At 58.3% G+C, this 57,671-nt stretch carries 45 protein-coding genes (1 of these 45 only partly in view); 28 read left to right on the forward strand and 17 right to left on the reverse strand.

Annotated features, from left to right (window positions below; all coding sequences use genetic code 11):
• The first annotated feature begins 158 nt into the window (after positions 1-158).
• Positions 159-893, forward strand: coding sequence for a phosphoadenylyl-sulfate reductase (locus CUR33_RS00250; RefSeq protein WP_282875816.1), 735 nt, complete (start codon positions 159-161; stop codon positions 891-893).
• Between the two features lie 67 nt (positions 894-960).
• On the opposite strand, the gene CUR33_RS00255 is transcribed toward CUR33_RS00250, so the two are convergent.
• On the reverse strand, positions 961-1,242 hold the full coding sequence (locus tag CUR33_RS00255; RefSeq protein WP_090255919.1) for a GNAT family N-acetyltransferase: 282 nt from the start codon (positions 1,240-1,242) through the stop codon (positions 961-963).
• A gap of 521 nt (positions 1,243-1,763) precedes the next feature.
• On the opposite strand from CUR33_RS00255, the gene oprI reads away from it, so the two are divergent.
• Complete coding sequence (gene oprI / locus CUR33_RS00260; protein WP_090242095.1) at positions 1,764-2,015, forward strand: outer membrane lipoprotei OprI; 252 nt, start codon at positions 1,764-1,766, stop codon at positions 2,013-2,015.
• Positions 2,016-2,151: 136 nt separating this feature from the next.
• Here oprI and CUR33_RS00265 read toward each other — a convergent pair whose 3' ends face one another.
• The 3 genes from CUR33_RS00265 to CUR33_RS00275 form a co-directional block, all read right to left on the reverse strand.
• The gene (locus CUR33_RS00265; RefSeq protein WP_170050204.1) at positions 2,152-3,105 is read right to left on the reverse strand and encodes a L,D-transpeptidase family protein; all 954 of its coding nucleotides are present in this window, start codon (positions 3,103-3,105) and stop codon (positions 2,152-2,154) included.
• Between the two features lie 75 nt (positions 3,106-3,180).
• Positions 3,181-3,462: a hypothetical protein gene (locus CUR33_RS00270; protein WP_289238333.1), complete on the reverse strand. Its 282-nt coding sequence runs from the start codon at positions 3,460-3,462 to the stop codon at positions 3,181-3,183.
• A gap of 58 nt (positions 3,463-3,520) precedes the next feature.
• Complete coding sequence (locus CUR33_RS00275) at positions 3,521-4,126, reverse strand: arylesterase (protein ID WP_289238334.1); 606 nt, start codon at positions 4,124-4,126, stop codon at positions 3,521-3,523.
• 10 nt (positions 4,127-4,136) lie between these two features.
• Here CUR33_RS00275 and CUR33_RS00280 point away from each other — a divergent pair, with 10 nt between their 5' ends.
• The 4 genes from CUR33_RS00280 to mnmC all read left to right on the forward strand — a co-directional run bounded on the left by CUR33_RS00280 (position 4,137) and on the right by mnmC (position 10,022).
• On the forward strand, positions 4,137-4,820 hold the full coding sequence (locus CUR33_RS00280) for an ABC transporter ATP-binding protein (protein ID WP_160088516.1): 684 nt from the start codon (positions 4,137-4,139) through the stop codon (positions 4,818-4,820).
• Positions 4,820-7,318: an ABC transporter permease gene (locus CUR33_RS00285; RefSeq protein WP_289238335.1), complete on the forward strand. Its 2,499-nt coding sequence runs from the start codon at positions 4,820-4,822 to the stop codon at positions 7,316-7,318. The genes CUR33_RS00280 and CUR33_RS00285 overlap by 1 nt, the downstream gene beginning before the upstream one ends.
• Positions 7,319-7,533: 215 nt before the next feature.
• Positions 7,534-8,031 carry a transcription elongation factor GreB gene (gene greB / locus CUR33_RS00290; protein ID WP_289238336.1) on the forward strand — a complete coding sequence of 166 codons (498 nt, stop codon included), beginning with the start codon at positions 7,534-7,536 and terminating at the stop codon, positions 8,029-8,031.
• An 11-nt stretch (positions 8,032-8,042) separates the two neighbouring features.
• Positions 8,043-10,022 (forward strand): bifunctional tRNA (5-methylaminomethyl-2-thiouridine)(34)-methyltransferase MnmD/FAD-dependent 5-carboxymethylaminomethyl-2-thiouridine(34) oxidoreductase MnmC, encoded by a 1,980-nt coding sequence (mnmC, locus tag CUR33_RS00295; protein ID WP_289238337.1) that lies wholly within the window; start codon positions 8,043-8,045, stop codon positions 10,020-10,022.
• 33 nt (positions 10,023-10,055) lie between these two features.
• Here the strand turns inward: mnmC and rlmKL are convergent, their stop codons facing one another.
• Positions 10,056-12,329, reverse strand: coding sequence for a bifunctional 23S rRNA (guanine(2069)-N(7))-methyltransferase RlmK/23S rRNA (guanine(2445)-N(2))-methyltransferase RlmL (rlmKL, locus tag CUR33_RS00300; protein WP_289238338.1), 2,274 nt, complete (start codon positions 12,327-12,329; stop codon positions 10,056-10,058).
• Between the two features lie 425 nt (positions 12,330-12,754).
• On the opposite strand from rlmKL, the gene rmf reads away from it, so the two are divergent.
• Positions 12,755-12,970 (forward strand): ribosome modulation factor, encoded by a 216-nt coding sequence (gene rmf, locus CUR33_RS00305; protein ID WP_090255928.1) that lies wholly within the window; start codon positions 12,755-12,757, stop codon positions 12,968-12,970.
• Between the two features lie 162 nt (positions 12,971-13,132).
• Here rmf and CUR33_RS00310 read toward each other — a convergent pair whose 3' ends face one another.
• Positions 13,133-14,161, reverse strand: coding sequence for a quinone-dependent dihydroorotate dehydrogenase (locus tag CUR33_RS00310; RefSeq protein WP_289238339.1), 1,029 nt, complete (start codon positions 14,159-14,161; stop codon positions 13,133-13,135).
• 80 nt (positions 14,162-14,241) lie between these two features.
• Entirely contained in the window at positions 14,242-14,463 is a 222-nt protein-coding gene (locus CUR33_RS00315) for a DUF2835 domain-containing protein (RefSeq protein ID WP_090255930.1), read from the reverse strand.
• A 225-nt stretch (positions 14,464-14,688) separates the two neighbouring features.
• Here CUR33_RS00315 and CUR33_RS00320 point away from each other — a divergent pair, with 225 nt between their 5' ends.
• Positions 14,689-15,573: a DUF6685 family protein gene (locus tag CUR33_RS00320; RefSeq protein WP_289238340.1), complete on the forward strand. Its 885-nt coding sequence runs from the start codon at positions 14,689-14,691 to the stop codon at positions 15,571-15,573.
• A gap of 76 nt (positions 15,574-15,649) precedes the next feature.
• Here the strand turns inward: CUR33_RS00320 and CUR33_RS00325 are convergent, their stop codons facing one another.
• Positions 15,650-27,526 (reverse strand): retention module-containing protein, encoded by an 11,877-nt coding sequence (locus tag CUR33_RS00325; protein ID WP_289238341.1) that lies wholly within the window; start codon positions 27,524-27,526, stop codon positions 15,650-15,652.
• A gap of 438 nt (positions 27,527-27,964) precedes the next feature.
• Between CUR33_RS00325 and CUR33_RS00330 the strand changes: the two genes are divergently transcribed.
• From CUR33_RS00330 to CUR33_RS00340, 3 genes are read left to right on the forward strand one after another with little or no spacing between them, the layout of a single operon-like run.
• On the forward strand, positions 27,965-29,320 hold the full coding sequence (locus tag CUR33_RS00330) for a TolC family outer membrane protein (protein ID WP_289238342.1): 1,356 nt from the start codon (positions 27,965-27,967) through the stop codon (positions 29,318-29,320).
• A gap of 32 nt (positions 29,321-29,352) precedes the next feature.
• Positions 29,353-31,503 (forward strand): type I secretion system permease/ATPase, encoded by a 2,151-nt coding sequence (locus CUR33_RS00335; protein WP_160090187.1) that lies wholly within the window; start codon positions 29,353-29,355, stop codon positions 31,501-31,503.
• Positions 31,504-31,511: 8 nt separating this feature from the next.
• Complete coding sequence (locus tag CUR33_RS00340) at positions 31,512-32,870, forward strand: HlyD family type I secretion periplasmic adaptor subunit (protein ID WP_289238343.1); 1,359 nt, start codon at positions 31,512-31,514, stop codon at positions 32,868-32,870.
• Positions 32,871-32,876: 6 nt separating this feature from the next.
• On the opposite strand, the gene CUR33_RS00345 is transcribed toward CUR33_RS00340, so the two are convergent.
• The 5 genes from CUR33_RS00345 to aceK all read right to left on the reverse strand — a co-directional run bounded on the left by CUR33_RS00345 (position 32,877) and on the right by aceK (position 39,345).
• On the reverse strand, positions 32,877-33,497 hold the full coding sequence (locus tag CUR33_RS00345) for a tRNA-uridine aminocarboxypropyltransferase (RefSeq protein ID WP_289238344.1): 621 nt from the start codon (positions 33,495-33,497) through the stop codon (positions 32,877-32,879).
• Between the two features lie 91 nt (positions 33,498-33,588).
• A complete protein-coding gene (locus CUR33_RS00350; RefSeq protein ID WP_289238345.1) occupies positions 33,589-35,154 on the reverse strand; it encodes a methyl-accepting chemotaxis protein in 1,566 nt (521 codons plus the stop codon).
• A 184-nt stretch (positions 35,155-35,338) separates the two neighbouring features.
• On the reverse strand, positions 35,339-35,470 hold the full coding sequence (locus CUR33_RS00355; RefSeq protein WP_289238346.1) for a PA1414 family protein: 132 nt from the start codon (positions 35,468-35,470) through the stop codon (positions 35,339-35,341).
• 99 nt (positions 35,471-35,569) lie between these two features.
• Positions 35,570-37,609: a TonB-dependent receptor family protein gene (locus tag CUR33_RS00360; RefSeq protein ID WP_289238347.1), complete on the reverse strand. Its 2,040-nt coding sequence runs from the start codon at positions 37,607-37,609 to the stop codon at positions 35,570-35,572.
• A 5-nt stretch (positions 37,610-37,614) separates the two neighbouring features.
• Entirely contained in the window at positions 37,615-39,345 is a 1,731-nt protein-coding gene (gene aceK / locus CUR33_RS00365; RefSeq protein ID WP_289238348.1) for a bifunctional isocitrate dehydrogenase kinase/phosphatase, read from the reverse strand.
• A 200-nt stretch (positions 39,346-39,545) separates the two neighbouring features.
• Between aceK and CUR33_RS00370 the strand changes: the two genes are divergently transcribed.
• Positions 39,546-40,442 carry a DMT family transporter gene (locus CUR33_RS00370; protein ID WP_090256154.1) on the forward strand — a complete coding sequence of 299 codons (897 nt, stop codon included), beginning with the start codon at positions 39,546-39,548 and terminating at the stop codon, positions 40,440-40,442.
• A 68-nt stretch (positions 40,443-40,510) separates the two neighbouring features.
• Here CUR33_RS00370 and CUR33_RS00375 read toward each other — a convergent pair whose 3' ends face one another.
• The gene (locus tag CUR33_RS00375; protein ID WP_090256153.1) at positions 40,511-40,813 is read right to left on the reverse strand and encodes a DUF1883 domain-containing protein; all 303 of its coding nucleotides are present in this window, start codon (positions 40,811-40,813) and stop codon (positions 40,511-40,513) included.
• Between the two features lie 156 nt (positions 40,814-40,969).
• Here CUR33_RS00375 and CUR33_RS00380 point away from each other — a divergent pair, with 156 nt between their 5' ends.
• The gene (locus tag CUR33_RS00380) at positions 40,970-42,001 is read left to right on the forward strand and encodes an RNA methyltransferase (protein WP_167144417.1); all 1,032 of its coding nucleotides are present in this window, start codon (positions 40,970-40,972) and stop codon (positions 41,999-42,001) included.
• A 101-nt stretch (positions 42,002-42,102) separates the two neighbouring features.
• Here the strand turns inward: CUR33_RS00380 and nfuA are convergent, their stop codons facing one another.
• Both nfuA and CUR33_RS00390 read right to left on the reverse strand, forming a co-directional pair.
• Positions 42,103-42,687 (reverse strand): Fe-S biogenesis protein NfuA, encoded by a 585-nt coding sequence (gene nfuA / locus CUR33_RS00385; protein WP_090256151.1) that lies wholly within the window; start codon positions 42,685-42,687, stop codon positions 42,103-42,105.
• Between the two features lie 108 nt (positions 42,688-42,795).
• Complete coding sequence (locus tag CUR33_RS00390; RefSeq protein WP_289238349.1) at positions 42,796-43,476, reverse strand: alpha/beta family hydrolase; 681 nt, start codon at positions 43,474-43,476, stop codon at positions 42,796-42,798.
• Positions 43,477-43,581: 105 nt separating this feature from the next.
• On the opposite strand from CUR33_RS00390, the gene ccoN (CUR33_RS00395) reads away from it, so the two are divergent.
• The 15 genes from ccoN (CUR33_RS00395) (at position 43,582) to hemN (ending at position 57,544) form a co-directional block, all read left to right on the forward strand.
• Positions 43,582-45,021, forward strand: coding sequence for a cytochrome-c oxidase, cbb3-type subunit I (gene ccoN / locus CUR33_RS00395; RefSeq protein WP_167144413.1), 1,440 nt, complete (start codon positions 43,582-43,584; stop codon positions 45,019-45,021).
• On the forward strand, positions 45,021-45,629 hold the full coding sequence (gene ccoO, locus CUR33_RS00400; RefSeq protein WP_090256148.1) for a cytochrome-c oxidase, cbb3-type subunit II: 609 nt from the start codon (positions 45,021-45,023) through the stop codon (positions 45,627-45,629). The genes ccoN (CUR33_RS00395) and ccoO (CUR33_RS00400) overlap by 1 nt, the downstream gene beginning before the upstream one ends.
• Before the next feature lie 3 nt (positions 45,630-45,632).
• Positions 45,633-45,818, forward strand: coding sequence for a cbb3-type cytochrome oxidase subunit 3 (locus CUR33_RS00405; RefSeq protein WP_170050222.1), 186 nt, complete (start codon positions 45,633-45,635; stop codon positions 45,816-45,818).
• Positions 45,815-46,753 (forward strand): cytochrome-c oxidase, cbb3-type subunit III, encoded by a 939-nt coding sequence (gene ccoP / locus CUR33_RS00410; protein ID WP_289238350.1) that lies wholly within the window; start codon positions 45,815-45,817, stop codon positions 46,751-46,753. The genes CUR33_RS00405 and ccoP (CUR33_RS00410) overlap by 4 nt, the downstream gene beginning before the upstream one ends.
• 370 nt (positions 46,754-47,123) lie before the next feature.
• The gene (ccoN, locus tag CUR33_RS00415; RefSeq protein WP_090256145.1) at positions 47,124-48,566 is read left to right on the forward strand and encodes a cytochrome-c oxidase, cbb3-type subunit I; all 1,443 of its coding nucleotides are present in this window, start codon (positions 47,124-47,126) and stop codon (positions 48,564-48,566) included.
• Positions 48,566-49,174, forward strand: a complete 609-nt coding sequence (gene ccoO, locus CUR33_RS00420; RefSeq protein WP_090256144.1) for a cytochrome-c oxidase, cbb3-type subunit II — start codon at positions 48,566-48,568, stop codon at positions 49,172-49,174. The genes ccoN (CUR33_RS00415) and ccoO (CUR33_RS00420) overlap by 1 nt, the downstream gene beginning before the upstream one ends.
• Before the next feature lie 6 nt (positions 49,175-49,180).
• Positions 49,181-49,366, forward strand: coding sequence for a cbb3-type cytochrome oxidase subunit 3 (locus CUR33_RS00425; RefSeq protein WP_090256143.1), 186 nt, complete (start codon positions 49,181-49,183; stop codon positions 49,364-49,366).
• Positions 49,363-50,352 (forward strand): cytochrome-c oxidase, cbb3-type subunit III, encoded by a 990-nt coding sequence (gene ccoP / locus CUR33_RS00430; protein WP_160088552.1) that lies wholly within the window; start codon positions 49,363-49,365, stop codon positions 50,350-50,352. The genes CUR33_RS00425 and ccoP (CUR33_RS00430) overlap by 4 nt, the downstream gene beginning before the upstream one ends.
• Before the next feature lie 136 nt (positions 50,353-50,488).
• Entirely contained in the window at positions 50,489-51,901 is a 1,413-nt protein-coding gene (gene ccoG / locus CUR33_RS00435; RefSeq protein WP_289238351.1) for a cytochrome c oxidase accessory protein CcoG, read from the forward strand.
• A gap of 12 nt (positions 51,902-51,913) precedes the next feature.
• Positions 51,914-52,438 carry a FixH family protein gene (locus tag CUR33_RS00440; RefSeq protein ID WP_282875787.1) on the forward strand — a complete coding sequence of 175 codons (525 nt, stop codon included), beginning with the start codon at positions 51,914-51,916 and terminating at the stop codon, positions 52,436-52,438.
• An 8-nt stretch (positions 52,439-52,446) separates the two neighbouring features.
• Positions 52,447-54,855, forward strand: a complete 2,409-nt coding sequence (locus tag CUR33_RS00445; RefSeq protein WP_289238352.1) for a heavy metal translocating P-type ATPase — start codon at positions 52,447-52,449, stop codon at positions 54,853-54,855.
• Between the two features lie 38 nt (positions 54,856-54,893).
• The gene (locus tag CUR33_RS00450) at positions 54,894-55,172 is read left to right on the forward strand and encodes a hypothetical protein (RefSeq protein WP_289238353.1); all 279 of its coding nucleotides are present in this window, start codon (positions 54,894-54,896) and stop codon (positions 55,170-55,172) included.
• Positions 55,173-55,175: 3 nt separating this feature from the next.
• Entirely contained in the window at positions 55,176-55,394 is a 219-nt protein-coding gene (gene ccoS, locus CUR33_RS00455) for a cbb3-type cytochrome oxidase assembly protein CcoS (RefSeq protein ID WP_167144399.1), read from the forward strand.
• A complete protein-coding gene (locus tag CUR33_RS00460; protein WP_289238354.1) occupies positions 55,387-56,070 on the forward strand; it encodes a sulfite exporter TauE/SafE family protein in 684 nt (227 codons plus the stop codon). Before ccoS ends, CUR33_RS00460 begins: the two co-directional genes overlap by 8 nt.
• A gap of 91 nt (positions 56,071-56,161) precedes the next feature.
• A complete protein-coding gene (gene hemN, locus CUR33_RS00465; protein WP_289238355.1) occupies positions 56,162-57,544 on the forward strand; it encodes an oxygen-independent coproporphyrinogen III oxidase in 1,383 nt (460 codons plus the stop codon).
• 27 nt (positions 57,545-57,571) lie between these two features.
• On the opposite strand, the gene CUR33_RS00470 is transcribed toward hemN, so the two are convergent.
• Positions 57,572-57,671, reverse strand: partial view of a hypothetical protein gene (locus CUR33_RS00470; RefSeq protein ID WP_289238356.1) — the final stretch only. 365 nt of this gene lie beyond the right edge of the window; the window shows 100 of its 465 coding nt (coding positions 366-465); the start codon falls outside the window, past its right edge — the gene reads right to left on this strand; the stop codon is at positions 57,572-57,574.

Below are 57,671 nucleotides of genomic sequence, written 5' to 3' on the forward strand. Positions count from 1 at the left end.
GGCGGCACTCTAGCCGCTCCCCTAAAGCTCTGCAACGCAGAGCTTTATACCCAAATCAAAGGTCTACTACGGCACTTGGTTATTTAGTCGTATAACCAGCTTTTGCTACCATCGCCACACAAAGACGCGCGACGTCACCATAACTAGGAATTCAGCCGATGAGCCAACCCTTCGATGCAGCCGAGCTGGCGGCGAGCTACGCCAATAAGTCGCCTCAAGACATTCTCAAACTCGCCTTTGAACACTTTGGCGATGAACTATGGCTGTCTTTCAGCGGCGCGGAAGATGTGGTGCTGGTCGACATGGCCTGGAAACTCAACAAGAACGTCAAGGTCTTCAGCCTCGACACCGGCCGCCTGCATCCGGAGACTTACCGTTTTATCGATCAGGTGCGCGAGCACTACAACATCAGCATCGACATACTCTCGCCGGAGGCCGCCGCGCTGGAGCCTTTCGTCAAGGAAAAGGGCCTGTTCAGCTTCTATAAGGACGGCCATGGTGAATGCTGCGGCATCCGCAAAACTGCCCCGCTACGCCGCAAGCTTGCCACGGTAAAAGCCTGGGCCACAGGCCAGCGCCGTGACCAGAGCCCCGGCACACGCAGCCAGGTTGCTGTAGTGGAAATTGACGGCGCCTTTTCTACAGCAGATAACACCCTATACAAGTTCAACCCGTTGGCGCAGATGAGCAGCGAAGACATCTGGGCCTATATCCGCATGCTCGAACTGCCCTACAACAGCCTGCACGAACGCGGCTTTATCAGCATCGGTTGCGAGCCGTGCACGCGCCCGGTGCTACCTAACCAGCATGAGCGCGAAGGCCGCTGGTGGTGGGAAGAAGCAACACAGAAAGAATGTGGCCTGCACGCTGGCAATCTAATCGCCAAAATCTGATTGCAAAGACGAAAGACAGATATAAAAAAAGGCCAGTCAATGACTGGCCTTTTCGTGTGCGTATTAATCAGCTTTTATCCGCATGACGCTGGCGGCGAACCATGTAACGTTCGACATAGGAACATGAAGGAATCACCGTATACCCCAGCAGCTCGGCATACTGCAGCGCATGCTCGGTTAACGCAGCCGCGATCCCACGCCCACGCAACGAATTGGGCACAAAGGTGCGATAGATATCCAGGGTTTGCTTCCCAAGGTCCATATAAGCCAGGTATGCCCGATCACCATCCACTGTGGTCTCGAATTGATGGCCTGCCAGGTCATGGTGAATGGACAACGCCTCGCTCATTGCAACTCCTCTGTTAAAACGCGCAACCCGCTTTCGCCCCTAAAGTCATGTGGTGCAGCATCTGCACCAATTAAGTTGTAGGCAATATTCACGAGCTTATCAGGCAAAAACCTGCGAGGTCACGTGAATCAATAACTTAGATCGCACCTCGCGTCATTTCGGCACACAAGCAATCCGAACGATGTCTATGTCAGCGTCGGCAACGTTTGTAGACACGGCATCCTTCGGATGATTCACCATCAGATAACTTACGGCATCATTTCCAAGCCCCTAGAGTGATCAACGCGACTCTAGCCTGACCTCAGTGCTTCCCGTATGACTGCAAGAAGCCTCGGAACTGATTGTTTTTTAACCAAAACATGTCAAATAAGTGGGCGGCTATGCATAAAGCAGAAAAAAACTCTGGCGGCTTGCCTTGCCTCCGTTTACTTACTACAAGTTACAGGTAGTATGTACGCCGGCTAATTTCCTACCATTAGGAAATTGCTTTTATGGAAAAACTCCACCTCAAGGGGAACACGATGAACAACGTTCTGAAATTCTCTGCTCTGGCATTGGCCGCAGTTCTGGCTACCGGTTGCAGCAGCATGTCCAAAGAAACTGAAGCTCGTCTGACTGCAACTGAAGATGCAGCCGCTCGCGCTCAAGCCCGTGCCGACGAAGCCTACCGTAAGGCTGATGACGCTATGGCTGCTGCTCAGAAGGCTCAGCAAACTGCTGACGAAGCCAATGAGCGCGCTCTGCGTATGCTGGAAAAAGCCAGCCGCAAGTAATAGCTCACAAGGCTATGACAAGCCGACCCAGTTTCTGGGTCGGCTTTTTTATTGCCCAGCAAAAAGACTACCCTTTTATAGGCAATAAAAAACCCGTCAGCGATTACGCATAACGGGCCTTTTGAACAAGCTGAAGTCAGATAGCCGGCTCAGTCGCCACCATGGCCTGATCAGGCTGAGCAATTTCAACCGGCAAGCCATCTTCAGCAGCTACCACTTCGCGCAGCATTTCCCAGTCCAGACGCAGGTCGGCGAACTGATCATTTTTCAGAAGCGCATTTATGACGGCCGTGTGCTTATCAACAACCGAAGCATCGCCCGAATCATCTAGCGGAGCATGGGCTTCCAGGTAGACCTTACCGCCACTACGGCCGAACTTGTAAGGCTCGTTGATGATGCGCACCGACGTGCCCACAGACACCATCGACGCCAGCTTCAAGACGTTGTGGTTAAGCATGCGGAAGCAGCCATGACTGACACGCATACCAATACCAAATTTCTTGTTCGAACCGTGAATCAGGTAACCCGGCACCGACAAGCCCATCTTGTATGGACCCAACGGGTTGTCCGGACCTGGCGGCACGTAGGCAGGCAACGGATCGCCATCTGCAGCATGCTCTTCACGGATCGATTTAGGCGGTGTCCAGCCCGGGTTTGGCGTCTTGGCCGTGATGCGCGCATTGGCAACCGGCGAACTCCAGCCCTCGCGACCAATACCCAGCGGATAGGTGTAAACCACGTTGCGACCTTTCGGGTAGTAGTACAGACGGTACTCGGCGAGGTTGATCACAATACCCTCACGCGGGCCAGGCGGCAGAATGTAACGCGTCGGCAAAATAATCTCGTTGCCAGCGCCCGGCAGCCAGGGGTCAACACCCGGATTGGCAACAACCATTTCCAAATAACCCAAATCATTTGCCACACCCAAGTCGGCAAAGGTGTCCTCGTATTTGGCTTGGATTACCTGCACTTCGCCAACGATATCCTCACCAGGCGGGGGCAGAGGAAACTCAAGAGCATTAGCAGACGCAACCGCAAATACAGCGGCAAGCGGCAGGCAACGAGTGACGGCAAAGGCACGCGACAACATCCGGAAATTCCTGACGAAAAAGGTTGGTAAAAGTTGGTGCCGATTGTACACCGATTGATCAGCTGCTTGGATAGCTCAGCGAGCTGGCAATGCTGGACGATCACCGCGTTTCTGCGCATCAAGTGTGGCCCGGCATACCGGGCACAAGCGTTTGTCGCGCAGCATCGTCTTATCCAGATCACGCCATACGGGTTGCGCGGGCAGCAAACCGCCGCATAACGTGCGGTCAGCAAACTCACCTAACTCAAGCTGACGCGCCAGCAGGTGCACACGCACTTCTCGGCAGGCGAACAGGTCAAGCTGCTCGTCGGGCTCGATCAGTTGGTAGGCATGCAAGGACCAGGCAGGACGCGGCATTGAGGGCTCCAGTGCGGGGCCGCCACATTAGCCGAAAGGCACGGTACAGAAAAGCCCGTCAGAGCAAAGGTTTCAGGGTCGGCCAGACGTTTTCCAGCAGCTTGGGTTGCGCCTCAGCAGTGGGGTGAATGCCGTCGTTTTGCATCAGCGAAGGCACACCACCTACGCCCTCCAGCACGAAAGGCACCAGGGCAGCGTCATGCGCCTGCGCCACCTTGGGGAACACCTCAGCGAACGCCGTGGTGTAGCGCACACCGTAATTGGGCGGTAGCTGCATGCCAAGGATCAGCACCTTGGCGCCCTTCTGCTGCGATGCCTGCACCATGGCCGCAAGGTTTTGTTGCAATTGCGCAGGGGGCTGGCCACGCAGGCCATCATTGCCTCCCAACTCGATAATCACCAGCTCCGGCTGATGCTCTGTAAGCAGCGCGGGCAGCCGTGCGGCGCCGCCTGCGCTGGTGTCGCCGCTGATCGACGCATTGACCACCTGGTGGGCAAAACCCTCTTCGGCTAGGCGTTTTTCCAACAAGGCGACCCATCCCTGGCGGGTATCCAGGCCAAAAGCCGCGCTGATACTATCGCCGACGACCAGCACGGTACCCGCGAACGCAGCCGGGCCCCACAGCAGCAGGCTCAGGGCAGTACCGATCAACCACTTACGCATTGGATTCTCCATGAGCTCAAGTATTCTCACCGCGCGAAACCTTAGCAAAGTGGTCCCCAGCACGGAAGGCGAGCTAACCATACTCCATGATCTGTCGCTGGAGCTGGTTTCCGGTGGCAGCCTGGCGATTGTCGGCAGCTCCGGTTCGGGTAAATCCACCCTGCTCGGCCTGCTCGCCGGTCTCGACCTACCCAGTAGTGGCAGCGTGGTACTGGCCGGTAACGACCTAGCCAGCCTCGATGAAGATCAGCGTGCGCGCGTTCGCGCAGAGCACGTCGGTTTCGTCTTTCAGTCCTTCCAGTTGCTCGACAGTTTGAATGCCCTGGAAAACGTCATGCTGCCGCTTGAGCTTGAGGGCCATGCCGATGCCCGCCAGCGCGCCCGCACCCTGCTGGACCGTGTCGGCCTGGGCCAACGCCTCACGCACTACCCACGTCAGCTCTCCGGCGGTGAGCAGCAACGTGTAGCCATCGCCCGCGCCTTTGCCGCCGAGCCCGCGGTACTGTTTGCCGACGAGCCCACCGGTAACCTCGACAGCCACACCGGCGAGCGCATCAGTGACCTGCTGTTCGAACTGAACCAGGAGCGCGGCGCGACCCTGGTACTGGTCACCCATGACGAACGCCTGGCGCACCGCTGCCAACGCCTGATCCGCCTAGAAGGCGGTCACCTGGTCGACCACGTGGAACCTTGATGAAACAGCTGCCATTTACCCGCCTGCTTTCTCTCGCTAGCCGTCAGTTGCTGCGCGATGCCCGCGCAGGCGAGCTGCGTGTGTTGTTTTTCGCCTTGCTGATCGCCGTCGCCGCCAGCACGGCCATTGGTTATTTCAGCGCACGCCTGAACGACGGGATGCTGCTGCGCGCGACTGAATTTCTCGCTGCCGACCTGCGCCTGACGGGCAGCTCGCCCAGTGCACCCGAGCAAATCAGCACGGGTAAACAATTGGGGCTGGAGCATGCCCAGCTGGTGGAATTCTCCAGCGTGGTGGCCAGCGATGCGGGTATCCAGCTGGCCAGCATCAAAGCAGCGGACAGCGCTTACCCGCTGCGGGGCGAACTGAAGAGTGCCGCCGCGCTATATGACACTGAACAAATCGGCACCGGCCCGCAGCCTGGTGAAGCCTGGGCCGAAGCACGGCTGTTTGTTGCCCTCAATCTGAAACCCGGCGACAGCGTTGAAGTCGGCGCCAAAACCCTGCGCCTGACCCGCGTACTAACCTTTCTCCCGGATGAAGCCGGTGACTTTTACAGCCTGACGCCGCATCTGCTGATGCACCTGGACGACCTGGCCGCCACCGGCGTGGTGCAACCGGGCAGCCGCGTGCGTTATCAGGAGCTGTGGCGCGGCAAGGCTGATGCCTTGGCGCAGTATCGCCAGAGCATCACGCTTGCGCCCAACCAGCGCCTGGAAGATGCCAAAGATGGCAATCGCCAGGTCGGCAGCGCCCTAGGCCGCGCCGAACGCTATCTGAACCTCGCTAGCCTGGCCGCCGTGCTACTGGCCGGGGTGGCCGTGGCCCTTTCGGCAGCACGCTTTGCCGCCAGGCGTTTCGATGCGAGCGCACTGCTGCGCTGCCTGGGCCTGTCCCGTAACCAGGCACTCGGCCTGTTCAGCCTGCAACTGGCGCTGCTGGGAATTACGGCCAGCCTGATCGGCGCGTTGCTGGGCTGGCTGGCCCAGCTTGCATTGTTCAATATGCTGCAGGACCTGCTCCCAGCGCAGATTCCGCCTGGCGGCCTGTGGCCTGCGCTGGCCGGCATGGCCACCGGACTGGTCGCCCTCGCAGGCTTTGCCTTGCCGCCGCTGGCGGCACTCGGCCGTGTGCCGCCATTGCGCGTTCTGCGCCGCGATCTGCTGCCGGTGCCTGCCAGCTCCTGGCTGGTATATGGCGCAGCCTTGCTGGCACTCGGCTTGATCATGTGGCGCTTGAGCCTCGACCTGCAGCTGACTTTCGCCCTACTCGGCGGCGGCCTTGTTACCGCGCTGCTGCTCGGTGGATTGCTGCTGCTCGGCCTGCAGAGCCTGCGCCGCATGCTGGCCGGCGCTTCGCTGCCCTGGCGATTGGGATTGGGCCAATTGCTGCGTCACCCACTGGCTGCAGCCGGGCAATCGTTGGCTTTCGGCCTGATCATTCTGGCCATGGCGCTGATCGCCTTGCTGCGTGGCGAGCTGCTCGACACCTGGCAGGATCAACTGCCTGAGAACGCGCCCAATCACTTTGCGCTGAATATCCTGCCGGCAGACAAAGACGCCTTCGCCGCTCGCCTTAATGAACTATCACCGCACCCCGCACCATTGTTCCCCGTGGTGCCCGGTCGACTGGTGATGATCAATGGCGAACCGGTAAGACAGATCGTCAGCAAGGAATCCCAGGGCGAGCGCGCGATTCGCCGCGACCTAAGCCTGACATGGGCCGAGGATTTGCCAGCGGATAACAACTTGATCGCCGGTAACTGGTGGACGGATGCCAATACCAGCGAATTACCGGGCGTATCGGTGGAGTCCGAACTGGCCGAAAGCCTGCAACTGAAACTCGGCGACCGCTTGAGCTTCAGCGTCGGCGGCCTTAACCGAGATGCGGTGGTCAGCAGCCTGCGTGAAGTGGACTGGAATAACTTCCAGCCCAACTTCTATATGATCTTCCAGCCCGGCACCCTGCAGGATCTACCGGTCACCTACTTGACCAGTTTCTACCTGCCGCCGCAGTACGAAAAGCAACTGGTTGAGCTGTCGCGTGCCTTCCCGGCCGTGACCTTGCTGCAGGTCGAGGCGCTGCTGGAACAACTGCGCAGCATCCTCGCCCAGGTCACCCTGGCCATCGAGTTTGTCCTGCTGTTCGTGCTGGCGGCCGGCCTTGCTGTGCTGTTCGCCGGGCTGCAAGCCACCCTGGATGAACGCATTCGCCAAGGCGCTCTGCTGCGCGCGTTGGGTGCCGAGCGCAAGTTGCTGATCAAGGCCCGTCGTGCGGAGTTCGGCCTGCTTGGTGCCTCCAGCGGGCTGCTGGCGGCTTTTGGCTGTGAGCTAATCAGCTTTCTGCTCTATCGCTTTGCCTTCGACCTCACCTGGCAACCGCACCCCTGGTTGCTCTTGCTGCCGTTGATTGGTGCGCTGCTGGTCGGTACGGCAGGCGTTCTCGGCACGCGCCGCGCCTTGAATATCAGCCCGCTGACGGTGCTGCGCGAGGGCTGATAGACTCGCGCACCACCTTTCTCAGCCGTCCGAGAACCAGTTTAGTGTCTTGCGAGCTAGAGTCCTGCAAGGCGCTACGTTAGTAACAGCCTCAGGCTGGTCCAAGCGGCAAGGAAGCGGAGTGTACTTTTGTACATGAGCATTTCGAGACGCCGCGTCCCGGCCTGTTTTTAACGCAGCAGGGCCGACGCGCAGCAGACGTTAAATAGGTTCTTATGAGTCGCTACCGCCCACCCCGCTCCGCCGGCACTGCCCTGATCACCCCCGAGGGCGAGGCCCGCATGCGCGCCGAGCTACATGAGCTGTGGCATGTACGCCGCCCACAGGTCACCCAGTCCGTCAGTGAAGCTGCAGCCCAGGGCGACCGTTCGGAGAATGCCGAATACACCTACGGCAAGAAGATGCTGCGCGAAATCGACAGCCGCGTACGTTTTCTGACCAAGCGCCTGGAAAACCTCAAGGTGGTCAGAGCCCGGCCCAGCGATCCAGACAAAGTCTACTTCGGCGCCTGGGTCACCCTGGAAGATGAGGACGGTGCTGAATCGCGCTACCGCATCATCGGCCCGGACGAGCTGGACCTGAAAAATAACCTGATCAGCATCGACTCGCCCCTGGCACGCGCCCTGATCGGCAAAAGCCTGGACGCCGAAGTACGGGTACAGACGCCAACTGGCGAGAAAACCTGGTACATCGTCGCGATCGACTACCTGTGACCGAGCCAAGCATGCCCTCCGCCCCAGAGACCTCATCCCAGCAAGCCTGCCTTGAGTGGGATGAGCAAGGCCAGCCGCTGTCCAGCCAATTCGCCGACGTGTACTTCTCCAACGAGAACGCGCTGGCCGAAACCCGCTACGTGTTTCTCGCCAACAACCAGTTGCCGGAGCGCTTCGCCGCGCTGACGGCCAATCAGCAGTTGGTCATTGGCGAAACCGGCTTCGGCACCGGATTGAACTTTCTTTGTGCCTGGCAGCTGTTTGAACAGCACGCCGTAACGGGCGCCCGCCTGCACTTTGTCAGCGTGGAAAAATACCCGCTGCACAAGACCGATCTGAAACGTGCGCTGGCGCTGTGGCCAGAGCTTGCACCCTACGCGGAGCAGTTGCTGGCGCAATACGTGGCGCTGCATCCGGGCTTTCAGCGTTTGGTATTTGCGGGCGGGCATATCGTCCTTACCCTGCTGATTGGTGATGCGCTGGAGCTGTTCGGCCAACTGGATGCCAAGGTCGACGCCTGGTTTCTCGACGGCTTCGCCCCGGCGAAGAATCCGGATATGTGGACGCCGGAGCTGTTTTCCGAGCTTGCCAGGCTGTCCCACTCCAGCACCACTTTGGGCACCTTTACCAGCACCGGTTATGTACGCCGCCGCCTGAACGAGGCTGGCTTCAAGATGAAGCGCGTACCAGGGCTGGGAAAAAAATGGGAAGTGCTAAAAGGCGGCTTTATCGGTACAGCTGAAACAGCCGAAAAGCCCTGGTTTGCCCGCCCACAGCAGCCGGTTGGCGAGCGCAGCGCACTGGTGATCGGCGCAGGCCTTGCCGGTTGCGCCACTGCCGCCAGCCTGGCCCAGCGCGGCTGGCAGGTCACCCTACTGGAGCGGCACGGCGCCATTGCCCAGGAAGCCTCGGGCAACCCGCAAGGGGTGCTCTACCTCAAGCTCTCGGCCCATCACACCACGCTGTCACGCCTGATCGTCAGCGGCTACGGCCATACCCGCCGGCTACTGGAACAGCTGCATAAAGGCACGGACTGGGACAACTGCGGCGTGCTGCAACTGGCCTTCGATGTCAAGGAAGCGCAACGCCAGGCACAGCTTGCTGCTGCCTTCCCCGCCGACCTACTGACAAACCTGGACAGAAGCGCCGCCGAAGCCAAAGCCGGCATAACCCTGCCCGCTGGCGGCCTTTTCTACCCCGATGCGGGCTGGGTGCATCCACCGGCGCTGTGCGCACTGCTGAGCCAGCAGCCGAACATCCAACTGCGACTGCATCAGGAGGCGCTGGAGCTGCGCCGTGACGGTGATAACTGGCAAGCCTGGAATGACAAGCAGCTGCTGGCTAGCGCCAGCGTGGTTGTGTTGGCCAGTGCCGCCGAGATCAAAGGGTTTACCCAAAGCGCAGACTTGCCGCTTAAACGCATTCGCGGGCAGATCAGCCGCCTGCCCGCGACGGCGGCCAGCCGCGCATTAAGTACAGTGGTGTGCGCCGAAGGTTATGTCGCCCCGGTACGCCAGGATGAACATACCCTCGGTGCGAGTTTCGATTTCAACAGTGACGATCTGACGCTGAACAGCGCCGATCACGCGAGCAACCTGCATCTTCTGGAAGAGATATCGCCAGAGCTGGCCAACCGGCTTAACGTCGCCGCGCTGAGCCCAGAGCAACTGCAGGGCCGTGCAGCGTTTCGCTGTACCAGCCCGGACTACCTGCCGATTGTCGGCCCGTTAGCCAACGCAGCTGCCTTTGCCGAAGCTTATGCAGTACTCGGCAAGGACGCCCGCCAGGTGCCGGAAACGCCCTGCCCTTGGCTGGATGGCCTGTATATCAATAGCGGCCACGGCTCACGCGGGCTGATCACCGCACCGCTGTCCGGCGAGCTGATCGCCGCCTGGCTCAACGATGAACCGCTGCCAGTGCCTGCCGATGTGGCGCAGGCCTGCCACCCCAACCGCTTCGCATTGCGGGCGCTGATCCGCAACAAGGCTTAACCCGGCGCGCCTGTCAGCAGGCGCGCGTACGGGTCAACCGCGCAGACTCAAACGCCAGGCGCGGTGGATTTTCGCGTTACGGGCGAAATCTGGATCCAGAGTCGATACACTGATTTCTTCCACTTGATACCGCGCGGCCAAGCTCTCATCGAGCTCAAACTTGCGGAAGTTATTGGAGAAATACAGCACCCCATCTTTGGTCAGGCGGGCCATGGCCAGGTCGAGCATCTGCACATGGTCGCGCTGCACGTCGAAGATGCCTTCCATGCGTTTGGAGTTGGAGAAGGTCGGCGGGTCAATAAAGATCAGCTCGTATTCGCCACGGTCTTCGGCCAACCAGGCCATCACGTCGCCCTGCTCCAGACGGTTCTTGTCGGAGAAGCCATTGAGCGACAGGTTGCGCCGCGCCCAGTCCAAGTATGTCTTCGACAGGTCAACGCTGGTGGTGGTGCGCGCGCCGCCCTTTGCCGCATGCACGGTCGCGGTGGCGGTGTAGCAGAACAGGTTGAGGAAGCGCTTGCCGGCGGCCTCTTTCTGAATACGCAGACGCAGCGGACGGTGATCGAGGAACAGGCCGGTGTCCAGGTAATCGGTGAGGTTGACCAGTAGCTTTACGCCGCCCTCGCTGACTTCCATAAACTGGCCTTGGGTGGCCTGGCGCTGGTACTGCTTGGTGCCGCTCTGGCGCTCGCGGCGCTTGATCACCACCTTGCTTTTGTCGACACCCAGCGCCTGCGGAATCGCGGCAATAGCGTCAAACATACGCGCCCTGGCTTTCTCCGGATCAATGGACTTGGGCGCGGCATATTCCTGCACGTGCACCCAATCACCATACAAATCCACCGCCATGGAATATTCCGGCATGTCGGCGTCGTACAGGCGGTAGCATTCAACGCCTTCCTTACGCGCCCATTTGCCCAGCTGCTTGAGATTCTTCTGCAGGCGGTTGGCAAACATCTGGCCGCCTTCGCTCAGGCGCGCCTGTTCGACCACCGGAGCAGGTGCAGCCGCCGGTTTGATAGGGTTGCCGTTCTTGTTGTACTGGCGCTCCACCGGTTCAAGCGGCGCCTTATCGGCCTCAGCCTGTTCACGCTCGCGTTCACGCTGCTCAGGCGTACGGCGCTCACCGGTGACGAACTGCTCGGGCTGCACCTTGATCAGCAGCAATTTGCACGGCAACGCGCCGTTCCAGAAGGCGTATTGCTTGTGGCTGCGAATACCCATGCGCTTGCCCAGGTCCGGCGCGCCGGTAAACACCGCCGCCTCCCAGCCCATGCAAGCCTGACGCAGACGTTCGCCGAGGTTCTGGTAGAGATACAGCAAGCTGGCTTCATCACCCAAGCGCTCGCCGTAGGGTGGATTGCAGATCACCAAGCCTTTCTGGCTCTGATCCGGGCGCGGCTCGAAGGTCGCCACTTCGCCCTGATAGACCTTGATCCAATCGCTCATGCCGGCACGCTCGATGTTATTGCGCGCCGGCTGAATCAGCCGTGGGTCGGCTTCATAACCGCGAATCCACAGCGGTGGTTTGGCCATGCCCGCTGCTGCGCGCTCTTCGGCCTCGGCATGCACTTTCTTCCACAAGGCTGGCACGTGGCCCAACCACTTGCTGAAGCCCCATTGCTCACGGGTCATATTCGGCGCGATATCGGCGGCGATCATCGCGGCCTCGACCAAGAAGGTGCCAACACCGCACATCGGGTCAGCCAGTGCGCCGCCTTCTGCCGCGATACGCGGCCAACCGGCGCGGATCAATACGGCGGCGGCGAGGTTTTCCTTCAGCGGTGCAGCGCCCTGCTGCAGGCGGTAACCGCGCTGGTGCAGGCTATGGCCAGAGAGATCGAGAGACAGAATCGCCTCACCGCGATCCAGACGCAGGTGCACCCGTAGGTCGGGGTTGATCTTGTCCACCGAAGGCCGCGTACCGTCTTTCAGGCGCAGCTTGTCGACGATGGCATCCTTAACCTTCAACGCACCGAAATGGGTGTTGTCGATGCCTGAGCCGTTACCGCTGAATTCCACAGCCAAGCTGCCGGTGGATTCCAGGTGCTCAAACCAATCAACCTCCAGCACGCCTTCGTAAAGACTCTGGGCGTCCTGAACGCTGTATCGCTTGAGCACCAGCAGCACACGGTTGGCCAAACGCGACCAGAGGCACAGACGGTAGGCGGTTTCCATGTCAGCCATGCCACGGATGGCCGAGGTGTGCTCACGTGCCTCTTCAAGGCCGAGGCTGCTGGCTTCTTCAAGCAGCAAGCCTTCGAGGCCTTTGGGGCAGGTGAGGAAGAGTTCGTAACGATCCGACATGGGAGTTTCCAGTGCCTAAGGCAATCAACGGCGCACCGACAAATCGGCACGGCCAAAATAAGTGACGAAGCGCCTAAGCGCGACCCTTCGTCGGAATAAACAACAGTCTCAATCGCAATTCATTCGCGATAGCACAACACCAGCACACCTGACGCATACGCCCACAGCATAGGCGTTACAGCGAAAAAACAGGGCATCCAACGCAATGCCTTATGGCACGACCCTCAAAAACGTTACGGCCTTATGACGAAACGGTCATTCACAGGCACCCGCGCATTGGTTAGAAATCTACCCAGGCCAGCACTGCAACGGTGCTGGCAAGGAGGCTCGCGACGCCGGCAGCGGACTCCGTAGGCAGAACGTTTCTGCCTGACCTTGCTTCAAGGTCTAAGGGACATAACAGTCAACATTGAGGGCTACACCCTATGAGAAGACTTAAGCGTGATCCGTTAGAAAGAGCTTTTTTGCGCGGCTATCAATACGGCATCAGTGGTAAATCCCGCGAACTCTGTCCATTCACCCTCCCCTCTGTCCGCCAAGCCTGGTTAAACGGCTGGCGCGAAGGCCGCGGTGACAATTGGGACGGCATGACCGGCACCGCCGGCATCCATCGACTCAACGAACTTCACGCTGTCGGCTGATTCAGGAACCTACCGACTCACCATGCGCGCTCCATCCGAGCGGCGGGCGCGAGCCCAGGGGCTCCTTTAGGGAGCCCTTTTTATTGCCTGCCCTCCATGAGCGGCAAACCTTCTGGCCATCGCTACGCGACGTTTAAAATGGCTCCCGGCCATTTTTATTGTTTACGACTTGCCCGGTAGCGCAGCAATCGCATCGACCGCTTCGCGAATCAATGCTGGGCCTTTGTAGATAAAGCCGGAGTAAATCTGCACCAGGCTAGCACCGGCGGCGATCTTCTCAGCCGCATGCTTGCCTTCGGTAATCCCGCCCACGGCGATGATCGGTAAACGCCCTTTCAACTCGCTGGCCAGCACTTGCACAATATGCGTGCTCTTCTCACGTACCGGCGAGCCAGACAATCCACCTGCCTCGTCAGCACACTCCAAACCATGCACACCTTCACGGCCCAGCGTGGTGTTGGTGGCGATCACTGCATCCATGCCGGCTTCAACCAGCGCATTGGCAACTTCGATGGTTTCTTCATCACTCATGTCCGGCGCGATCTTGATCGCCAGCGGCACACGCTTACCGTACTGTGCAGCCAGATCTTCCTGACGCTTACGCAGGGCTTCGAGCAATTGCTTGAGCGAGTCGCCAAACTGCAGGCTGCGCAAGCCTGGGGTGTTTGGCGAACTGACGTTAACGGTGACGTAGCTGGCGTGCTGATAGACCTTGTCCAGGCACAGCAGGTAGTCATCCACGGCGTTCTCGACCGGCGTATCGAAGTTCTTGCCGATATTGATGCCCAGCACGCCCTTGTATTTGGCTGCCTGCACACGGGCCAGCAGGTGATCGACGCCGTGGTTGTTGAAGCCCATGCGATTGATGATCGCCTCAGCTTCAGGCAGACGGAACAAACGTGGCTTGGGGTTACCCGGCTGCGGCCGTGGCGTCACGGTCCCGATCTCAACAAAACCGAAGCCCAGCTGAGCAAAACCATCGATGGCGTCGCCGTTTTTGTCCAAGCCAGCCGCCAAACCGACTGGGTTGGAGAATTCCAGCCCCATCACCTTGACCGGCAGCGCAGCTGGGCTCTTGGTCAGTAAACCGTTAAGCCCCAGACGACCGCCGGCACCGATCAAGTCGATGGACAGTTCATGGGAGGCTTCAGGGGAAAGTTTGAACAGCAGCTCGCGGGCCAGGGTATACATGGGCAGGCTTAGCTCGATAAAGTTACAAAGGTCGCGATTATAGCCGGCTGCGCCCCTGATAGGCGAGGCACACGGTGCTGTCAGCCCAAGCGGCGTAGGCTGAGTAACTCACCGGCCGCGCTGAACTCGAGCTCGAAGGAACCATAGACACCGTCATGGGTCAGAAATGGCCGAAAATGGTGAGCCGGCACACTGACACTCCGTCCATCGCGACTTTGCACTAATATCCGGTTGGCACGCCCTTGATAGACCACACGTAAGCGCTCGGCCGATAACGCAATATCAAACACCAGACTGGGCATGGAGGCACCTTTGCAACTGACTGCAGCAATCTTGCCATACGCCGCGTGCCGGCCCGGTAAAAAATGGCTGGGAGCTATTTTTTACCTCGCGCAGCGACAGTCCGAAGCGTGGCCTCCCGGAATGGCAGGCCATAAAAAACCTGTCGGCATGGCCGATAATGCCTGTGCAGGGCTGCGTGGGCTCTGCCAAACTGGCAATGGTGATTTCGGAGTTCGTACCTGGCTATGAGTCTGTCTGAGCAGCCTTCCACCCTCAGCTCACGCCTCGGTGCCTTAGCGCAACGACTAGGTCTTATCGGCCGTGGACAACGCCAGATACTGGAGCGCGCCAGCCAGCTGCGCCTGCCTTTTAGCCCTCTACCGCAAGTGCGTGACAGCATCTGCTGGCAAGACGGCCCACAGCTACACCGTCTGATAGACCTGCCCCGCAGCGCACTCTCAGGCCCAGTCCAGGAAGACAAAGCGCAAGCTCACGCCATGCTGGTGCGAGTGATTGAAGCGCAAGAACAGCAATTGACCTCGTTCGACCTGCGCATGATCGATGGCCTATCGACCTGCAATCCTCAGCAAGCCTGCCATACCAGCTTTGAAGTCTTCGCTGCCAGTGAACCGTGCCGCCAAGTGCGCATCATCAGTTACAAAGACTTCGTCAAAACCATTAGCTTGGCGCTACCGCGCTTTCTCGCAGGCGAACCCATCAACCTGCGCCAAGCCAGTTGGCGGGGGGAGCGAGTGTTCTGGACGGGTGAACACCACAGTGAATCCTTCGCCTGCGCCATCGCCTATGCACGCCGGCGTGAGCTGGAGGTTAACCTGCCGGCAGAACTCAGCCATTACCGACTGAGCGATAAAGGGCTCAGTAACCTGCAACAGCACTACCACGTACTGGGCATGCCCAATGCGGCCTGGAGCGACCCAGCTTTTATGGCGTTGCTATTGGACAACGGCCTGCCCTACGCGCGCCTATCCCTGCTGGGCGGCCCTGGCTCGCCCGAGTTTCTCCTGTTGCCCAAGCACTCAACTGAGGCCACAGCCCTTGGTGAAGGCCTGCGCCTGGCCGGTGCGCCGGATGTGGTGGGCTATTTAAAGCAATTGCAGGTGCAGCGCTAATTCCGCTGGCTTCTCCATTCTAAAAACATAAAAACCCGCTGCCTTTACGGCAGCGGGTTAATCATCTACACGCAGATCAGACCGTTACTTTGAGGCTGTCATCTCCCAACATCGCCGATATCACACCGGCAGCATCCATGGCGCCATAAGCGGCTTGCAGGTTGATCCCCTCCAACACAATAGTCTGACCTGTTCCGCCACCAGCTCCAGCATTAGCATCCACCGTTATCGTGGTGTTGGTGCTGAAGGCAAAGGTCAGGTACTGACCCAAACTGCCAGCTGTATCATCCTCACCGACCAGCAACTGAGACAGATCCAGTGAGTCAACGCCTTTAGCAAAGTCGGTCACCGTAGTGGTGCCTGTATTACCTAGCAGCCATTTAAAGGTGTCAGCACCCTGACCACCGGTCAGCGTATCGCTACCACCACTGCCAATCAGGATGTCGTCACCGTCAAGACCTACTAGCGAGTTGGTGCCGCTGGTGCCGGTCAAAACATCGCCAAAACGCGAACCGACAAGGTTCTCAATGGAGTTTAACGTATCCGAACCAGCGCCCCCGGTGTTCTGAGCTGTGCCAATACCCAAGTCCACCGTTACGCCGCTAATGGCATCGAAATACCCAGCAGTATCAGTACCCGAGCCACCGTTAAGGGCATCGTCGCCACTGCCTCCGACCAGCAGGTCGTTGTTGTTGTCTCCGTTGAGCTCATCGTTACCATCGTTGCCAATCAGGATGTCATTGCCATTACCACCATTCAGGGTATGAGCTCCGCTCAAGCCATCCACCAAAATGTCAGCACTGCTTGTGCCATCTAGATCGCCGCTGGTATCTCGAACTACCGACACAGATGCTGTGTCTCCGGACGAGCCATTGTTGGCCGTGTAGCTGAATAACCCTCCACTTGAGCCGGTATCACTGAAGCTCACCGCACCATAGGAGCCCGAGCCTGCGGAATGTGAAGCCGAACCACCACTGATCGAGCTGATAGCGCTCACATCCAACGGACCATCCGTATCGCTATCGTTCCACAGCAGCGACCATTCCGGGATATTGAAGGCCACATTACTGCCGACATTGCTCCGCACTGAATCGTCATTAGCGGTGGTTGAGTCAGCAGTAGCGTTAATGTTGATAGTCGCCGTATCGAGCGCGCTCAGTGCACCGCTACCCACTTGGCCTTCATCATTGATCATGAGTAAGAGTGTCGCAGCCAGGACAGGTGCATTGACGGCGCTGTAACTGATACTGCCGGCCGAGCCACCGCCCGTATCGATACCACCTAACAGGTTGTTCAGTTGCGTTAGCGTTCCTCTGAAGGTTACTTGCGAGGTCCCACTACCACTCAGATTAGTAACACCGCTATTGCCCGCAGAGACACTCAAAGTTCCCTGAGAAACGGCCAGAGTGACGGTCCTCAGCCCTGCTCCGCCATCAATATCCCCCACCGACATGCCAGTACCACTCAGCACCAAACTGCTGCCTTCTGTAGCGCTGTAACTGACATTAGTGATGGTTGCAGCCGGCGCATCATTGACAGGGGTCACATTGATGGTGAGTTGATTTGATGTCGGATCAAGGTCATTCCCGCCATTCGCAACCCCGCCGTTGTCACGCACCTGGAAGGTGATATTGGCGTAGCCATTGCCGTTGGCATTTGCGGCCGGCGTGAACACCAGCAAACCAAGATTGCCAACGGCGATCTCTGCAGGCACCGCGCCACCGTTATAGCTGAGCGAACCAGCGCCACTAAACGCGGTAATTTTCACCGACATCAAGCTGTCGCCATCCGAGTCGCTAAAGCCGAAGTCAGCACCGGAGAACACCTTACTGCCGTCTTCAAGCACGCTGAGAGTTGCATCGCTGCCACTGGGTGCCTGATTAACGTCGAGTATGGTCACCGTCAGGTTTGCACTGGAAGGGTCGCCGTCTTTGTCCAGGATGGTGTAGGTAAATACCTCATTGGTGTTGGCAGTGACCGATACCGGGGCTACATAGCTCCAGGCGCCGGTGGCGAAGCTGAAACTCAGCTTGCCGCCCATAGCGGTTGTGATGTTGCTTAGTGAGTTGCCCGCAATGTTTGGTCCACTGCTGGGGTCGATAATGGCGCCGCCGTCCCACACATAGGTAATGCCGTTGATTGAGATGGACTGAATCCGGCCAGCGCCATCGGCACCGAACGCATCATCATCACCACCGCCCACCGCATTGTTGTTGCCCAGCAGCACGTTGCCACTGACATCGCCGCCGGCGATCTGATCCAGCAGGGTGTCGATCAGGTCATCAAAATCAGCAACCAAGATCGGAGCGCCGCTGCCATCCAGATCGACGTCCTGCAAACGGGCATTGTTGATGCCATCGCCGACACCAATAGTGGTGACGTTAATGCCATTGCTATCAACAAAGTTATTCCAGGCAGTCGCCGTGGCATCGCTCAATGAGTTACCACCAGTGCCGGTCTGCTGGTTGGGGTTGCCATCACTGATAAAGAATACTTGATTGCTCCAGCCCGAGATGGGGCTGTAAACCGCCATGGTTTCCTGAATACCATCCGTGAAGTCCGTGTTACCACTGAACGGACGACTGGCGATGATGCTGTCGACCTGCGCATTAAAGGCCGCCAGCGTGGTTACCGGGGCATAGGCCAGCGAGTCCGAGGAGAACGCCACGACAGTAACTTTCACATCGCCACTGGTGCCGTTAAAGAGCGCCTGACCAGCCGCCTTAACCGCATTCATCATGGTGTTGAATTCGCTGTTGCTAATGCTGCCGCTGGAGTCCAACACAAAGGCGACGTTGAAATCCTCACCGCTGCCTTCGACTACCGAGGCGGAATCGTTCTGCGCCAACGGCGTATCGTCGTCGACGTTGATCGCCAAGGTGCCAGTAGCGGTATCGCCATCCTTGTCAGTGACTTGATAGGTCAAGTTAAAGGACTGGTTGTTCTCCGCGTTGCCCGTGGCATGCTGGATCGCTGCGTTCTGTGTCACGGTGTAGGCACCGGTGGCGCTGTTCATGGTTACAGTCAGCACCAAGGACGCACCCTGACTGATCAGCAACGAGCCCCCAGGGCCTGCTGCAAAAGTGAAGCCGCTGGGAGCACCGCTGGTCTGCCATTGCACGGTACCTGCGCCGTCTGCACCGAAGTTGAGGCTGAGCGTACCGCTGGTATTGACCGAGTTTGGACTGTCATCACCAGTACCGCTCGGGATGCCATTGGCCAGCGCATCATCGTCCAACTGAACCGTGGCATTGCTGCTGGTGGTAGGGCCATCATCTTTAAAGCTGATAGCACCACCCAGGTTTACAGTGGTTACGGCGACATCCCCGTCGCCATCCGTAACGGTAGCGCTCAGCTTCACCAAGCCATCGGAAGCAAGGCTGGATTCCTGATCGGCCGTGGTGTTCGGCGTATGCATAATCGACCGCTGCTGATCCAGTGTGACCTGACCGCTCGCATTTACCGACACGGTGAAAGAAACACTACCGGCAACACCGCCTACACGGCCCACGATCACACCGGCCTCGTTGTACAACAGGATATTGCTGCCGCTGGCAGAGTCATCCAAACCACTGTCGACACCAGATGCACTGACACTCAGGCTATAGACCGTAGTACCTGCACCATCCGCACCGTAGTTAGCACTGAACAAGCCACCAAAATTGGCAGTGGCATCACTCAGCAGGTCACTTTCATCTACTTGCAGGCTGTTATTAGCAGGGGCTGCGGCACTGACACTAGGACCGTCGTCATCGAAGGCAACTTTGCCGCCTAGATCCAGTATCTGACTGGCGGTTGCAGTATCGCCGTCACCGTCAGTGATGGTGGCGGTGGCTTTCAAACCAACCAGGTTGCTCGCAAGTACGGCTTCTTGTGCGCTGTAGTTGCTGGTTGCGCCATCTGGGTTATGGTCGATCTCCTTGAGCTGGGTCAGCGTCACTTGCCCGGTGCCATTCACCGACAAGGTGAAGACACTGTTGCTGGCATTCACGCCTGCCTCGCTCGCGGAGGTAGAGCCGGTAATCACCCCAGCGTTCTCATAGAGGTAGATCGTTGCCCCATCGCTGCTCAAGCCAGACGAAGCTCCTTCTGGCGCAATCAGGGTCATGCTGTAAGCGGTTACAACCGCACCCGCGCCATCTGCGCCATAACTTGATGCAGTGATAGAGAACGCCGAGCTGAAGCTTGCGCTGTCTGTATCTGACGCCGTGCCGAGAGTCTGAGAATCCTGGGTGTTGAGCACCGGTACAGGGCTGGTGCCAAAGCCCAAGCTGATACTAGGACCGTCATCATCGAAGGCCACCTTGCCGCCCAGATCCAGTACCGCGCTATCAACGTGCGTATCACCATCATAGTCAGTGATGCTCGCCTTACCGGTAAGCCCAACCAAATTGGAAGCCAGAATAGCTTCCTGTACATCGTAATTACTGGTGGCACCACCTGGATTGTGATCAATTTCAGCGAACTGACTGAGAGTCACCAGCCCAGCGCCATTAACCATCAGGGTGAACACGGTGTTGCTGGCATTTACCCCTGCTTCGCTACCCGCAGTCGAACCAGTAATGACGCCACCGCTTTCATACAATTTGACGGTGAGGTTGTTACTGCTCATGCCAGATAGAGCACCTTCAGCAACCAGCAGGCCGAGCGAGTAGCTCCACGACACGACGCCAGGACCGTCAGCACCATGATTTGAAGCCGCCGAGAAGGCGCCGCTGAAATTAGTGCTCGCAGTGTCGGTATTCGTTCCGATGGTTTGTGCATCTTGAGTATTGAGCCCTGCCGGCAGCTGGCCACTCAAGCTTGCATCAACCAACGGGATATCATCTTCGACATGGATCAGGAAGCCACCAGACAACACCAGTGGGTTAACCCCATTGCTGGCCAACAGAATGCTGCTGAAGTCCAGCGTCAACAATTGCGCGTCATTGCTGCCATCAAGTGGATGATCTAGGGACTTGTCCAGATTGAACGTGTAGTCGCCATTACTGGCCACCTGCAAGGTGAACACCACAGGGCCCGTTGCACCCGCTTTAGCGGTCAGGGTATCGCCGAGCACACTGTAGACCAACGCCACACCGCCTGAACTGGCAGGCGTAATACCACCAAGAGCCGCTGGCGTAGTCGACAGGGTGAACTGCGCACCGGCATCCGGCCCCACCACCAGCGACGCCACCGAACCAGTGGCAACATCGGTCACTGAATCTGGGTCAATGATGCCAGTAGGCAGGTTATCTTCATCGACGTAGCCTTCAACGGGGCTGCTGTCTTCGACATAAACCGTCAAGGTAGCAGTCGATGGGTCGCCGTCCTTGTCCACGATGCTGTAGGTGAAGGTCTCAGTTTTATCACCCAGCACATTCGAGGGGGCCTGGTAGGTCCAAGCGCCCGTGCTGAAGTTGAAATCGAGCGTGCCACCTTCAGGAGTCGCTATATCAGTCAGCTGGCTACCAACAATATTCGGCCCGCTGCTTGGATCGATAACGCCAGCCCCATCCCATACATACGTAATGCCATTGATCACGATGGATTGGATGTAGCCCGGGCCATCGGCACCGAAACTATCATCGTCACCGCCACCTACAGCGTTGTCGCTGCCAAGCAGGACATTGCCGCTGACTAAAGCGCCAATTTGACCCAGCAAGGTATCGATAAGGTCATCGAAGTTACCCACAAGAATCGGTGCGCCAGCACCATCCAGATCGACATCCTGCAGCCGCGGCAGATTAATACCATCGCCCACCCCAATGGTGGTGACATTAATACTGTTGCTGTCGACGAAGTTATTCCAGGCAGCGGCAGTCCCATCATCCAGGGAATTGCCACCAGTACCCGTTTGTTCATTCGGGTTGCCGTCACTGATAAAGAACACTTGGTTGCTTGCGCCCGAAACAGGCACATAAGTCGCCATGGTTTCCTGAATGCCGTCAGTGAAATCAGTACCGCCGTTGAACGGACGATTGGCAATGATGCTGTCGACCTGTGCATTAAAGGCGGCCAAGGTGGTCACTGGCGGGTAAGACACTGAGTCAGAGGAGAACGCCACGATAGTGACTTTCACATCACCGTTGGTGCCATTAAAAAGCTCCTGTCCCGCCGTTTTCACCGCATTCATCATCGTGTTGAATGCACTGTTGCCAATGCTGCCACTTGAGTCGAGTACAAAGGCAACGTTGAAGTCTTGGTCTTGGCTGGCCGCCACGCTGGCGACGTCATTGCGAGCTAACGGGGTGTCATCGTCGACATTGATCGACAACGTACCCTCAACCTTGTCACCGTCCTTGTCGGTTACCTGATAGTTCAGAGTAAAGGCCTGGTTGTTCTCCAAATCAGCATTGGCATGCTGGATAGGTGCGTTCTGAGTGACGGTGTAAGCACCGCTAGCGGTATTCAGCGTCAGCGTCAGCACTGTGGTAGCGCCTTGCTTCACCAACAGTTGTGAGCCATCCGGGCTTGCCTGATAGGTGAAGCCGCCCGGTGCTCCGGAATCCAGCCATTTCACGGTACCGGCACCGTCAGCACCGAAGTTCAGCCCCAGCGTACCGCTGAAGTTTAGTGCGTCAACGTCATCATTCGTGCCGCCCGGGATACCGTTGGCAAGGGCGTCGTCGTCGAGTTGCACCAAGCTATTCGGTAGCACACTTGGGCCGTCATCTTTAAAGCTGATGACCGTACCAATATCAAGGCTGGCGCTGGCCTGGTCACCATCACCATCGGTTACGACGGCATTCAAGCTGACATGCCCCGCGCCAAGGAACTTGGCCTCGTCAGGATCACCCGTTGGGTGAACAATGGCTCGCAGTTGATCCAGCTTGACCGTGCCAGCGGCATCAACACTCAAGGTAAACACCAACTGATTGCTACCCGAGGTACGCCCTTCGATAACCGTACCATTCAAGCTGAGCACTACCGACTGGTTGGTCTCGGTATCCACCAACCCCGAATTGGCATTCTGCACGGCCAGCTTATAGGTCAGGCTTTGCAGGCCATCAGCCCCAGGCTGCACGTTGAAAACACCACTGAAATTAGCAGTGGCGTCTATAGGGAAGGCCGACTCATCGACCTGCAGTGCAGAACCCCAGGTGACATTGGTGCCGACATCGTTGTAGTCGTAATCCGAGGTGAGTGTTTTGTCCTCCCAGTTCTGATTGCCCGCGTTGCCGGTGTCCTGCAAATGCGATCCGCCAGGATTCAGGCTGGCATCACTGAACAGCACATTGGCACCGTCTGCCCCCACAAGCGGCACACCACCCAGCTGAGCCTGCCACTGACCGGCGACAAACTCGAAGGTCACAATCGAGCCGTTAGCCAGGCCTGGATTGGCTCCGCCATTAGGGATGATAAAGAAGCCGGTATTGGCTGGATCCAGGCCACTGAGATCAGCCACATCGCCAACCGACTGATCATGTACGTTGGCCCAAATCACTTTACCGTCTAGCGGTGAACCGTCTGGCGCCTTGTTGTAGTAACCATAGGAGTTGCTAAAGCCCGCATCGGTGCCCTGGAAGGTGACAAAGGAAGTCACACCAATATTCCCGGCCTGAATGGTCGGGGTATCGTCATCGATCGTCACAACCAATGAACCAGTAGCCGAGTCGTTATCACCGTCAGTCACCGTGTAACCGATGTTTAGGGTGATATCGTCTTCGGTGCCGCTCACGGGGTGCATCAGCGGCTTCAACAAGTTGATGGTGTAGGCGCCGCTGGCTGGGTCAGTGAGCACCACTGTCAGCAATGCCCCGCGGAGAGAGCTGATCGTCAGGGTATTGGAGGGGGCATCCCAGCTGGATGTCACGGCCTCCGAACCCAAGTTCAGCGGACCGCTGAGCGCGATGGATTTGAGGCCATCGGCACCGGCATTGAATGCCAAATTCCCACGGGTGCTGGTAGCAGCGCCGGCAACATCGCCTGGCCCGCCATTGATGCCACCGGCAAGGCCTTCGTCATCAAGAACAACCGCTGCGGTTACCTGGCCGGCAGTTGGAGCATCATCTTCGAAACGAATCACATGGCCGATATCGACCTTGTCGACCGCCACATCGCCGTCGCCATCAGTAACGGTCAGCACTGCTTTGATTTTGCCACTGAGGCTAAGCGATTCGTCTGCGTTGCTGCCATCCGGATGCTTAAGCGAGATGTACTGCGCAACACTCAGCGTGCCGTCACTGCCAATGGCTACGGCAAATGCGGCCTTGCCAATATCGGCGCCGCCATCAATACGGCCGACGACCAGATCACCTTCGACATGCAGACGGATAGTGAAGCCGTCTGTAGTTTTCAGCCCTGAGTCCATGCCATTGCCGCCTTGCAGGGCCAGGCTAAGAACTGTTGCTGCACCCTCTTCATCTTGGCCAACACTGCTACCCGCAACACTGACGACCGCACCACTGCTTTGCGCGTAGCCGACTGGATCCAGATCAGTACCCGGTGTACCGACCGCAGCGAAGAGTGCTGACAGATCAGCAACATCGTTGTCGTTGGCATCCCCCGGAATGAGTGGAGTGGCGACTGCATTTTGCAGCCCGGCAGACTCATCGTAAGTAACCCCGGCATTTCTTACCAGGCTGATATTCGCGGTGGGGCCGTCATCCTCGAAACGGATCACGCTACCAATATCGACCTTATCGACCGCTACATCGCCGTCGCCATCAGTGACCGTCACAACCGCCTGAATCTTGCCCGCCAGACTGACGGCTTCATCAAAGCTGCTGCCATCAATCGGATGCTCAAGCGACACATACTGAGCCACGCTCAGCGAACCGTCGGCACCGATAGCAATAGCAAATGCGGCCTTGCCGGCATCTGCACCACCCACGATGCGACCAACGATCAATGCGCCCTCAAGATGCAAAGTAATGCTGTAACCACTGGTGGTACGCAGGCCGGAATCATCGCCATTGCCGTTTTTCACCACCAAGCTCAGCTGGACAGTCGCACCCTCTTCGTCCTCACCGTAACTGCTACCCAGGGTAGTTACTACGGGAGTTGCACTCTTGGCAAAGCCAGTCGGGCTGATGTCTGTACCTTTGTTGGCAACGCCATCAAATACCGACAGGTAAGCCACATCATTGTCCGTAATATCGCCCAGTGCCCAGGTGTTCCAGAAGTTCTGCAAGCCAGCGCTTTCATCGTGGGTCACATCAGCCCAAGGGCCTTTGAGATTGATGTGCGCAGTGGGACCGTCATCTTCGAAGCGAATCGAGCTGCCAATATTGACCTTATCGACAGCCACGTCGCCGTCACCATCTGTCACTGTCAGCACTGCCTGCACTTTGCCGGCCAGGCTTACGGCTTCGTCATAACTGCTGCCGCCAATTGGATGTTCCAGCGATACGTACTGCGCAACGCTGACTGTGCCATCCGCGCCAATGGCAACGGCAAAGGCGGCCTTGCCGGCATCCGGCCCACCGACGATACGCCCAACCACTAGATTGTTTTCGACATAGAGTTTGATGGCAAAACCAGCAGTGGTCGCCAGCCCAGAATCAGCCCCATTACCGCCGACAACTGCCAGGCTGAGCTGTGAAGTCGCCCCTTCCTGATCCTGCCCATAGCTGCTGCCGGCAGTCGAAACCAACGGACCATTGCTTTGCGCATAGCCTTTTGGAGAAAGATCACCGCCTCTGTTCACAACACTGTTGAACAGACTGGAGATGCCATTGACGTCGTTATCGTTGGCGTCCTCAGCTGGTGCTGGGGTGGCCGTGGCATTCTGCAAACCATGCGATTCGTCATGCACCACACGCACGCCATGCACAGATTTGATATTGGCAACAGGGCCATCGTCCTCGAAACCAATCACATGGCCGACGCTGACTTTATCCACCGCCACATCACCGTCACCGTCTGTCACGGTAACCACGGCCTTGATCTTGCCAGCCAGGGTTACCGCTTCGTCATAGCTGCTGCCACCAACCGGGTGTTCCAGCGACATGTATTGGGCAATGCTGATCGAGCCATCGGCACCGATGGCTACAGCAAAGGCTGCCTGTCCAGCGAAATCACCACTGGCAACACGGCCCACAACCAAGCCGTCTTCGAGGTAAAGATTGATGGGGGTACCATCGGTGGTTTTCAGACCAGAATCACTACCCGACGCACCTGTCAGTTCGAGGCTGAGGACCGTAGTGGCACCGGCAAAATCTGAACCGTAGCTGCTGCCAAATGTGCTCACGATGGGCGTCAGGCTACGTGCAAAGCCTGTAGGGTCGATATCACCACCCTTGTCAGCCACGCCATTGAATGCTGATACAAAGCTGACATCGTTGTCCCAATCACCCGGTTTCCACCAAGAGGTCAGGAAGTTCTGCAGCCCTGCGCTTTCATCATGGGTTACTTGTGCCCATGGACCTTTGAGGAATATGCAGGCTTGTGGGCCGTCATCTTCAAAGCCAATACGCGAACCCAATTCGACGATTGGAGAGGTTGCCGAATCGCCATCGTTGTCGAAGATCTTCACGGTCACGCCGATCAGACCTTCGCCAATAGCAGCCATGGTGTCGTGGTTATTACCGTCATCGCCATGATCAACAGCAGCATATTGGGTGACAGAGACCGCACCCGTGCTTGAGTTGATGCTGATGCGGAATACCACCAGACCGTCGTCGGCGATGCCAAGAATGTCGCCTGCGTCTGCACCATCACCGCCGACAAACGATAGCAAGATCGGGCCACCCGCCGTAGCGATAAGACCCGAGTCAGCGCCGTCTTCCGACAAGGTCAGGGAGAAGGTCCTGGCCTCAAGGTTTTCACCATCAGCACCTGGATCAACGGCCAGGGAAAAGATACTTTCCAAGTTAAAACTGGCGTAGCCAATAACGCCGGTTTCACTGCCTGAATAACTGGTTTCATCGTTATTTGACGCGTAGCCAGACTCATCTTTGGTCGAGCCACCGGTACCAACGGACTCATCGACGACCAGCAGCCCTCCCTGCTCAGAGATGTCAAAGCGTAGGATGCTGGGGCCATCGTCATAGACGGCAATTGTGAGTGGAACCGTTGGTGATACGTCACCATCGTTGTCAAACACACGAACAAAGAACGGGTCGAGCAGCTGATCATCAGCCCCAACCGTATCGGGAATGGAATGGTTGAGCGTGTTGTCGGCCAGGGTATACGTCCAGTTGCCGGCGGCATCAAACACTAGCTGCCCATAAACGCCCTGAACCACCCCACCGCCCTGCACGTTGACCCACACGCCGTCCTTATCCAGTACCTGAATGGCCGAGATACCGTCCGGTGAATTGATGATCAATGAGCCGGAGACATTTTCCGCGTTACTGCCTGGGTTCGAACCTGCCTGGCCATCCAAATTGTTTACTGCGTCGGGGTTGAGCGCTGCTTCCTCAACGACGCCTGGGCCTGTGATAACAGAGCCTTCCTGATCGAAGTAGATAATTTCAATTGTGGGCGAAGAGTCCGGCGCCTCATCAGCTACCACTGGCTCAGGATCGGGAAACTCCGGCCCTGTGCTCAGCCCTTCGGTTGGGAAGCCAATGATCGGATCAAGCGCACCGCCGGTTTCACCCAGCAGTACAAACGAATGACCGCCGCCCACACCACCAGCACCGCCGGCACCACCCGCACCTGGGCCAGCAGCGGTTGCTTCACCTTCAAGAGTCGGGTCGACGCCGGCCTCAATTGCGGCCTGCAATTGCTCAACGTCGGTCAAGTCGCCATCGCTCGGCGCTGCTGGAGGCGTTTCAGCGGTAGGGACTTGTGAATTGGAATTATCGGCGAGCATTTGCTCGTTGAGATTCAGGCTGCTGTCGCGGCCCAGAGTCAGTTGCTGCCCATTGCTCATGGCAACCGCAATAGATCCAGCGGCCCCAGTAACGATTTGTTCCCCCGCAAAAACTCGATCGCCTTCACTGAGCGGCCGACGCGTTCCGTCGCCAGCTACTGCATAGACTTCGCCGATAACTTGGCTGACGACACCAATCAAAGTAGCCATGATTCCATCCTCACTACAACTGCCGACCACCGCCGACACGTATGCCAAAAAAGGTCGAAATACCTTTCAAGGAGAGAACAAAACCACTGGCTGTTGAAACGACGTAACACTCAAAAACAATAACGACAAAAAACTGTCACCCTGACTCACGTCGCCCATTACACCAGCAAGATCCCGCCCCTATTTGCATCTGACCATCTGTTTTAGCCGCGCACGACACTTAAAAGCACGAAATGCAAGGCTTCTGGATGAAAACAATGTGCTGCTTTTATCAGTCTGCATAAGATTTTTTTCTTATATGGCTTGTAACAATTTTTTCTTAGCTACGCTGAAAAGTGTTCTTAGCTGTGATGTTACAGGCGGAGAGTAATCAACAAGACAAAAAAAGCCATTTTTTTGGCGACGGAATTAAGCAAGTCTTATAAGGAGAGTTTCCAGATGCGCGCACTCAACCCTCTATGGAGCAGTATCGTGCTGGCAGCGGTCTGTACCCAGGCACAAGGCATCACATTATCGGAGGCGATCCAGAGCACTCTGGACAACCATCCGGAGGTGCATGCCGGGGCCAATAGCCGCCTTTCATCGGATGAAGAAGTCAAAATTGCCAAAGGCGGTTATCTGCCAACCGTCGACCTGCTGATGGGCTACGGTCGAGAAAACACCGACAGCCCCAGCACACGAGCACTGGGCAACCACAACACTGAAACCCTGAATTACGGCACCTCTGAGCTGCGCCTGCAGCAGATGATCTTTGATGGTTTCAATACGCCCAATGAAGTCGAGCGCACCAAAGCAGTGGTCAACTCGCGGGCTTATCGGCTCCTGGGCACATCGGAAAGCCTGGCTCTGCGTACCGTTGAGGTCTATTTGGATCTACTGATGCGCCGTGAAATGGTCGAGTTGGCACGTAACAACTTACAAGCCCACCAACGTATAAATGATCAAATCAGCTTGCGCAGCCAGCAAGGCGTTGGCAGCACGGCGGACCTGGACCAATCTGAAGCACGCCTGGCCCTGGCAGAGAACAACCTTTACACCGAGCAGGTAAACCTTGCCGATGCTGAAGCCAACTTCTTCAGTGCCGTTGGCCGTATGCCGGACGAGCTGGACTCGCCCGCCTCACTCAAAGGTTCATTGCCAGAGACCTTGGATGGCGCCCGCCAAGCCGTGATTGATAACAACCCGTTCCTGAAGTCCGCACAGGCCGACGTCCAGGCAGCCGAAAAACAATACGAAGTAGCCAAATCAACCTTCTACCCACGTGTTGACCTTGAGTTGGCCACCAATGCCGACAACAACACCCAGGGCGATGAGGGTCATAACAATGGTTGGCGTGCGGCTGTGGTGATGAACTACAACCTGTTCAACGGCATGCGCGACAAAGCACGCCTACAGTCGACTGCACACCAGATTAATGAGTCGATGGACATCCGTAACAACGCCCTACGCGTACTCAACGAAAACCTCTCCCTGGCCTGGAACGCCATGGAAAACGCCCGCCTGCAAACCCCCAAAGCGCGTGATTACGCAGACTACACCGCACGAGTTCGCGAAGCCTATCAACAGCAATTCAGCCTTGGCCAACGCACCCTGCTCGACCTATTGGACAGTGAAAACGAGCTCTTTACCGCTAATCGGCGTTACAGCGAAGTGCGCTTTAGCGAAGAGTTCTCGATGTACCGGGTAACCGCAGCGATGGGTGACTTGTTGCGTCAGCAGCAAGTGGTAGTACCGGCAGAAGCTGTAGCCCTCACTGAAGTGAAGAGCGAGGCCCGTCTGCCGGCAATGAAATAGAACCGGCATAAGGAGTAGTAACCTTGACCACCATGGAACGGCCGGGGTCATCCAGCGATCCGCGTCTTAATCACGACGACCCGCTGCTTGATGGCTTGTTGATTCTTTGCAAACTCCACGGCTGCTCAGCCAGCCGTGGCAGCTTAAGTGCAGGCCTGCCTTTGCCAGAGCAGCGTCTGACTCCTGAGTTACTACCCCGCGCTGCAGCGCGGGCGGGTTTGCAAGGGCGTTTGCTGCAACGCGATCTGGCTAGCATCTCAACCCTCAACCTGCCCGTTCTGCTGCTGTTGAAAAACGGCCGTAGCGCGGTGTTGCGTCAATGGGGCCCGAAGAACCAAGCGCAAATACTGCCCTGCGAAGCCGACGGCGGCGAACAGTGGGTCAGCCGTGAACAACTGGCCAACGAGTACAGCGGCCAAGCCTTCTTTGCCCGACCACGGCATGAATTGGAAGAAGCACGTTCTCCGCTCGTACCGCGTATCGAAGCCTGGTTTCGCGACACACTGAAGCTGTCGCGTTGGTTGTATACCGATGCCATTCTCGCCAGCCTACTGATCAACTTGCTCGGCCTGATGGTTCCGCTGTTCGTCATGCAGACCTATGACCGCGTCGTGCCCAACCAGGCCACCTCAACGCTCTGGGTTCTGGCCATCGGCTTGTTTATTGGCATGGGATTCGAGTTGCTGCTGAAAATCCTGCGCTCGCACTTGCTCGATACCGCAGGCAAGAAAACCGATGTGGTGCTATCGGCCACGTTGTTCGAGCGCATCACTGGCATGTCGATGACAGCCCGGCCGGCCACAATAGGCGGCTTTGCCCAGAGCATTCATGATTTTCAGGGTTTGCGTGAATTTCTCACGGCCGTCACCCTCACCAGCCTGATCGACCTGCCCTTCTCATTTCTGATGATTACGGTGATCTGGCTGATCGGCGGCTGGCTGGTGGTCATCCCCTTGCTGGCGTTTCCGATCACCGCGCTGTTCGCCTTTATCATCCAGGCGCGTCTGCGCGATACGGTGGAAAAAAGTCTGCAACTGGCCTCACAACGCCAAGCACTGCTGATCGAAACCCTCGGCGGCCTGGAAACCCTGAAGGCTTGCAGCGCAGAAAGTGAACGCCAGCACCAGTGGGAAAAAACCCATGGTGCCCTCACCCGTCTCGATATTCATGCTCGCTCACTGGCCTCGATCGCCACCAACGGCACACTGTTTCTGCAGCAATTCGCGGGCATGGCCACCATCATCGCGGGGGTATACATCATCATCGCCGGCCAGCTCAGTGTGGGTGCACTGGTGGCCTGTTACATGCTGGGCAGCCGTATTTTAGCGCCGCTGGGGCAAATCGCTGGACTGATCACCCGCTACCAGCAAGCGCGCCTGACCATGACCAGCACCGATGCGCTGATGGCCCTGCCGCAGGAGCGTCAGGCCAAACAACGCCCACTGGACCGCACTCAACTGCATGGGGCACTGGATGTACGCGACGTTACATTCAGCTACCCGGGACAAAGTACCCCAGCGCTTGCAGGCGTTAGCCTACGTCTGACAGCTGGTGAACGTATCGGCATCATCGGCCGCAGCGGCTCTGGCAAGAGCACCTTGGCGCGCCTGGTCATGGCTTTCTACAGCCCTAGCAAAGGGCAAATCCTGCTGGACAATCTCGACCTGCGCCAGCTCGACGTGGCGGACTTACGCCACCAGATTGGTTACGTCGCCCATGACCTACCACTGCTGGCCGGCAGCCTGCGCGATAACCTGACACTGGGCGCACGCTATGTCAGCGATGCGCGCATGCTAGAAGTGGCTGAGCTGACCGGCGTGGTCGATCTGGCCCGGCAACATCCGCAAGGCTTCGATCGTCCCGTGGGTGAGCGCGGCCAACTGCTGTCCGGAGGCCAACGACAGGCCGTGCTACTAGCCCGAGCGCTGTTACTTGATCCACCCATTCTGCTGCTGGATGAACCCACCAGCGCCATGGATAACACCAGCGAGGAAATCCTGCGCAACCGCCTACAAACTTGGGCCCAGGGTAAAACCATGCTGCTGATCACACACCGCGCCTCAATGCTCAGCCTGGTAGACCGTCTGGTGGTGCTGGATAACGGCCATATTGTTGCAGACGGCCCGAAAGAAGCAGTGATTGAAGCGCTACGCAAAGGTCGAGTTGGCCCTGCTGCGGTATAGGAACGGTCATGCAAATAAGCACCTCGATTCGCGACTACTTCGCCAGCATGCGCCAGCGCAAGCAGGACACCGAGTTTATGCCGGAAGTTGACGGCGCCATTCTCGAAGACTCGCCCTGGTTCACCCGCATCACCGTCTGGGTGGTGAGCACATGCCTGATCGTGGCGTTGATCTGGGCCAACTTTGCCGTGCTGGAAGAAGTCACTACTGGTGAAGGCAAAGCCATCCCATCCAGCAAGATCCAGGTTATTCAGAACCTGGAAGGCGGCATCGTCAGCGAGATTTTTGTACGCGAAGGACAGATTGTCGAAAAAGGCGCTGTGCTACTGCGTCTGGATGACACGCGCTTTCTCTCCAATCGAGGCGAAGCCGAAGCCGATCGCCTGGCTCTGGTAGCAAGGGTCGAGCGGTTAACCGCAGAAGCTGAAGGACGCCCCATCAGCATGCCGGCGGATATTCTGCGCGAAGCCCCACAACTGGCTGAGGATGAGCTGGCGCTCTATCAATCTCGACAGAATCGCCTGCAAAGCGAACAACGCACTCTCGGCGAACAGCTGCGGCAAAAAACCCAGGAACTGGCCGAATTTCGCGCCAAGGCTCAGCAATACCGCTCCAGTATGGGCCTGCTGCAGCAGGAGCTGAATATGTCGCAACCCCTGGTCGCAACAGGCGCCATTTCCCAGGTGGAAATCCTCCGCCTGCGTCGCAGCTTGGTGGAAATACGCGGCTCATTGGATGCCACCAACTTGGCGATCCCAAGAGCCGAGTCGGCGATGGATGAGATCAAAAGCAAGATTGAAGAATCGGAACTGAGCTTTCGCTCAGACGCGTTCAAGGAACTCAACGAAATCCGCACCGAACTGCAGAAGCTCACCGCTACCAGCGTTGCGATTGATGACCGCGTCAGCCGCACCACCGTGGTATCACCCGTGCGCGGGGTGATCAAACAACTCAAGGTCAACACCATCGGCGGCGTCGTTCAACCCGGCAGTGACATGCTGGAAATCGTACCGCTGGATGACAGCCTGCTGATTGAAGCCAAGGTACGCCCGCAGGATGTCGCTTTCCTGCATCCTGGGCAGAAAGCCATGGTCAAATTTACCGCATACGACTACACCATCTACGGTGGACTCAAGGCCAACCTCGAACTGATCAGCGCCGACACCATTACCGATGAGGAAGGCAATAGTTTCTACCTGATCCAGGTACGTACCAATAAGAGCCACCTAGGCAGCGATGAACATCCATTGCTGATCATCCCTGGCATGGTTGCCACGGTTGACATCATCACTGGTGAAAAAAGTGTGCTCGACTATCTGCTTAAACCAGTATTGAAGGCACGTTCGGAAGCCATGCGTGAGCGCTGAAATGCCTTATCTGACGCCTGATGCATCCGGCTTGCCGTGGTTGCGCTGGAAAGTCTGTTCGCCCATCGCCTCAATCTGCCCCTCAATCAATACCTCAAAGGGTGTGAGCAGCCCATCGAAACAGACCGGATCCTCAACGATATTCAGGGCAGTCACAATCGCTTCGATGGTTGATAAAGCACCGGGCATCGGCGCTTTGCGCAAGCGATAACGTGACTGCAACCCCTCCGGCAATACAACTCTGGGCAAAGTTGCCAACAATGGATTGAGGTGCAACAGCTTACGGGCCTTGCGCCATGTGCCGTCAGGCACCACCAGCAGCAGCGGCTGCTCACGGTGCTGTTGAGCAAACGTCCGTAACGTTTGCACATGCTCGCCGGGGAACAACAAACACGCACGATAGCCAGGCGGCTGCAGCAGTGCTGCAAGCGACTCGAAGACCTCACCTACCAGCAACTCAGCATTACTCAGGCCAAGAGCCGCAAGACGTGCGGTATTCAGCGCATGCTTGACCTCACTCGGATGCTGCAGGATCAGCACCCGAGTACGGCTATTTAGACAGGGAATCAGCGCACATAAACAGCGCTCAATCGGACGGGCACAACGTAGGCATTGCGGGCGTGGCATCGGTTTCTCCTCAGCCGCGCAGTTTGCCATAACACATCGAAAATCGGCCCACCTCAGGGACGAGCCGACAGGCATCCGGCCAAATCGTCACTCAGCGATTGAAGCGCTCCGCGAGGCTGTGCAGATAATCGGCCATATCTTCCAGCTCCTGACCAATGACTGCGCCCTGGTGCGCCTGCTCGGCACTACGGTCAGAGAGTTGCGCAATCTGCGTAATCTGTCGGCTGATGTCTTCCGCCACATGGCTTTGCTCTTCGGATGCAGATGCCATTTGCTGGCTCATGCCGGTGATGCGGCTGACGGCTTCACTGATACCGCTTAACGCGGTGCGGACCGACTCGACACTTTCAACGCTCTGATTGGAAATCGCCTCGCCCTTGCCTGCGGTTACCACCGCACGTTCAGCTCCTGCGCGCAGCGACGAAATAATCTGATGAATCTGCTCGGTCGACTCACGCGTACGTGATGCCAATGAACGCACCTCATCGGCCACCACCGCAAAGCCACGTCCCTGCTCACCCGCTCGCGCCGCCTCGATGGCAGCGTTGAGCGCCAGCAAGTTGGTTTGCTCAGCAATCGAGGTAATCACATCGGCAACGCTGCCAATGGATTGTGTCGAGTTGGCCAGGTCATTGACAGCCTGACCAATATCGACCACGGCCTTAGCCATATGCTGCATAGAGTCGAGGCTGCCACTGGCAAGTTGCAGGCCCTGTTTAGCCAGCCGGTCTGCTTCCTCAGCGGCATGCGAGGTGCTCTGCACGTTGTGCGTCACCTCCTGAATGGTTGCTGCCATCTGGTTGATTGCAGTGGCGGACTGATCGGTTTCGCTACGCTGTTGATCAAGCATCAGCGCCCCGGAACGTGAAAGGTCGGCCGAGCGCGCCGCATGCTTTTTGACATTGTTGCCGGCATCTTCAATGCGTGTCAGCGCGGTCTGAAGTCGTGCGTCCTCACTGATCATCGCCATATCCAATAATGCCTGTGCACCCCGACTGTCGGTATAAGTCAGGGCGACTAGAGAACTGGTAAATGCCTTGGGGTGCTCGGCAAGTGTGTCCCTGATCAACCTGCTTTTTGCGTGCAGTTGATAGGACCCGAGCCCGAACAGCACCACAAAAATGAAGCCCAAAAGCCAAGTACCACTGAGCACAGCGTGTGCAGCAAGAATCAGCACGCACGCCAGAATCAGTGGCCATGACTGAATGATATCGTAGGTCCAGTACTCCAGTTTTGGCACAGGAGGCTTGCCCTCACGCAGGCGGGCATAGAGTTTTTCAGCTCGGCGTTTCTGCGCTTCATCAGGTAGAGAACGCACCGATTCGTAGCCAGCCACCCGGCCATTTTCATAGATCGGCGTGACGTAGGCGCTAACCCAATAGTAATCACCATTTTTTGCACGATTTTTGACGACGCCCATCCAGGGCTTGCCCTGTTTAATGGTTTCCCACATGTGAGCAAACACACCGGGGGGCATATCGGGATGGCGCACCAGATTGTGCGGCTGACCGAGCAGCTCTTCGCGAGTAAAACCGCTGATCTCGACAAAGGCATCGTTGCAATAGGTGATATTGCTGTTCAGGTCGGTGGTGGAAATCAGCCGTTCATTGGCGGGAAACGTTCTTTCCCGTTGAGTCACTGGGAGGTTCTGGCGCATTGGAGCTATCCCTGTCTGAGCTATTTGCACAACTTCAGGTGTAGGTCTAGCACAGCGCTGACAACGCGCTAGCAAATGCTTGTTTTAAAGCAGGCAATTATGATCTGGGACAATTTGCGCAATAAATGTCAGCCGCCCAGACAAAAGCTGACCGGCGCTGACGCATGCAAACAGGCACAAAGACCTAACGCCGTAGAGGTACCGACTTGGAGTCGGGGGAATTACTGCGTACTGGGATTGGCTGCAGTTTTGGCCGTTCACACAGGCCAAGGGCAACCAACAAATCAAGCAAGGCACTCTGCAACTTGGTGTTCATACAATAGCCTCCAACCCAAGACATCGACATAGGTGATTGGACACCCCATTCCAGCCTAGTTCAGGCTGATTGAAACTGCTTCAACTCCGTCGTAACAGGTTAAAACAGTACTCGCAGGCCAGCATAAAAGGTACGCTCGGGACCGGGCTCGAAGTAACGTTCATTGGCGTCGTTGATACGCAGGTTATCGAAATACTCACGCCCTAGCAGGTTATCGATTCCCACGTACGGTTCCACGCTTTGCTCGCTCATCTGATAACGCTTACCTAGGCGCACATTGAACACGGCATTACCGGGAGCAGACCGGCTATTCGCATCGTCAACATATACCCGCGACTGAGCGCTCACGCCAAGCCGCACATAGGCGCCTTGCTGTTCATAAGCCAGTTCGCTGAAGAGGGTTTGCTGCGGAATACCGGGGATACGCTTGCCGGAAAAATCGCCCGCCGTGGTTTGATACGTCTCAAAACGATAACGATTAAACGCATAGGCCGCAGACCAACGCCAATGATCGGCCAGTTGCCAATCCAGGCTCAACTCCAGGCCATCACGGCGTGATTCACCGGCATTGCGATAAAAGTTACGTCCAGGCTGGGCGGGCAGACTAAAGCCCACCAACTCATCTTCAAGCTCAATGCGGTACAGCGATACGGCATAACGCAGCGCAGGCCATTCGCCTTTGATACCCAACTCACGACTAAACGCCTGAGCCGGCTGCAAGGCGCCGTTGAAGCCACCGCCTTGTGGATTACCCAACTCACTGATGGTGGGTGTTTCAAAAGAGCTGGCCAGGCGCGCATAGAGCGATTGTTGCGGGGTGATGCGATAACTCAGTCCGGCGCTGTAATTCCAATCTTCCAGGCTGCGCGAGCCTGAGTCATTGCGATTATCGACCAGATAAAAATCATCCACCGCCAGACGCACCTGGTCATAACGCAGCCCAAGCGTGGCCTGCCACTGCTCGTTCAGGTCGATCTGATCTTCGATAAACAGCCCCTGGCTCAGCGCTGATTCATCTTGTTGTTGGCGTAATTGTCCACGCTCACCAAGCAGGTTGTCATACCGCCGACGATCATCACGTTGCGCCTCTAGCTCGAAGCCTGTGGTGATTTTATGAGGCAGGCCAATCAGCTCACGGTGATGGCTGTACTGTCCACCAACGCCGCTGAAATAGCGTTTGAAGGCCGTCTGCCCGCTGGTGGCAAACCCCAACTGATTGCCAAACTCGCGGTGCCCCAGGTAACTGCGCAGCTGGTACTCATCAGCCCCCGCAGCGTAGCCATCCCAGACCAGCCCCAAGCGCTGTTGACGAATGTATTCATCGGCATCAAACCGCAGGTTATTCGGCGCTGCCTGACGACGATCCCTTTTTACTTCAGCGGCAGTCAGGCCGCCCGGATCTTCAGCACGGTTGTCGATGGCGTTGAAATTCAGGCGCAGACGCCCCGTGGGCGCATACCAGCGCAGCTTGCCGGTGAGGCTGTTGGTATGCGCCTGGCTGTGCTCGCGATAGCCCTCTAAAACCGTGCTATTGAAGGCGAGCAAACCACTCAGGTTGCCGGCGCTGCCACCAATTTCGCCACGTGTACGCTGATAACCCAGCCCAGCCGCACTGAGGTCCAACTGCATCGTGGGCACTGTGGGTGGCTCACGCGTTTCAATTGCCAGCACGCCGCCTGCGGCATTGCCGTACAGCACCGAAGCCGGGCCACGTAGGACCTCCATTCGTTCAACCAAGCCCAGATCAAGGCCGTCGAGCTCAGTTTGGCCATCGGGCATGGTCAGGGGCACACCATCGACCAGTACGCGAATGCCGCGCACGCCGAAATTGCCCCGTGCGCCAAACCCGCGAATCGCAGGGCGCAGGCCTTGAGCCAGGTTGTAACGATTGAGGCTGAACACGCCTGGCACGCGCGCCAGCAAAGCATCCAGCGTGAGGTTCTGCTCACCGGGCGCAACGCCCGCATCAATAACTGTGACGGCGGCCGGCGTGTTCAACCAGCGCGCAGTGCTACGTGGCGAAGTGATCAGCAATGGCGCCAGTTCAACGGCAGCCTCGCCTGATTCAGCCGCCCTCACAACAGCGCTATCCGCCAGTAGCCAGACACCAGCGGCAATCGCACAACACAACAGGCGCACGCTGCTCAATACTCCCTGTCGGCTTGATCCTTGCGCCGATACGGGAATACATCGATGACCTTGCCGGCACGAATGGCATCTTGCAGGCTCTTCCAATAATCGGCGTCATACAGCTCGCCATGCAGCTCGTTGAACAGCTTGCGCTGCTGCATATCGGCAAACAGGAACGGCGGAAACTCCTCGGGGAACACATCCAGCGGCGCCACGGAGTACCAAGGCTCGGACGACATTTCATCCTCGGGGTAACGCGGTGGCGGAATGCGCCGGAAGTTGGCCTCGGTGAGGAAGCAGATCTCGTCGTAGTCGTAGAACACTACGCGGCCATGACGGGTAACGCCGAAGTTTTTAAGCAGCATGTCGCCAGGGAAGATATTGGCTGCTGCCAGCTGCTTGATGGCTAAGCCATAGTCGTCCAGCGCTTCGCGCACCTGAGCTGCACTGGCGCTTTCCACATACAGGTTGAGTGGAGTCATGCGCCGCTCAGTCCAGCAGTGACGTACCAGCACCGTATCGCCCTTCACCTCGACGGTGGACGGCGCGACTTCCAGCAGCTCGGCCAGGCACTCGGGGTCGAACTTACTCAGCGGAAAGCGGAAATCGGCGAACTCCTGGGTATCGGCCATACGCCCTACCCGGTCGACGGTTTTTACCAGCCGGTACTTCTCGATCACCGTATTACGGTCAACGTTTTTCGACGGCGAAAAACGGTCCTTGATGATTTTGAATACGGTATTGAAACCCGGCAGGGTAAACACGCTCATCACCATGCCGCGCACCCCGGGGGCCATGACGAACTTGTCATCGGTGGTGGCCAGGTGATTGATCAGCGCGCGGTAGAACTCCGACTTGCCGTGCTTGTAGAAGCCGATTGAGGTGTACAGCTCGGCAATATGCTTGCCGGGCAGAATGCGCTTAAGGAAGCCGACAAACTCCGCCGGATAGCCCACCCTGACCATAAAATAGGAACGGGTGAAGGAGAAGATGATCGACACCTCCGCTTCATCGGTGATCAGCGCATCAATCTGAATACCCTGCCCTTCGCGGTGCAGCAGTGGAATCACCAACGGCCATTGCTCATCGCGGGTGTAGATCCGCCCAACCAGGTACGCGCCTTTGTTGCGATAGAGGCGCGAGGCGAACAGCTCAATGCGCAGGTCCGGGTCCTTGCACACCCAATCCGGCAAATTGGCATGCAGTTGCTTGATCAGCCGCGCCAGATCGCGCTCCAGGTTTTCATAGCCGACTTCGAAACTGAAATCCTCGAAAATCTGCCGCAGCGCCTGCTCAACATTGCCCTTGGGCTCGTACAGGCGGGTTTGCGGCGCCCGCTCATTCACCCGCAACGCTGGGCGAGTGGTGTGGATAAACATGCAGCCATCGTTGATCTGGTCATGGCTGAACAGCCCGCAAAAGATCGAGTTGAACCAGGTTTCCGCCAGCTCGTCGTCGTAGCGCAGGTCGATCTGGGCGATGTAAGCCGACTTCACCAGCGGCCACTGCGCCACATCCAGCAGCACCTGCGCTTCGTACTCCTGACTCAGGCGCGTGCTGACCGCACCGACGCACTCTTCATAGAGGGCAATACGTGCGGCTGAAGCCTGTTGAATTTCCTGCCATTGCGCCTGTTCGAAGCGCACCCGCGCGCCATTGGTGATCTGCCTGAACTGCTCACGGTAATCATCGAAGCCGTCGAGGATAAGTGCGGCAATCGCGCTGGCCGGCCATTGCTGTGGCATATACGAACCCCTGCAGATCAAATGCGGATAGTCCACCGAGCTTATCCAGTGGCCGCACCAAGTAAAAGCCGGCAATGCCTGAATACAGATTTATCTGCCACGAAATATTGCCATTCGACGGCTTTAAAAGCGCATTTCGAATTGCCTTGGCGTACGCGCCCAGCAACACTGCTCGCCTTTCTTAATGTGTGGAGTTCGTTGTGCGTCTTGCCGACCTGATCCGTCTGCTGTTGCTGGCTGCCATCTGGGGCGCCAGCTTTCTGTTTATGCGCATCGTCGCGCCCGTACTGGGCAGCATGCCAACCGCATTTTTCCGCGCCAGCTTGGGCATGCTTGGCTTATTCGCCATTCTGTTACTGATGCGAGTTCGGTGGGACTTCAGCGGCAAACTCAAACATTGCCTGATCCTCGGAGTAATCAACGCTGGCTTGCCCTCAGCCATGTATTGCATGGCTGCACTGGTACTGCCCGCGGGCTACTCCGCGATTCTGAATGCCACCACACCCATGATGGGGGTGCTAATTGGTATGTTGTTCTTTGCCGAAGCCATGACCTGGAGCAAAGCCGCCGGGGTGGCCATCGGCCTGTTCGGGGTAGCGGTGCTGACCCGTACCGGCCCGGTGGAGTTTGATTTACCGCTGCTCTGGGGCGCCGCTGCCTGCCTGGTGGCTACCGCCTGTTACGGTTTTGCCGGCTTTCTAACGCGACGCTGGATCGGCCAACAAGGCGGCCTGGATAACCGTCTGACCGCCTTTGCCAGCCTCTGTGGTGCCAGCCTGTTTCTACTGCCCTGGTTCGCCGGCTCTCTGGTTGTGCAGCCGCCGGCCAGCTGGGGCGGGCTAGAGGTCTGGCTGTCCCTGGCTGGGCTGGGCTTTATCTGCACCGCCTTCGCCTATGTGCTGTATTTTCGCCTACTCAGCGATATCGGCCCGATCAAGGCCAGCACCACTACCTTCCTGATCCCGCCATTCGGCGTACTCTGGGGCGCCTTGCTGCTGGATGAGCCACTGTCCTGGGCCTACCTGTATGGCGGCGTGCTGATTGCCATCGCGCTTTGGCTGGTGGTACGGCCTAGCGCAACGGTCAAGCCCACCTGACTCACCCCTGACACAAAAAAGCCCGCTCTTTAAGCGGGCTTTTTTGCGGCTCAGGTTCAAACCAGGGATCAGCTCAGCCGCGAGGTCGACTTGCGCACGATTTTGATTGAATGCTTGAGCGTCGGCTTGCGTGTGACGCTGATGGCTTTGCGCGAGACCGTGTCGATGGTGATGTTCCAGAAACCACTGCTCGGTACGGTGATCTTGGCCGGGAAGGTGTCGAACGCGCCGCCGTGGTAGGTGTGCCGGCCGCCATTCTTGAAGCTGCGGAAGTTGGCATCGCTCATCAGGCGAATATTGCAGGTCTGCGAGCACTCGATCACTACAACGTCGTCTTCATTGAGGTGTTCGCGCTGGTGTATAAATTTCATCTACCGCTCCGCACAGCTGGGTCAGGCCAATCAGGACGCTAGTATGAGTGCCCGGCGCGGCTTGAGCAAAGATTAAGCGGCGTGGCCTTCGCATCCGACGCCTGCCCACCGCCACACATACCACCGCAACCTGGCCGGTGGTAGCATGCGCGCCCCATGCATATTCACGACTTTCACCAACGCCTCACCGATCTCGGTGCCAAGCCCATGCACATCGGGCGGATTACCCGTGCCTGGCTGCGCGGCATGCCGCTGGATACCGGTACGCGCAACCAGAAGACCGAGAACTTCCTGCCGCTGGCGGTACGCAATGCCCTGCCCGAGATAAGCAGCGAACTTGATGGACTGGCGCGCCTCAGCTCTGAACACCCGGCGACGGACGGCTCGGCGCGTTTGCTGGTGGAGTTGGCCGACAAGCAGATGGTGGAAAGCGTACTGCTGCCACGCGATGGTCTGTGCGTCTCCAGCCAGGTAGGTTGCGCGGTGGGCTGCGTGTTCTGCATGACCGGCAAAAGCGGCCTGCTACGCCAGTTGAGCACCGCGGAGATCGTCGCCCAAGTGGCCCTGGCGCGGCGCTTTCGCGCGGTGAAAAAAGTGGTGTTTATGGGCATGGGCGAGCCGGCGCATAACCTGGATAACGTGCTCGAAGCGATCAACCTGCTTGGCACCGAGGGCGGTATCGGCCAGCGCAACTTGGTGTTCTCTACCGTCGGCGACCCACGGGTGTTCGAGCGTTTGCCGCAGCAGCAGGTCAAGCCGGCGCTGGCACTGTCGCTGCATACCACCGATGCCGAGCTGCGCCAGACGCTACTACCGCGCGCGCCGCGTATCGATCCTGAAGAGCTGGTAGAGCTGGGCGAAACCTATGCGCGGCAGATCGATTACCCAATCCAGTACCAGTGGACGCTGCTCAAGGGCATCAACGACAGCCAAGAGGAGATGGATGGCATCCTGCGCCTACTCAAGGGCAAGTACGCGATCATGAACCTGATCCCCTACAACAGCCTGGAAGCAGACGAGTTTCAGCGCCCCGATGGCGACCGCATCGTGCAGATCGTGCGTTACCTGCACAGCCGTGGCGTGCTGACCAAGGTGCGCAACTCGGCAGGTCAGGACATTGATGGCGGCTGCGGACAATTGCGCGCACGGGCAACAGAACTGCTGGATCGACGCAAAAGCCGTGCATAAGTAATGACTGCACTGTTGCGTCGCGGCTAATGCCGCTCCCACACGAAGTAAGCAGCATAAAAATGCCCGCAGAGCGCGGGCATTTTTGTTTAGCCATCTACTTAGTAGTAGGCATTTTCCTTGATGCTGTGGTCGGTCACGTCACGCACACCTTTGAGCTCGGGAATACGCTCAAGCAGGGTTTTCTCGATGCCTTCCTTGAGCGTCAGGTCAACCTGACCGCAGCCCTGGCAGCCGCCACCGAATTTCAGCACGGCAATACCATCTTCGACCACGTCGATCAGGCTGACTTCGCCACCATGGCTGGCCAGACCGGGGTTAATCTCGGTCTGCAGGTAGTAGCTGATGCGCTCGTTGATGGGGCTGTCTTCGTTGACCATCGGCACTTTGGCGTTCGGCGCCTTGATGGTCAGCTGGCCGCCCATACGGTCGGTGGCGTAGTCAACCACGGCGTCTTCCAGAAACGGCTCGCTGACAGCGTCGATCCAGGCGGTGAAGCTGGCCAGACCCAAAGCGGTGTCTTCGGCCTTCTGCTCGCCCGGCTTGCAGTAAGCAATGCAGGTTTCAGCGTACTGGGTGCCTGGCTGGGTAATAAATACGCGGATGCCGATGCCCGGGGTGTTCTGCTTGCTCAGCAGATCAGCCAGATAATCGTGGGCAGCGTCGGTAATGGTAATGGTGCTCATGGCAACTCCTCGCAAACATGGGCGCAGTGTACGCCACTCACCCGCGCCGGCAAAGTCCTAGTGTTTTAGTAGGAATAACAGTCATTCATTAAACGCCAGCCCTGCCGCCTAAGCGCAGAGGAACTGCGCAATCGCATCGGCCGCCGTCTGCAGGTGCTGCTGATGGGTAAAGCCCGAGCTTTTTAGCGGTTTGAGGTCATGATCCCCAGCGGTCAGCCAGCACAATTTGATCGTTTCAGAGAGTGTGTAGTCCGCCACTGTCTGACGATCCCCCAGGGCGTCGCGCTCACCCTGAATAATCAGCGTCGGCGTGCGCAGCTCGGCTAAGTGCGCGACTCGTGGCTTTTCCGGTTTGCCGACGGCATAAAAGGGATAACCCAAGCACACCAGCGCATCGGTGCCTAACTCATCGGCCAACAGGCTGGCCATGCGTCCGCCCATGGACTTGCCGCCAATGGCCAACGGCCCTGCGACCTGTTGGCGCACCTGCGCATAGACCTCACGCCATTGCTCAAGCAGTTTGACCTGGGGGTTGGGCGGGCGTTTTTTGCCGTCCAGACGCCGCGCCGCCATGTAGGCGAACTCGAAGCGCAGTACGGCAACCCCACGTTCAGCAAGGCTTTGCGCCATGTTTTGCATGAACTCACTGTCCATCGGCGCACCGGCGCCATGGGCCAGAATCAAGGTAGCGCGCGTCTCACCCAGCGGGCGATCCCACAGCCACGCGCCCTCACCCCGCCCCTGCACGTATTGATCCCCGTCAATACCCGCAACCTGCCCTTTGCTCATGCTTGCCTCGCTTAAAGAATCCGTTGGACTGCGACGCAGATCGTACAAGCCCGCAGCCGCTGATTTTCGATGATCTGCCTATAAACCGTGGATGGAAGCCCAGACATGAACACAGCAACCAGTTCCGCCTACAACTACAGGGTGGTTCGCCAATTCGCCATCATGACGGTGGTGTGGGGCATTGTCGGGATGGGGCTCGGCGTATTTATCGCCGCGCAACTGGCTTGGCCCGAACTCAACTTCAACCTGCCGTGGACCAGCTTCGGCCGCCTGCGCCCGCTGCATACCAACGCGGTGATCTTCGCCTTTGGCGGTTGCGCGCTATTCGCCACCAGCTATTACGCCGTACAACGCACCTCGCAGGCCACCTTGTTCGCACCCAAGCTTGCCGCCTTCACCTTCTGGGGCTGGCAACTGGTGATCGTCCTGGCGGCCATCAGTTTGCCCATGGGCTGGACCAGCTCCAAGGAATACGCCGAACTGGAATGGCCAATCGACATTCTGATCACCATTGTCTGGGTCAGCTACGCCATCGTGTTCTTCGGCACGGTGATAAAGCGTAACGTCAGCCATATCTATGTGGGCAACTGGTTCTTCGGCGGATTTATCCTCACCGTTGCACTGCTGCACCTGGTCAACAACCTGGAAGTACCGGTAACCCTGACCAAGTCCTACTCGGCCTATGCCGGGGCCACCGATGCAATGATCCAGTGGTGGTACGGCCACAACGCCGTGGGCTTCTTCCTCACGGCAGGCTTTCTGGGGATGATGTACTACTTCGTACCCAAGCAGGCCGGTCGCCCGGTGTACTCCTACCGGCTGTCCATCGTGCACTTCTGGGCGCTGATTGCCGTGTATATCTGGGCCGGCCCGCATCACCTGCACTACACCGCGCTGCCGGACTGGGCGCAGAGCCTGGGTATGGTGATGTCGCTGATTCTGCTGGCACCCAGCTGGGGCGGCATGATCAACGGCATGATGACCCTCTCAGGTGCCTGGCATAAGCTGCGCACCGACCCGATCCTGCGCTTCCTGGTGGTCTCCCTGGCGTTCTACGGCATGTCGACCTTCGAAGGTCCGATGATGGCGATCAAGACCGTCAACGCCCTGTCCCACTACACCGACTGGACCATCGGCCACGTTCACGCTGGTGCCCTCGGCTGGGTGGCCATGGTGTCCATCGGTTCGCTCTATCACATGCTGCCCAAAGTCTTCGGCCGCGACGAAATGCACAGCATCGCCCTGATCAACGTGCACTTCTGGTTCGCCACCATCGGCACCGTGCTCTACATCGCCTCGATGTGGGTCAACGGCATCGCCCAAGGCCTGATGTGGCGTGCAGTCAACGAAGACGGCACCCTCACTTACTCCTTCGTCGAAGCGCTGGAAGCCAGCCACCCCGGCTTTGTGGTGCGGGTGATCGGCGGTGCGATCTTCTTCGCCGGCATGCTGGTGATGGCCTGGAACGTCTGGCAGACCGTGCGCCATACCAAGGCAGCCGAGATGGACGCCGCCGCGCAGTTTTCGCTTGAGGGAGCCCACTGATGAGACACGAAATACTCGAGAAGAACATCGGCCTGATGGCGCTGATGATGGTGCTGGCGGTTAGCATCGGCGGCCTGACGCAGATCGTCCCGCTGTTCTTTCAGGACGTGACCAATGAGCCGGTGGCGGGCCTAAAGCCCTACACCGCGCTGCAGCTGGAAGGCCGTGACATCTACATCCGCGAGGGCTGCGTCGGTTGCCATTCGCAGATGATTCGCCCGTTCCGCGCAGAAACCGAGCGCTACGGCCACTACTCGGTCGCTGGCGAAAGCGTCTACGACCACCCCTTCCTTTGGGGCTCCAAGCGTACCGGGCCAGATCTGGCCCGCGTTGGCGGCCGCTACTCGGATGAATGGCACCGTGCGCACCTCTACAACCCGCGCAACGTAGTGCCGGAATCGAAGATGCCGGCCTACCCCTGGCTGGTAGAAGGCACCCTGAGCGGCCAGGACACCCCGGCCAAAATGAAAGCCCTGCGCCTGGTTGGCGTGCCCTACAGCGACGACGACATCGCAGGCGCGAGCGAGGCTGTCAAAGGCAAGAGTGAAATGGATGCACTGGTCGCCTACCTGCAAGTGCTCGGCACAGCCGTGAAGAACAAGAGGTAGGTCATGTCATTCGACTTTATTGATATAGGCACCCTGCGCGGCATCGGCACTGCACTGGTTCTGCTGTCGTTTGTTTGCGTGACCCTGTGGGCTTACAGCGCTAAACGCCGCACGGCTTTCGATCAAGCCGCCCTGCTGCCCTTTGCCGATGAACCCACACTGGCTGCCCCAAGGAGCAAGACCCCATGAGCACTTTCTGGAGCTGGTACATCACCCTGCTGACCGTGGGCACCCTGCTCGCGTTGTTCTGGTTGATTTTTGCCACCCGTAAAAGCGAAGTTCACAAAAGCCCCACCGATCAAACCATGGGCCATGCCTTCGATGGTATTGAGGAATATGACAATCCACTGCCCAAGTGGTGGTTCATGCTTTTTCTCGGCACTCTGATCTTCTCAATTGGCTATCTGGTGCTGTATCCCGGCCTGGGCAGCTGGAAAGGCGTACTGCCCGGATACGAAGGCGGCTGGACGCAGGTCAAGCAATGGCAGCGTGAAGTCGATAAGGCTGATGAGTTGTATGGGCCGATATTCGCCAAATATGCGGCGATGCCCCTGGAAGAAGTGGCTAAAGACGAACAAGCTCTAAAAATGGGCGGACGTATGTTTGCCACCTATTGCTCGGTTTGCCACGGCTCTGACGCCAAGGGTGCAGTGGGCTTCCCTAACCTGACCGACAACCACTGGCGCTGGGGCGGCGAGCCCAGCGTAATCAAAACCACCATCCTCAATGGCCGTATTGGGGCGATGCCGGCCTGGACGGCGGTGATTGGTGAAGACGGTGTGCAACAGGTCGCAGCTTATGTCCGCAAGGGCTTGGCAGGTCTGCCACTGCCCACCGACAAGCGCTTTGATCTGGAAAAAGGTGCCGCTATTTTTGCCGCCAACTGCCAGGCTTGCCACGGCGCCCAAGGCACCGGTATGGCCATGCTGGGCGCTCCCGACCTGACCAAGCCGGCTGGCTGGATCTACGGCAGCAGCCTGGTGCAACTGCAGCAGACCATCCGCCATGGCCGTAACGGCCAGATGCCGGCGCAGGAGCAATACCTGGGCAACGACAAAGTGCATCTACTGGCGGCTTATGTACTTAGCCTGAGCCGGCAACAGCAGACCGTCACTGAGCAGTAATCGCTAAAACCGCACCACCTGGCTGGCGACTGACAGTCGCCAGCCCCTCCCTCCCGCGTTCGGACAACCGTCCGGATCATGCGACCCAAGGTCGCACCCTTCCGACCAAGTGCACTCGCGACGTTCGACTTGAGCTAATCTTGTCGACAGTCGCCACCTGTCATAACTCCAAGGCGATTCCCATCTTTGCGCTACGCCTGTTTAGGCGTTTACCGCTCGCGGTTATGCTCTGCATTAGCGACCATGCAGGCTTACCAACAGCCCTGTAAGCCCTATCGCGCCGGCATGTGTCGTTGCAATGAGCACCTGCTTTCTCCATACTTGCCGCCGATTTTTGCCCCTAAAAAATCCATTAACCGTGGAACCCATAATGAGCACAGCAATCAGTCCGACTGCTTATAACTACAAGGTGGTTCGCCAGTTCGCCGTAATGACGGTGATTTGGGGAGTCATTGGCATGAGCCTGGGTGTTTTCATCGCCGCACAGCTGGTGTGGCCTGAACTTAACCTGGGTATGGAATGGACGAGCTTTGGCCGTCTGCGTCCGCTGCACACCAACGCGGTGATTTTCGCCTTCGGTGGTTGCGCGCTGATGGCCACCTCGTTCTACGTGGTGCAACGCACCAGCCAGGCACGCCTGATATCTGATGGCCTTGCCGCCTTCGTATTCTGGGGATGGCAAGCCGTGATCGTCGCTGCAGTGATCACTCTGCCGATGGGTTTCACCGGTTCCAAGGAATACGCCGAGCTAGAGTGGCCAATCGATATCCTCCTGGGCATCGTCTGGATCGCTTATGCCGTGGTGTTCTTCGGCACTATCGTCAAACGTCAGACCAAACACATCTATGTGGGCAACTGGTTCTTCGGGGCCTTTATCCTGGTTACCGCGATGCTGCACATCGTCAACAGCGCGGCCGTTCCGGTTAGCCTGTTCAAGTCTTACTCGGCCTATGCCGGTGCGACTGACGCGATGATCCAGTGGTGGTACGGCCACAACGCCGTGGGCTTCTTCCTGACCACCGGCTTCCTGGGGATGATGTACTACTTTGTGCCGAAGCAGGCCGAGCGTCCGATCTACTCGTACCGCCTGTCTATCGTGCACTTCTGGGCGCTGATCACCCTGTACATCTGGGCCGGTCCGCACCACCTGCACTACACCGCATTGCCGGATTGGGCACAGTCCCTGGGCATGGCCATGTCGATCATCCTGCTGGCACCAAGCTGGGGCGGCATGATCAACGGCATGATGAGCCTGTCGGGTGCTTGGCATAAGCTGCGCACCGACCCAATCCTGCGCTTCCTGGTCGTTTCCCTGGCGTTCTACGGCATGTCGACCTTCGAAGGTCCGATGATGGCGATTAAGACCGTCAACGCCCTGTCGCACTACACCGACTGGACCATCGGCCACGTACATGCGGGTGCGCTCGGTTGGGTTGCGATGATCTCTATCGGTGCTCTGTACCACCTGCTGCCTAAAGTTTTTGGTCGCCCGCAGATGCACAGCGTTGGCCTGATCAACGCACACTTCTGGCTGGCCACTATCGGCACCGTGCTGTACATCGCCTCGATGTGGGTCAATGGCATCACCCAAGGCCTGATGTGGCGCGCAGTCAACGAAGACGGCACCCTCACCTATTCCTTCGTTGAAGCGCTGGAAGCCAGCCACCCAGGCTACGTGGTGCGCATGATTGGTGGTGCGTTCTTCGTCGCCGGCATGCTGCTGATGGCGTACAACACCTACCGCACCGTGCGTGCCGCCAAGGCTTCTGAATATGAAGCGGCTGCACAGATTCCTGCCGGAGTAGCGCACTGATGAAACACGAAATCATTGAGAAGAATATTGGCCTGATGGCGCTGCTGATGGTTCTGGCCGTCAGCATCGGTGGCCTGACTCAAATCGTTCCGCTGTTTTTCCAGGATGTTACCAACGAGCCGGTGGAAGGCCTCAAGCCTTACACCGCGCTGCAACTGGAAGGCCGCGATGTGTACATCGCCAACGGCTGTGTCGGCTGCCACTCGCAGATGATTCGCCCGTTCCGTGCCGAAACCGAACGTTATGGCCACTATTCGGTAGCCGGTGAAAGCGTCTGGGATCACCCCTTCCTGTGGGGTTCCAAGCGTACCGGCCCGGACCTGGCTCGCGTGGGCGGTCGTTACTCGGATGAATGGCAGCGTGCGCACTTGTACAACCCGCGCAACGTAGTGCCTGAGTCGAAGATGCCGGCCTACCCTTGGCTGGTCGAGCACAAACTCGACGGCAAGGACACCGCCAAGAAGATGGAAGTCATGCGTGGCTTTGGTATCCCATACACCGATGAAGACATCGCAGGGGCCAAGGACGCGGTAAAAGGCAAGACCGAAATGGACGCACTGGTGGCGTACCTGCAGGTTCTCGGCACTTCCATCAAGAACAAACGGTAACGCGCGATGGACATCGGGACTATTCGTGGCATAGGCACAGCAGTGGTGTTCATCGCCTTTATTGGCGTGGTGCTCTGGGCCTACAGCAGCAAGCGTAAATCCAGCTTCGACGAGGCCGCCAACCTGCCCTTCGCCGACGATCCCAAACCCAACGAGCGTGACGAGCAATCTTCCAGGAGCAATAACCAATGACCACGTTCTGGAGTTGGTACGTAACCATTCTGTCTCTGGGCACCATCTTTGCCCTGACTTGGCTGATCTTCGGCACCCGCAAGGGTCAGCGCGAAGAAACCACCGAAGAAACTGTCGGCCACTCCTTCGACGGTATCGAAGAGTTCGACAACCCGCTGCCCAAGTGGTGGTTCATGTTGTTTGTCGGCACCATCATCTTCGCCCTCGGCTACCTGGCGCTCTACCCGGGCCTGGGTAACTGGAAAGGTCTGCTGCCAGGCTATGACTACCTCGATACCGAAGCGAAGAAGCCTTTCGCAACGAACATCGAAATTGCTGGTGGTGCCGAGCGCAATGCAGGCTGGACCGGTGTGCATCAGTGGGAAAAGGAAATGGCCAAGGCTGAAAGCCAGTACGGCCCGATCTTTGCCAAATATGCTGCCATGCCGATCGAGCAAGTGGCCCAGGACGAACAAGCGTTGAAAATGGGCGGCCGCCTGTTTGCCTCCAACTGCTCGGTCTGCCACGGCTCTGATGCCAAGGGCGCATATGGCTTCCCGAACCTGACCGACAATGATTGGTTGTATGGCGGCGAGCCGGAAACCATCAAAACCACCATCATGGCCGGCCGTCAGGCGGCGATGCCAGCGTGGAAGGACAGCATCGGCGAAGAAGGCATCCGTAACGTTGCCGGCTACATTCGCACCCTCTCGGGTTTGAAAAATCCGGAAGGTATCGAAGTTGACCTTGCCGCAGGTCAAAACATCTTCGCGACCAATTGTGCAGTCTGTCATGGCGCTGAAGGTAAGGGCCAACAGGCCATGGGCGCACCTAACCTGACCGACAAAATCTGGCTCTACGGCTCCAGTTTTGCTCAGGTGCAACAAACTCTACGCTACGGCCGTAACGGCAAGATGCCCGCCCAAGCTGATTTCTTGGGCAACGATAAAGTGCATCTGCTAGCGGCTTACGTGTACAGCCTGTCGCAAGCAAAAATCGAGAAGTAATTCTCCTGCCTGGCAGGCGCGACCGCAGGTCGCACCTGCTGGGCAATCGTCAGGCGTACCATAGCGCAAGAGCCCGTATGACCCCGGCCGGCACGTATCGACCAGGGCAGCCAATCAACCGCCGTGGTACAAACTGATGAGCGCACAGATTCCAGTTAAAGACGTCACCCCTGCCCCGGCCAAGGTCGAAGTTGTTGACCTGTACGCCAACCGCGAAAAAATCTACACCCGCTCCTTCACCGGTATTTTCCGCAACTTGCGTATGCTCGGTGGCGCAGCCCTCTTCCTGTTGTACTTCGGCACCGTATGGTTGACCTGGAACGGCCGTCAGGCCGTCTGGTGGAACCTGCCGGAGCGCAAGTTTTATATCTTTGGCTCGACGTATTGGCCGCAGGACTTCGTCCTGCTCTCCGCGCTGCTGATCATCGCCGCCTTCGGCCTGTTTTTTATTACCGTATTCGCCGGTCGCGTGTGGTGCGGCTACACCTGCCCACAGAGCGTCTTCACCTGGGTGTTCATGTGGGCGGAGAAAGTCACTGAAGGTGATCGCAATCAACGCATGAAGCTCGACAAAGCGCCGATGACCACGCAGAAATTTCTGCGCAAGCTGGCTAAACACAGCATCTGGGTTGGCGTGTCATTGGTCACAGCCATCACCTTCGTCGGCTACTTCACGCCAATTCGCGAGCTGATCCCCGAACTGTTCACTTTGCAAGCCGGTGGCTGGGCACTGTTCTGGGTAGGTTTCTTTACCCTTGCGACCTACGGCAACGCCGGCTACCTGCGCGAGCAAGTGTGCATCTACATGTGCCCCTACGCGCGCTTCCAAAGCGTAATGTTCGACCAGGACACCCTGATCGTGTCATACGACCCACGCCGCGGCGAACACCGTGGCCCACGCAAGCGTGATGCGGACTACAAGGCCGAGGGCCTTGGTGACTGCATCGACTGCAAAATGTGCGTACACGTCTGCCCCACTGGCATCGACATCCGCGACGGCCTGCAGATCGAATGCATCGGCTGCGCCGCGTGCGTCGATGCCTGCGACAGCATCATGGAGAAAATGAACTACCCGAAAGGGCTGATCAGTTACACCACCGAGCACAACCTTTCCGGACAGAAGACCAACCTGGTGCGTCCGCGCCTGATCGGTTACGCCATCGCCCTGCTGGCGATGCTCTGCGTGTTCGCCTGGGCCATCGCCGACCGTTCGCTGGTGGAGCTGGATGTACTCAAGGACCGCGTGCTTTACCGCGAGAACGAAGAAGGCCGGATCGAGAACGTCTACACCCTGAAGATCATGAACAAGGCCCAGCACGAGGTCACGTACCTGATAGAAGCCGACGGCCTCGACGGCCTGGTGTACGAAGGCAAGCGCGAAATCAAGGCGATCGCAGGCGAGGTACTGTCGCTACCGGTCGAGTTGTCCATCGCCCCTGAAAAACTGCCTTCGAGCACCAACGAAATCACCTTCCGCCTGCACTCGGCGGATGACCCAAGCATCAAAACCGACGCCGCCAGCCGCTTTATCGGCCCGAGCGTGCGCTGATTAGAGAAGACCATGACTGAGCCCATAGCTGAAAAGAACGCTGAGATCATCAAGCCCTGGTACAAGCAATTCTGGCCCTGGTTCCTGATTGGCCTGTTGGCCTATTCAGTGGTACAGGGGCTGACCCTGCTAACCATCGCCACGAAGAACCCGCCGGGGCTGATCTCCGATGACTATTACGATGTCGGCAAAGGCATCAACCAGTCACTGGAGCGGGAAAATCACGCTATTCGCCTGAAGTTGCATGCCACCCTGCTGCTCAACGATGACAACGGCACTGCGACCTTGCAACTGAGCGGTAACAGCCGTCCACAGCAGCTGGTGCTTAACCTGATCTCGCCAACGCAACCCGAACGTGACCGCCGGGTGATTCTGCAACCGCAGGCCGATGGCAGTTACAGCGGCCAGATGATCGATGCCGTGCAAGGCCGTCGTTTTGTGGAGCTGGTCGGCCAGGAAGGCGGCAAGGACTGGCGCCTGTTTGAAGAAGAAAACGTGAAAAGCGGGCAGAACATCCTCCTCGGGGATGCTCAATAAGCGCACCGATGAGCACCCCAACTCCCTGCTATCACTGTGGCCTGCCGGTTCCCGCCGGCAGCCGTTTCCAGGCTCAGGTACTGGGCGCAACCCGTGAAATGTGTTGTCCGGGCTGTCAGGCAGTGGCTGACGCCATCGTCAGTGGCGGCCTGGAACACTATTACAAACACCGCAGCGAAAGCGCCGCCAATCCGCAAAGCCTGCCTCAGGCGTTACCGGATGAATTGGCGCTGTACGACCGCCGCGACGTGCAACAACCCTTTGTCGAACACGACGGCGAACTCAGCGAAACCTGCCTGCTGATCGAAGGCATCAGTTGCGCCGCTTGTGGCTGGCTGATCGAGAAACACCTGCGCAGCCTGCCGGGTGTTAGCGAGGCGCGCCTCAACTTATCCAACCACCGATTGCAGGTGCGCTGGGCCGACAGTCAACTGCCGCTCAGCAGCCTGCTCAAGACGCTGCGCAAGATCGGCTATGCCGCTCACCCTTGGCAGGCGGATGCCGCCGCTGAACAGCTGCAGCGCGAGAACCGCCGCGCCATGCGTGAACTGGGCGTGGCCGGTATGCTGTGGATGCAGGTGATGATGGCAACCATGGCCACCTGGCCGGAGTTCAACATCGACCTCAGCCCTGAGTTGGACAAGATCCTGCGTTGGGTCAGCCTGTTTCTCACCACGCCAATTGTCTTCTACTGCTGCGGGCAATTCTTCAGGGGGGCGCTGCGTGACTTACGCACCCGCCACCTGACCATGGATGTGTCGGTATCCCTAGCGATTGGCGGTGCATATATCGCCGGTATCTGGTCAACGGTGACGGGCCAGGGTGAACTGTATTTCGACGCAGTGGGCATGTTTGCCCTATTCCTCCTGGCAGGCCGCTACCTGGAACGCCGCGCCCGTGAGCGCACAGCAGCAGCCACCGCGCAGCTGGTCAACCTGCTGCCAGCCTCCTGCCTGCGCTTGGACGCCGAAGGCCAGAGCCAGCGCATTCTGCTGAGCGAGCTCCACGTCGGCGATCAGGTGCTGGTCCCCCCCGGCGCCCTGCTGCCCGCTGATGGGCGCATTATTCAGGGCCAGTCGAGCGTGGATGAATCGTTGCTGACCGGTGAATACCTGCCGCAACCGCGTAACACGGGCGACAGCGTCACGGCGGGCACCCTTAACGTCGAAGGCCCGCTGCAGATTAAAGTGCAGGCGCTTGGTGATGCCACGCGCTTATCGGCTATCGTTCGCCTGCTGGAGCGCGCGCAGAGCGACAAACCACGCCTAGCGGTATTGGCCGACAATGTTGCGCAGTGGTTCCTGCTGATCGTTCTGGTGGTAGCCGCCATCGTCGGTCTGGTTTGGTGGCAACTCGACCCGTCACGCGCGTTCTGGATCGTGCTTTCCTTGCTGGTCGCCACCTGCCCTTGCGCGCTCGCCCTGGCCACGCCCACAGCACTGACCGCCGCCACGGGTTCCCTGCACAAACTGGGCATGCTGCTGACCCGCGGCCATGTACTCGAAGGGCTCAATCAGATTGACACCCTGGTGCTGGACAAGACCGGCACCCTCACCGAAGGTCGCCTGACCCTTGGTGCCATTCATCCTCTACGCGAGCTGGATGCCGACAGCTGCCTGGCATTAGCCGCCGCGCTGGAAAACCGCTCTGAACATCCAATCGCCCGCGCCTTCGGCCAGGCACCAGAAGCCGCCGAAGCGGTCGACAGCCATCCGGGCTTAGGGCTGCAGGGGCGGGTTGGCAACCGAATACTACGTATTGGCGAAGCCAGCTTCGTCTGCGCGTTGAGTGCTCAGCCCGTGCCAGCGATTGCCAGTGAACATGGCCAGTGGCTGCTGCTGGGTGATGAGCAAGGGCCGCTGGCCTGGTTTGTGTTGAATGACCGCCTGCGCGAAGACGCCCCGCAACTGATCAACATGGCCAAAGCCAAAGGTTGGCAGATCATGCTGCTGTCCGGCGACAGCTCACCCATGGTCGGCGAAGTGGCACGCCAGCTGGGTATCACAGACGCCCGTGGTGGCCTCACGCCAGATGCCAAGCTGGAGGTATTGAAGCAGCTGCACAGCCAGGGCCGTCGGGTACTGATGCTGGGTGACGGGGTTAACGATGTGCCCGTGTTAGCCGCCGCCGACATCAGCGTGGCCATGGGCAGCGCCACCGACCTGGCCAAAACCAGCGCTGATGCCGTGCTCCTATCCAACCGTCTGAGCAGCCTGGTGCAAGCCCTACACATGGCGCAACGAACCCGCCACATCATCATCGAGAACCTCGCCTGGGCCAGCCTGTACAATGGCCTGGTACTGCCCTTCGCCGCCATTGGCTGGATCACTCCGATCTGGGCCGCGCTGGGTATGTCAGTCAGCTCACTGGTGGTGGTGGTCAACGCACTGCGCCTGACTCGCCTGCCCCGGCAGTAAGCTGTCAAACAGCCCACTAAAACGCTCGGCGAGGTCTTATGCGAAACAACGTGACTGGCAATATTGCCTGGTGGGTGCGCTTATTAGCCGTAATGTTGTTAAGCCTGCAGCTGTTTATGGCCTACCACTTTGCCACCGCGTTGATCCGTCAGCAGACCACACTCAGCAGCCTGTTTACTGACAGTCTGCCGGATACCCTGATCATGCTTTTCCTTAATGCTCTGTTTGCCCTCGTCGCGCTGACCGGCCGCAGCCCTGACAGACTCTTCCCAGTTGCCAGTCTCGATCTGCGGCAACTCTTGCGCCGGAGCCACTAAGCCATGCCCGCCCTCTATATCCTGATCCCGGTCGCCATTGCCCTGGTGGGCTTTGCCATCTGGCTGTTCTTCTGGGCGGTGGACAGCGGTCAGTACGACGACCTCGACGGCCCGGCCCATAGCATCCTGTTCGACGATGAAGACCCCAAGCACACCGCAGCCGTAAGCCAGCAGCAACAAGACCAGCACAAAGACTCGCAGCAGGACAAGCCCGGTGCTTGAGCTACTGCCGCTGCTGGTTTCAGCGCTGATCCTCGGCCTGCTCGGTGGCGGCCACTGCCTGGGCATGTGCGGCGGCCTGATGGGCGCGCTGACCCTGGCCATCCCACCCGAGCAGCGCGCACAGCGCTTTCAACTACTGCTGACCTACAACCTGGGACGCATCTTCAGTTACAGCCTGGCCGGCCTGCTGCTGGGGCTGGCGGGCTGGGCATTAGCCAATAGCCCTTTGGTCATGGGCCTGCGGGTAATAGCGGCGTTGCTGCTGATCGCCATGGGGCTGTATCTGGCCGGCTGGTGGAGTGGCCTGACCCGTATCGAAGCCCTCGGCCGAGGCCTCTGGCGCTATATCCAACCGCTAACCCGACGCTTTATGCCGGTCACCAGCCTGCCGCGCGCGTTTATACTCGGCAGCCTGTGGGGTTGGCTGCCCTGCGGCCTGGTCTACAGCACCCTGCTGTGGGCCGCCAGCCAAGGTAATGCAGTCGACAGCGCTGCTCTGATGTTTGCTTTTGGTCTCGGCACCCTGCCGGTGCTGCTGGCCACCGGCATGGCCGCAGAACGCCTGACTGCCCTGCTGCGCAAACAAGGCGTGCGTATGGCCGGCGGCATTCTGGTAATCCTTTTTGGTCTGTGGACCCTGCCTGGACCGCACCAGCACTGGTTGATGGGCCACTAAGCGATCAGCGGGCGCTTGATACAAGTCAAAACACCTCAGGCGCACCGCTCATAGACTGCCCGGTATTGATAGCCAAACCGGGAATACCCGCATGCTCAACGCCATCCAGTGGGACAGCTCGCTAATCCGCCGCTACGACCAAGCAGGCCCGCGCTATACATCCTATCCGACGGCTGTGCAGTTCCATGAGCGCATTAGCCAGTTCGACCTTCTGCACGCCCTGCGTGACAGCCGCAAAGCGCTGCGACCGCTGTCGCTGTATGTGCACATCCCGTTCTGCGCGCACATTTGCTACTACTGCGCCTGCAACAAGGTAATCACTAAGGATCGCGGCCGCGCCCAGCCCTATCTGGAAAAACTCGAACGCGAAATCGAGATCATCAGCCGTCACCTCGACCCACAGCAGAAAGTCGAGCAGCTGCACTTCGGCGGCGGCACGCCGACTTTTCTCAGCCACGATGAACTGCGTCACCTCATGGGCCACCTGCGCCAGCACTTCAACCTGCTGGATGACGACAGCGGCGACTACAGCATCGAGATCGACCCGCGCGAAGCCGACTGGTCGACCATGGGCCTGCTCCGCGAGCTGGGTTTCAACCGCGTCAGCCTGGGCGTGCAGGACCTCGACCCGGCCGTGCAGCGGGCGGTGAATCGCCTACAGACCTTGGAAGAAACCCGCGCCATCGTCGAAGCCGCGCGTACCTTGCAGTTCCGTTCGGTGAACATCGACCTGATCTACGGCCTGCCGCTGCAAACGCCAGAACGCTTCGCCCGCACCGTGGCCGAGGTGATTGCCCTGCAACCTGATCGCCTGTCGCTGTTCAACTATGCCCACCTGCCGGAGCGCTTTATGCCGCAGCGGCGGATCAACACCAGCGACCTGCCGAGTCCTGGCGACAAGCTGGCCATGCTGCAGGCCAGCATTGAGCAACTGAGCGCCGCCGGTTACCGCTATATCGGCATGGATCACTTCGCCCTGCCCGACGACGAACTGGCCAGCGCCCAGGAAGATGGCAGCCTGCAACGCAACTTCCAGGGCTACACCACCCACGGTCATTGCGACCTGATCGGCCTCGGGGTGTCATCGATCAGCCAGATTGGCGAGCTTTACTGCCAGAACAACAGCGACCTGAGCAAATACCAGGACAGCCTCGGCCACAACGAACTGGCCACCCTGCGCGGCCTGCATTGCGATGCCGACGACCGCGTGCGCCGGGCGGTGATTCAACAGCTGATCTGTCATTTTCAGCTGCGCTTTGCCGATATCGAGCAGGCCTACGCCATCGATTTTCGCAATTACTTCGCCGAGGTCTGGCCGCAGCTGCAGCAGATGGCCAGTGATGGGTTGATCGAGCTGAATGCCCAAGGCATCGAGGTAAGGCCAGCGGGCCGCCTGCTGGTACGCTCGCTGTGCATGCTGTTTGATCGCTACCTTAGCGAGCTAAACCAGCAGCGTTTTTCCCGGGTTATATAGCAGCCAGCGGACCGAAAAAGCCGGGGCTTATTTCATGACCAGGCTGGCCACTTCCTGCATCTGCTGATCACTGAGGTCCTGCTCGCGCAGGGTCTTGATCAGCGTCGCATTGGCGCTGCTCAAAGCG

The sequence above is a fragment of the Pseudomonas sp. FEMGT703P genome, from assembly GCF_002786345.1.
GTDB lineage: Bacteria > Pseudomonadota > Gammaproteobacteria > Pseudomonadales > Pseudomonadaceae > Aquipseudomonas > Aquipseudomonas peli.

Bases quoted from the DNA above. Each gene is read 5' to 3' on its own strand.
- CUR33_RS00250 (WP_282875816.1), top strand. From the start codon at position 159: ATGAGCCAACCCTTCGATGCAGCCGAGCTGGCGGCGAGCTACGCCAAT.
- CUR33_RS00255 (WP_090255919.1), bottom strand. From the start codon at position 1,242: ATGAGCGAGGCGTTGTCCATTCACCATGACCTGGCAGGCCATCAATTC.
- oprI (WP_090242095.1), top strand. From the start codon at position 1,764: ATGAACAACGTTCTGAAATTCTCTGCTCTGGCATTGGCCGCAGTTCTG.
- CUR33_RS00265 (WP_170050204.1), bottom strand. From the start codon at position 3,105: ATGTTGTCGCGTGCCTTTGCCGTCACTCGTTGCCTGCCGCTTGCCGCT.
- CUR33_RS00270 (WP_289238333.1), bottom strand. From the start codon at position 3,462: ATGCCGCGTCCTGCCTGGTCCTTGCATGCCTACCAACTGATCGAGCCC.
- CUR33_RS00275 (WP_289238334.1), bottom strand. From the start codon at position 4,126: ATGCGTAAGTGGTTGATCGGTACTGCCCTGAGCCTGCTGCTGTGGGGC.
- CUR33_RS00280 (WP_160088516.1), top strand. From the start codon at position 4,137: ATGAGCTCAAGTATTCTCACCGCGCGAAACCTTAGCAAAGTGGTCCCC.
- CUR33_RS00285 (WP_289238335.1), top strand. From the start codon at position 4,820: ATGAAACAGCTGCCATTTACCCGCCTGCTTTCTCTCGCTAGCCGTCAG.
- greB (WP_289238336.1), top strand. From the start codon at position 7,534: ATGAGTCGCTACCGCCCACCCCGCTCCGCCGGCACTGCCCTGATCACC.
- mnmC (WP_289238337.1), top strand. From the start codon at position 8,043: ATGCCCTCCGCCCCAGAGACCTCATCCCAGCAAGCCTGCCTTGAGTGG.
- rlmKL (WP_289238338.1), bottom strand. From the start codon at position 12,329: ATGTCGGATCGTTACGAACTCTTCCTCACCTGCCCCAAAGGCCTCGAA.
- rmf (WP_090255928.1), top strand. From the start codon at position 12,755: ATGAGAAGACTTAAGCGTGATCCGTTAGAAAGAGCTTTTTTGCGCGGC.
- CUR33_RS00310 (WP_289238339.1), bottom strand. From the start codon at position 14,161: ATGTATACCCTGGCCCGCGAGCTGCTGTTCAAACTTTCCCCTGAAGCC.
- CUR33_RS00315 (WP_090255930.1), bottom strand. From the start codon at position 14,463: ATGCCCAGTCTGGTGTTTGATATTGCGTTATCGGCCGAGCGCTTACGT.
- CUR33_RS00320 (WP_289238340.1), top strand. From the start codon at position 14,689: ATGAGTCTGTCTGAGCAGCCTTCCACCCTCAGCTCACGCCTCGGTGCC.
- CUR33_RS00325 (WP_289238341.1), bottom strand. From the start codon at position 27,526: ATGGCTACTTTGATTGGTGTCGTCAGCCAAGTTATCGGCGAAGTCTAT.
- CUR33_RS00330 (WP_289238342.1), top strand. From the start codon at position 27,965: ATGCGCGCACTCAACCCTCTATGGAGCAGTATCGTGCTGGCAGCGGTC.
- CUR33_RS00335 (WP_160090187.1), top strand. From the start codon at position 29,353: ATGGAACGGCCGGGGTCATCCAGCGATCCGCGTCTTAATCACGACGAC.
- CUR33_RS00340 (WP_289238343.1), top strand. From the start codon at position 31,512: ATGCAAATAAGCACCTCGATTCGCGACTACTTCGCCAGCATGCGCCAG.
- CUR33_RS00345 (WP_289238344.1), bottom strand. From the start codon at position 33,497: ATGCCACGCCCGCAATGCCTACGTTGTGCCCGTCCGATTGAGCGCTGT.
- CUR33_RS00350 (WP_289238345.1), bottom strand. From the start codon at position 35,154: ATGCGCCAGAACCTCCCAGTGACTCAACGGGAAAGAACGTTTCCCGCC.
- CUR33_RS00355 (WP_289238346.1), bottom strand. From the start codon at position 35,470: ATGAACACCAAGTTGCAGAGTGCCTTGCTTGATTTGTTGGTTGCCCTT.
- aceK (WP_289238348.1), bottom strand. From the start codon at position 39,345: ATGCCACAGCAATGGCCGGCCAGCGCGATTGCCGCACTTATCCTCGAC.
- CUR33_RS00375 (WP_090256153.1), bottom strand. From the start codon at position 40,813: ATGAAATTTATACACCAGCGCGAACACCTCAATGAAGACGACGTTGTA.
- CUR33_RS00380 (WP_167144417.1), top strand. From the start codon at position 40,970: ATGCATATTCACGACTTTCACCAACGCCTCACCGATCTCGGTGCCAAG.
- nfuA (WP_090256151.1), bottom strand. From the start codon at position 42,687: ATGAGCACCATTACCATTACCGACGCTGCCCACGATTATCTGGCTGAT.
- CUR33_RS00390 (WP_289238349.1), bottom strand. From the start codon at position 43,476: ATGAGCAAAGGGCAGGTTGCGGGTATTGACGGGGATCAATACGTGCAG.
- ccoN (WP_167144413.1), top strand. From the start codon at position 43,582: ATGAACACAGCAACCAGTTCCGCCTACAACTACAGGGTGGTTCGCCAA.
- ccoO (WP_090256148.1), top strand. From the start codon at position 45,021: ATGAGACACGAAATACTCGAGAAGAACATCGGCCTGATGGCGCTGATG.
- CUR33_RS00405 (WP_170050222.1), top strand. From the start codon at position 45,633: ATGTCATTCGACTTTATTGATATAGGCACCCTGCGCGGCATCGGCACT.
- ccoP (WP_289238350.1), top strand. From the start codon at position 45,815: ATGAGCACTTTCTGGAGCTGGTACATCACCCTGCTGACCGTGGGCACC.
- ccoN (WP_090256145.1), top strand. From the start codon at position 47,124: ATGAGCACAGCAATCAGTCCGACTGCTTATAACTACAAGGTGGTTCGC.
- ccoO (WP_090256144.1), top strand. From the start codon at position 48,566: ATGAAACACGAAATCATTGAGAAGAATATTGGCCTGATGGCGCTGCTG.
- CUR33_RS00425 (WP_090256143.1), top strand. From the start codon at position 49,181: ATGGACATCGGGACTATTCGTGGCATAGGCACAGCAGTGGTGTTCATC.
- ccoP (WP_160088552.1), top strand. From the start codon at position 49,363: ATGACCACGTTCTGGAGTTGGTACGTAACCATTCTGTCTCTGGGCACC.
- ccoG (WP_289238351.1), top strand. From the start codon at position 50,489: ATGAGCGCACAGATTCCAGTTAAAGACGTCACCCCTGCCCCGGCCAAG.
- CUR33_RS00440 (WP_282875787.1), top strand. From the start codon at position 51,914: ATGACTGAGCCCATAGCTGAAAAGAACGCTGAGATCATCAAGCCCTGG.
- CUR33_RS00445 (WP_289238352.1), top strand. From the start codon at position 52,447: ATGAGCACCCCAACTCCCTGCTATCACTGTGGCCTGCCGGTTCCCGCC.
- CUR33_RS00450 (WP_289238353.1), top strand. From the start codon at position 54,894: ATGCGAAACAACGTGACTGGCAATATTGCCTGGTGGGTGCGCTTATTA.
- ccoS (WP_167144399.1), top strand. From the start codon at position 55,176: ATGCCCGCCCTCTATATCCTGATCCCGGTCGCCATTGCCCTGGTGGGC.
- hemN (WP_289238355.1), top strand. From the start codon at position 56,162: ATGCTCAACGCCATCCAGTGGGACAGCTCGCTAATCCGCCGCTACGAC.